Origin of the sequence: Mycolicibacterium stellerae (assembly GCF_003719305.1) — a bacterium.
GTDB lineage: Bacteria > Actinomycetota > Actinomycetes > Mycobacteriales > Mycobacteriaceae > Mycobacterium > Mycobacterium stellerae.
In genome coordinates, this window is record NZ_RARC01000016.1 from 1 (window position 1) to 56,587 (window position 56,587).

A 56,587-nucleotide genomic window follows, 5' to 3' on the forward strand; every position below is an offset into this window, starting at 1 on the left:
GCCTCGCCCACCCCCGCCGGCCCGCCACGCGCGGTGTAGCCGTAGTAGGTGCACAACAACATGATCATCAGTGCAACCGCGGCCACCTCGGCCAACGACCACAACACGTCGGTGGGACTCAGATACGTATAGAAGTAGTGGTCATAGACACCCGACCCCTGGCCATAAATGGCGGTGGTGCCGATACGAGCGGCCCCATATGCCGTCATCAGCCCGACGCAAAACAACGGAACCGCCACAATCACCCCGGCCAGCACCCTGGTGGACGCCAGGTAGCTCACAGTGCGGATACCGATGGCCTCGAGCGCATCGATCTCCTCATTGATCCGCATCGCCCCCAGCTGAGCGGTGCTACCGGCACCGACGGTTGCCGCCAGCGCCACCATCACCGTTCCCGGCTGGATTTCGCGGGTATTGAAAAACGCCGACGCGAACCCCGTTAAGGCCTCCACACCCACCGACGCCAGCTGGTTGTAGCCCTGCACCGCAACAATCGCGCCGGTGGTCATCGTCAAGAACGCCACGATCACCACCGTTCCGCCGATCACCGCAAGAGCCCCGCTGCCCAATCCCATCTGTGCGATCACCCGCAACAACTCGCTGCGGTAGTTGACGGCGGCATCGGGAATCCCAGCCAACGTGGTGGCATAAAACCGCGTCTGCGAACCAATCTGATTCCACCCGCCCACCAAGGCATTCCTCATCCGCTGCAGCCGCGGATGAAGTCGGCTCGGAACACTCAACGTCACAAGTTCACCTCAAGACACCATGAAGGGGACACCGACGGCGGTGACGATGATGTTGGTCAAAAACAACACGATGAAGGCGAACACGACGGTTTCGTTCACCGCCCTGCCGACACCGGCCGGACCGCCGCCCACCGAGATGCCCTGGTAGCAGGCGATCAATCCAGCAGTCAACCCGAACAGGGTCGCCTTGATCATCGAGATGATGACATCGGCGATGTGAGTCAGCGTGGTCAGACCCGCCACCCACGCACCCGCCGAAACGTCCATTAGAAACACCGAGCAAACAAACGCGCCGACAAGACCCGTCATGATCACCACCGAGCTCAGCGCCAGCGACACCGTGGTGGCCGCGAGCACTCGCGGAACCACCAGCGCTTGGATCGGGTTAATGCCCATCACCCGCAGCGCATCGAGTTCCTCGCGGATGGTTCGCGCACCTAGATCGGCACACATCGCCGTGGCACCCGCGCCCGCCACCACCAACACCGTCACGATCGGGCCGCTCTGAGACACCGTGAAGATCGCAGCACCAGTGCCGGAAAAATCCGCGGCGCCGATATCGGCCAGCAAGACATTGAAAAGGAACCCCGAAATCACAGCCCACGGAATCGTCATCAACACCGCGGGCAGCGTGGACACCCGCGCCACGAACCAGCACTGAGCTAAGTACTCCCGCCATGCGAACGGCGGCTTGAACATCAACACGAAGGTGTCCAGCGTGATGGCGAAGAAGCCACCGACCGCCCGAATGGGCTTGGTCGCCGTTTCCGCTGAGATCACCACGCTGCCGCCAACCCTTCCGTCAGTGTTTGCGGGACGTCCCTATCAAGCGAGGGCACGGGCGGACCGCTATCGACCTCTGCGGCTCGATTGCGGCTTTCAAAAAGAGGTATGAGTCTGTTCCGCACGAGGCATAAGCCGCTGTGGATGAGGGTTTCGGTGGTTTGCTGTGGCGCTCGCGAGGCCACTGCGGCGACGACTGGCAGCACCCGCGCGAACCGCACGGGTTCGACGCTGCGGCCACGAGTGGAGCTGCTCATGTCGGCCATCCGAATTGGTCGAAGTGGGGCGAGGACATTCGAGAGATTACGCGGTCGAGGTTACTTATGTCCATAGTCGATACGCTTCCAAAATGATCCATGGCGTGCAAAACACGATGAAAACTGGCTCTTGCGTTCGGTAATGTATCTTGATAGTACTGTTCTGTACGTCACAATGAAGGTGGTAGGCGCTGGGGCCGCCTTGCGCACTGATACCTGAGGAGGCACCCGTGACCGACACCAAGCAGGCCAGCGAGAGACTCGTCCGCGATTTTCTCGGCTCGTGGGAAGGCCGCGATCTCGAGACCATTTGCGGCGCCTTCGCCGACGACGCCGTCTACCACAACGTGCCGGTCAAGCCGATCGAGGGCATCGCCGGCATCCGCGCGATCTTTCAGGCGTTCCTTGACGCGTTCTCGGAAGCCAAGCTCGATATCGTCACGCTTGCGGCCGAGCCAGGTCTGGTACTCGCCGAGCGCATCGACTACTTCACCATGAACGACGGCCGGAGGGTCGTGCTGCCCGTGACCGGCGTGTTCGAGGTCAACAATGGCGAGATCACCCGCTTCACCGACTACTTCGATCTCGCCGACTTCGAGCAGCAGAGCGGGTTCAAGTTGTCAGCCTCGTAGTCGCCCCGGCGCCGGCGCGTCTGGCAGGATTTGGTGGTTCGAGTGATGCAGGAAGGGGCGTCGATTGATGGAGCCCGCCCCCGCGATCAAGCGCAGGCCCAAAGATCGCAAGAAGCAGATCCTCGAACAGGCCGTTGCCCTGTTCATCGAGCGCGGCTTTCATTCGGTCAAGTTGGAGGAGATCGCCGAGGCGGCCGGCGTCACGGCGCGCGCGTTGTACCGCCACTACGAGAGCAAGCAGGCTCTGCTCGCCGCAGCCATTCTCATCACGCAGGACGAATACCAAAACGCGCGCAGGCCAAAGGATCACGACGCTACGTCGGCGGTTCCGCCACTGCGCGCCGAGTTGCCGAACCTGATCGCCGCGGCCGTGGTGACCCGAGCGTTGACGGTGCTTTGGCAACGCGAAGCCCGCTACCTCAACGGTGCCGACCGTGAGCAGGTCCGGCGCAGGATCAACGCGATCGTCGCAGGCATGGACGAGGCCGTCCGGCTCGAGGTGCCCGGCCTCGACCCCCGCCATTCGGAGCTGCGGGCATGGGCGGTATCGAGCACGCTGACCAGCCTGGGTCGCCACAGCATGACGCTGCCGGGCGACGACCTGACCAAGCTGCTCTACCGGGCGTGCATGGCGGCCGCGCGAACACCGGCCGTTTCCTCGTTGGAGCCGCTCGACGCGACGCCGAATCGAGAAGGCGCGCTGTTCTCCCGACACGAGACCCTGCTCGGCACGGGGGCCCGGCTGTTCCGCGCTGCGGGTTATCCGGCCGTCAGCACAAGCGAAATCGGAAAGGGAGCGGGCATTGCAGGTCCAGGGCTGTACCGCTCGTTCTCGTCCAAACAGGCGATACTGGACGCGCTCGTGCGACGGCTCGACGAATGGCGCAGCCTCGAATGCATACGCGCGATGCGCGCTGATGTCACTGCCGAACAACGCCTGCGCATCCTCGTCGAGGGACACGTCCGCCTCAGCGTGGACGATCCCGATCTGCTCGCCGTCTCGATCACCGAGCTGCCGCACGCATCCGGCGAGGTTCGCGACGGCTTCGTCAGGAACCAGTCCGACCGTGAAGGCGAATGGATCGACCTCATTCGCAAACTCGTGCCCGCGACCACCGTCGCAGAAGCGCGGTTGCTCGTCGCCGCGGCGCTCAGCTTCATCGAAGACGTCGCGCGGACATGGCATCTCACCCGACATGTCGGGGTGACGGAGGAGATGACCGCTATTGCGTTGTCGATCATGATGAGTCGGTCACCACAGGGCACAAACGGTACCGCCGTCGGCGACCTGGGTGGTTCCGGTGACCATCGAGGCCTCGTCTGACAAGAGGAAGGCCGCGACCGCGGCCATCTCCTCCGGTGCCGCCATGCGGCCCTGAAGCCGTTCGATCATCGCGAGTCCACCCCCATCGCCCAACGCTTGATCGAACATCGTGATCGCCGTCTGTTGCATCGGCGTGTCGACGAAGGCAGGCAACAGCGCATTGGAACGTACATTGGCCGAACGGAATTCGGCCGCGGTGACGCGGCTGAGGTGGATGATGCCCGCCTTGGCCATCCCGTAGGCGACGGTGCCCGCCGCCGCGATGTGACCAGCAAGCGACGACATGTTGACAATGGCTCCACCGCCGCGCTCGACCATCCTCGGCACCGTGTGCTTGGTACACAGCCAAGCTCCGCGCAAATTGATTCCGATGACTCGGTCGAAGTCGTCGACGGTCGTCTCGACGAGGGGAGCGAAATGCACGACACCCGCATTCGCGACGAGTTTGTCGACCCCGCCGAACGCGTCGACGCAGGCCTCGACCATGCCGATCACCTGCACTTCGTCGCTGACGTCGACCGTGTGCCCGACGGCTCCGCCGCCGATCTTCGCCGCCGCGGCGTCCGCGGCACCACCGTCGATGTCGGCGCAGAGCACGCCGACTCCCTCGGCGGCGAGCCGCTGCGCGATCGCAAGCCCGATACCGGCTCCCGCCCCGGTCACGATGGCGGCCTTACCGGACAGGTCTTGATACGTCATATGCTCGCCCTCCGGATCATCTGCTGCCTCACACCGCGCTCGCGAACGATCCGATTGTCCGTCCGACGTCGCGACGCTGGACCGGTATCGCACCGAACATGACAAGGCCGACGTTCGGGGCGTCATCGGACAGCCGCAACGGAGACACTCCCAGGTCCCGCAGGATCCATGTGACCATGTCCGCCAACTGTTCCCGCGACGCTTCATGAGCGTCGTCGTACAGCCCGCAGGCCCGGGGACGCCCGGCCGGGCGGAGATAGACGATCAGGCCGCCCCCCGACGCCGCCGTCTGCGCCAGCGCGCCGTCGAGATCCCGCCCGCATCGGCAGGCGGATGCTCCGAACACATCACCGGTGATGCACTCGACGTGGACGTGCAGCGCCACCGGCACACCGGGACCTGCCGCGCCGACGATCACCGCCAGGTGCTCGGCGCCGTCGCGTACGCCGTGGAATCCGATCACCCGAGAGTTGACGCCCCTGATCGGCATGACCGTGTCGGCCACCCTAACGATCTGAGGTTCGGTGCGTCGCCGATACGCGGCAAGCTCGGCCACGGAAATGGCCTGCAGCCCGTATTCGTCGGCGAAATCGGACAATTCGGCGCCTCGCGCCATCGCAGAAGGTCGGCGGCGGGACACGATTTCACAGAGCACAGCCGCTTCACGCCGCCCCGCTAGGCGGGCAAGGTCGAACGCCGCCTCGGCTCCCGCGGACCGTCCGAGCACGCCCTGCGGGTCGGCCAGCACCGGGATGACGTGGCCGGGGCGCCGGAAGTCGTCGGCGCAGGAGGCAGCTGCGGCAAGCTCGGCGATGGTTCGGGCCCGGTCAGTCGCCGAGATTCCGGTGCCAACGCCTTTCCAGTCGACAGAGACCCGCTGGGCGCCGACGCCCGCCCGCTTTGCGGTTGAGCACATCGGCGGCAGGTCGAGCCGCTCACACTCTGACGGGGGCAGAGCCACCCGGACAAGCCCGCTGGTGTGTCGCACGGTGAACGCGAGCAGCTTCGGGGTTGCGGCGTCGGCGGCGAAGACGAGGTATCCGTCATCGTCTTGTGCGGGTTCGGCGGTGACGACGACGGGCCTGCCCGCCGCGACCGCCGCGATGGCGCGTCGCACCCGCACATCGGTCGTCTTCACCGGCACTCCTGTTGCACGCGAACCCCGGCAAGACGTCGGAACCGGCTGCCGTGGAACACCAGGGGCTGGGTCTCGGGATCGCCGTCCAGCCCGCAGATCTCCAGCAGGACGATGGTGTGGTCACCCGCGTCCACCTCGGCGTGGAGCCGGCAGTCCAACCACGCACTCGCCCCGTCGACCACCACCGCACCGCCGGACATCGCGGTCCATGGCACCCCGGCGAACCGGTCACAGTTCTTGCGCGACAGCTTTATACAAGCATCGTCGTGAGAGTCGGCAAGCACGCTCAAGCCCAGCCGAGGCATCGTCCTCAGTCGGGGCCATGTCGTCGACGTGTTCTGAACGCACAGACAGACCAGGGCCGGCGCCAGCGACACGGGGGTGAACGAGCTTGCCGCCATCCCCACGGGTTGGCCGTCGACGATGGCGCAGACGGCGACCACCCCGGACGGGAAGCAACCGAACACCCGTCGCAGCTGCGCCTCGTCGATAGCCGGTGCGACCGCAGGCATCATCGCTTCGCCCACTAACGCAACTCGCGCAGGAAGTCGAGAAGCAGCCGGTTGGTCTCCTCGGGTTCCTCCTGCTGAATCCAGTGTCCGACATCGGAGATCATGTGGGTGCCGTGGTAGTTCGGCATCACCTCGTGCGCGCGTTCGACGGCCTCTGCACCCCACGTGGTTCCGACGTCGTACTGGCCGCCGATGAACATCGCGGGTGGGGTCAGCGGCTTGCCCTCCATGTCGGCAAGGTCGTGCCAGTCGTTGTCGATGTTGTGGTAGAAGCTCAGCGGCCCGCCGAAGCCGGAACGCTCGAATTCACTTGCGTAGAAGTCGACGTCGGCATCGGTGAACCAGGCGGGCATCGTCTCGGGATAGATGAACGCATCCTTGAGCCGGGCACCCTCGACCATGCAGAGCGGGCCTGCGCGGATCACGTCGATGGGGTCCATCGCAGCCAGGTCCACGCCCGCGTCGACGGCTGCCTTGGTCGCCGCCATCATCCCATCACCGGAGACGGTGTAGGTCAGGCCGAGCAACCACGCCCGGACATCCTCTTCGATCTCTGCGATGATTCCGTCCTGCGCGGAGAAGTAGTCCTGGTACCAGACCCGCCCTTCGCCCGCGAGCTCCAGGTGGTAGTCGTTGGGCCTGCGCTCGCCGAAGGGACTGCCGGGAAGACCGATCACGCCGCGTCCGGCGAACGGGACGCTGATGCCCGCCACGCCAGCACACTTCTCCGGATGCAGCCAGGCGAATGTCCACGCGACCGGCGCACCCCAGTCGTGGCCGACGACGACGGCCCTTTCCTCCCCATAGGCCTCGATGACGCCGAGCACATCACCCACCAATTCCTTGATGCGGTAGGCCTTTTGCACCCGGTATTTCGACGAGCGGCCATAGCCACGCTGGTCGATGGCCACGGCGCGGTAGCCGGCCGCGGCGAGCACGGGAAGCTGATGGCGCCAGGAGTACCAGGACTCGGGAAACCCGTGGAGCAGAACGACCAGCGGTCCCTCGCCCTCCTCGACCGCGTGTATCCGGGTGCCCCGGCAGTTCAAGATCCGATGCGACATCTGGGTCCTTCCTTCTTTCGAAATCGCTAGGCTGTGCGGCTGGCAACGACCTGGCCGACGGCGATCCCCTCGGGGCTTTCCGGCACCTGCGGTGTCGGCACGGCTCGGTCCTGGTAATTGCGGGCGATGAGCGTCTTGCGCCCGGACAGCCTGGTGGCTGCCCACTTGCCGAGCACCCTGCCTGCGACACCCGGCTTCATCAGGGCAGAAGGCGGTTTGACGAGATGGACCACCGCAAGGAACTCGCGGTAGGTGTCCAGATCGTCGTGAACCAACTCGATGACGCGGTCCATGTACCAGGTGAGCGCGCGGAAGTAGAACGGCCGCTTCTTGTCCACATCCTTAATCCAGCCGAAGCGCAGGTTCTGTTCGCGGATCACAAACCACGCCGTGTCGGCCATCTTGCTGATCGACCGGAAGTAGCGGCGCGCCAGATCTGGATGTCCTGCACCGTATTTGGCCAGCGCCAGCTGCATCTCCCGAACTTCCTTGAGCGCCAGCGACATACCAAGACCGGAGACCGGGTCGGCGCTGGTGTACGCGTCGCCGACCACCAGCAATGCCTTTGGCAGATTCCGTTTGCGCTCGTAGCGCAGCCGAACCATGTTGGGGTAGCGGAAGTTGTAGATCGGGGATGCGAGCTCCAACCCGTCGATGTTCTCACCGATGACCGGTGACGGCATTCGGTCGGCGAAGGCACGGAACTCCCTTGCGGTGCGCGGCGGCGAGTAACAGTTGTAGGCGACCAGAGAGGTGGACAAGACGCTGCGCGAGCTGTCTGTGTAGTACTGCGCAGCGTAGGTGTCCTCGTAGGGCCGGTACGCGTAGCAGATCACCATCACCTTGTCCTGCCACTGCCGCTCCGGCGGAACATGGTGTTGCACTGTGGAGTAGAAGCAGTTGATGATGTCCTGCTCGACTTCGGGGGCGCCGACGCCGATGCGGTCAAGGATCTCGGGGACCGGGGTGTTCTTACCCGAGGCGTCGACCACGAACTCGGCGGGCACCACATCGATGCCGCCACCGTCACGCGCGACGGCGACGCCGATGACGGTCTGTCCGCCGCCCTCGAAGACGAGGTCGGCCACCTCGGATTCGTAGCGGAAGCTGATAGCAGACTCGCCGTCGAGTCGCCTGCGCACGCACCACTCGAGCAGCGGACGTCCCGCGCACACGATCTGGATGTCACTTGTACCCGGCTTCTTCCACTCACCCCCCAGCCGGATCCGGTACTGGGCGGCCATATCGACCTTGAAGGCGCCCTCACGCACCATGTCGTCGACGATGCCGGGAAAGATGCGCTCCAATTCGATCTGTCCCGCGGTGAGCAGATGGTGCAGGTGCCAGCCCTGCGCCGCACCTGGCCTGCCTTCGCGGCGGGGATGAGGGCCGTCCTTCTCCAGCACGATCACCCGGTCGAACGTGTCGCTGAGCACCTTCGCCGCAGCGATGCCCGCAATGCTGCCACCGATGACGACCGCGGTGCCCCGCCCCCGCCTGCGGATGTCGGCCAGGTCGAGCTCGGCGTAGTCCAACCGCTCGCGGGTGCTTCTGCCGGCGGCCCCACTCGGGACGAACTTCTCGTAGTAAAGCCCGACGCGGTGGAAGCCGTTGTCCGCCAACCAGGTTCGGCTGGCCTCAATCATTGCCGCCGGCCCGCACAGGTAGATGTCGGCGTCGCCGTCGGCGAGCATGTCACCGTCGATCAGGTCGGTGACCACCCCAACGGGGCCGTCCCAGGTCTCATCCGGTTGTGTCACGATCGTCTTCACGTCAAGACGGGGCACACGTTGCTTGAGCGCTTCCAGCTCGTCGAGTTTGCAGAGGTCCTCGGCGGCGCTCACCCCGTAGAGAAGATGCACGGGCTGCGGGTTGTCGGCAGCCAGGCTCTCTGCCATCGCCAGGATCGCCGACAGCCCGGTGCCGCCCGCAACCAGGATCACCGGACGTACGACGGGGCGTAGATAGAAGCCGCCCTTGCTGCACCGCAATGCGATCCGGTCGCCGGGCTTGGCACGGTCACGCAGGTACTCCGACATCACCCCGTCGGGGAGCAGCCTGATGATGAATTCCAGTTCGTTGCGCCCGTCGGCCGGATGGGAATAGGAGTAGTTGCGCCACGATTCGGTTCCCGGCACCTGCAATTGGGCGAACTGGCCGGCCCGGTAGGTGAGCGCGGGCAGTCCCGAGGCGTCGACGTTCAAAATGGCGGTGGTCGGCGACAACTGCGTGACCCCGGTGACCACCCCGTCCCCGGTGACGACAAGTGCGGCGTTGTCGTCGGCGGGGTACTGGACTTCGATAACACAGTCCGAGGTGGGAAAGGTTTGGCAGGTCAGGACTTTTCGCCCGTCTCGCTCCACGTCGGAAAGGCCCTCGGTGCGGCCCATCTCGTATTCGCCCGCCGCGCAGGTGGCCACGCACGTCCCGCAGATTCCGCTCTGACATTCGCTGACGATGGCGATGCCGTTTTCCTCTGCGGCCTCGAGGATCGACTGTTCCTGGCGTACGGACATCGTCCTCTGCGTCCCGTCCGAGTAACGGACGTCGACCTGACGGGTCTTCACGGCAGTGCCCCCTTTCAAGGACTTTCCGAACGACTAGACGATCGCGCTCTGATGTTTCTTCGCGATACGCGCGTTGAGCCGTGGCATGACCTCTTCGGCCAGCAGGCGCATCGACTCCTTCCACGGGCCGGGGTCCTCGCTGTAGTCGAATCCAAGGACCAGCAGGTGGCCGAAGCCACCGACCTGGTCGTAGGTGGCTTCCAACTTGTCCACCACGGTTTCGACCGACCCGACCACGAAGGTGTTCTCCGCCAGATATTCGGGCGTCACGTCGTCATCGGGGACGGATGGGTTGTGCTTGTAGAACTTGGTCATACCGAACATCCGGAAAGTCGGAAGCACATACTCCCGCATGTTTCGGCCCATCATCCCGTCGACGGCGTAGCGGAATGCCTGTTCGTCGGTCTCGGCGACGAGCACCTCGCGGACCAGTCGCCAGTCACGTCGATCGGGTGTGCGCCCGCTTCGCGCTGCGCCCTCCAACACCGCGTCCCAATGCGTGGCGACGTACTCGGCGTTGAGGTCGAGGCTCATGGGGAGGTAACCCCGCTCCCCTGCCATCTTGAGTGTTTCGGAGCCAGCGCTGAATCCGGTGACGCCGATCGGCGGATGGGGCTTTTGAAACGGCTTGATGTGGCGCGTCATCAGGCCTTCGAACATTGGCGCAATGCCGTTGGCGTTCCAGTACTTTCCGCGGTGCTCCCATGGTCCGTCGTCGGTCCAGACCCGCAGCATCACCTCGAGTGCCTCGCGGGTCATCTCGCGATGCTCACCGTTTTGTCCATCGACGTCGAACAACGCCCAGTCGCCTGGAATGCCGCTGGCGCCGACGCCAAGCATGAACCGTCCCTGCGCGAGATGGTCGAAGTAAGCCACTCGGTGGGCGAGCTCCACCGGATGGTGATAGGGCAGCAGATGTGCGCCGGGTGCGAGCTTGATCGACTTCGTCCGCATCAGCGCCTGCGCCAACAACAGGTCCGGTGCACAGATCGGCTCCCACGGCACGGTGAAGTGTTCACCGACCCACGCCTCCACGTAGCCCAGCCGATCGGCCAGCTCGATGATCTCGAGGTCCCACTGGGTCGCGTCGTACAAGCTCCGCTCCGGCGGATGCGCCGGCATCAAAAATATCCCGATCTCCATCGTCAACCCTCTCGGTCGGTAATGCCGGCTGCGACGTACAACACAGTACTAGCAAGATACATCACTGAGCGCAAGTGGCAGTCTTCTTGGTGATTTACCCAACGGAATATTTTTCTTGGGCGTATCGGCTATGGACATTTTGTATTTGCGCCGCGTAACCTCCTGAGGTCAGACGGCCCGCATGCAGGAAGGAGCGGCCATGACCGGCGATCTGTACGAGGACAACGGCCACCGACGATCCGCACCCCCGTCTCCATTCGTCGAAGGGAGCCGGGCGCGGGACTTCGAGTACGTCGACTACGAGGTCATCGACGAGGGCAGGATCGCGGTGATCACGCTTGACCGCCCGAAGCAGCGCAATGCGCAGAATCGGGGGATGCTCGTCGAATTGGGCTGGGCGTTCGAAGTCGCCGAAACCGACGACACGGTTCGGGTGGTGATCCTTCGCGGTGCGGGACCTTGCTTCTCCGCAGGCCACGATCTGGGCTCCGCCGACGACGTGCGCGAGCGCACCCCCGGCCCCGACCAGCACCCGACCTATCAATGCAACGGGGGGTCCTACGGCGGGGTGGAATCGCGCAACCGGCAGGAGTGGCACTACTTCTTCGAGAACACGAAGCGATGGCGCAACCTCCGCAAGGTCACCATTGCGCAGGTGCACGGGACGGTGCTCTCGGCAGGACTGATGCTGGCCTGGTGTTGCGACCTCATCGTCGCGGCCCGCAGCACGGTGTTCGCCGACGTCGTCGGCACCAGACTCGGGATGTGCGGCGTCGAGTATTTCGGCCATCCCTGGGAGTTCGGGCCACGCAAGGCCAAGGAGCTCTTGTTCACCGGCGATTCCCTTGACGCCGACGAAGCCCACTCGCTCGGGATGGTGAGCAAGGTGTTCGGCGATGACGAGCTGTCGGACCGCACTGTCGACTTCGCCCGCCGGATCGCCAAGCTGCCGACGGTCACCGCATTACTGATCAAGGAGTCGGTGAACCAGACCGTCGATGCGATGGGATTCGCGACCGCGCTCGACGCCTGCTTCAAGATCCATCAGCTCAACCATGCCCACTGGGCCGAGATCACCGGCGGCACGCTGTCCTACGGCACGGTCGAAAACGGTCTCGAGGACTGGCGGGTCTCCCCCGACATCCCGCCCGCGACCAAATCTCGGCCCTGACGCGAAGGCTGGCCCAGTAGTGGACGTCGACTACCCGCCGGAGGCCGAGGAGTTCCGGGTGCGGATTCGCGCATTCCTCGACGAGTCCCTGCCAGAAGAATGGTCGGGGGCCGGAGCACTCCCCGACGCCGAGCGGCACGAATTCACCCGGCGGTGGCGGCGAACTCTCGCCGCCCGCGGCCTGATCGCCGTGTCATGGCCGAAGGAGTACGGGGGCGCAGGCCTTTCGGAGATCGAACAGGTTGTGCTCGCCGAAGAATTCGCCCGCGCGGGCGCGCCCCACGGAACCGAGAACGACCAGTTCGGGATCGAGCTGCTGGGTAACACGCTGATCGCGGTGGGCTCCGAGGAGCAGAAGAAACATTTCCTTCCCCGCATCCTGAGCGGCGAAGACCGCTGGTGCCAAGGCTTTTCGGAACCCGAGGCCGGCTCGGACCTGGCGTCGGTTCGCACAAGGGCCGCACGTGACGGTGACGAATGGGTGATCAACGGCCAGAAGATCTGGACGTCGGCAGGACCCACCGCGAACTGGATCTTCGTTCTTGCTCGCACGGACCCCGGCGCGGCCAAGCACAAGGGGCTGTCGCTTCTGCTGGTGCCGATGGACCAGCCCGGCGTCGAAGTCCGGCCGATCGTCAACGCGGCAGGCCATGCCTCGTTCAGCGAAGTCTTCTTCACCGACGCCCGCAGCCGGATAGCCGACGTCGTCGGCGGGCTCGGCGAAGGGTGGTCGACGGCGATGACCCTGCTCGGCTTCGAACGCGCGTCGACGGCCACCACCGCGGCCATCGACTTCGGTAGGGACCTGGAGCGGCTGTGTCTGCTCGCGCGCGACCGCGGAATGCATACCGACCCGCGCATTCGTGACGCGCTGGCGTGGTGCTATTCGCGGGTTCAGATCATGCGCTTCCGCGGCTATCGCGCCCTGACGTCGATGCTGAACGGGTCGCGACCGGGCGCCGAGGCGGCGATCACCAAGGTCATCTGGAGCGAATACTTCCGGCGTTACACCGACCTAGCCGTCGAACTCCTTGGACTCGACGTGCTCGGCCCGCAGGGGCAGGGGAACGGCGCGGCGCTGATGGTGCCCGCGGTCGGCACCCCGAACTCGGCCGCATGCTGGATGGACGAACTGCTCTATGCGCGGGCCGCGACGATCTATGCGGGAAGTTCCCAGATCCAGCGCAACGTGATCGGTGAACGGTTGCTTGGGCTTCCCAAGGAACGGGCGATCTGACATGGATCTGCGATACAGCACCGAACACGACGACTTCCGGGATTCGTTGCGCCGCTTCCTGCGTGACCACTCGCGGCCGGGTGCGGACGGCTGCCGCGGTCACGATGCCCCACTTTGGCGACTGCTCTGCGGTGAACTGGAGCTACTGGGGCTGCACGTCGCGGCCCGGTACGGCGGGGCCGACGGCACCCTTGTCGACACCGCGATCGCCTTCGAGGAGGCCGGCCGCGCGCTGGCCGCCGTTCCGCTGCTCTCCACGACGCTTGCCGTCGAGGCTGTTCTGCGCATGGGCGACGACGCACAATGCGCTCAACACCTTCCCGGCCTGCTTTCCGGAGAGCGGATCGGGGCGTTGGCCGCCGCGCGTCCGGCCGATGTGTCCGCGCCGACCGTCCGCGCGGAGTACTGCGGGGGGCGGACGGTTCTGGTCGGTGAGTGCGCCCCCGTTCTGCACGGTCATGTCGCAGACCTGTTCGTGGTGCCCGCAAACACCGGCGCCGCAGTGGTTCCCCACATCGTGGCCGGCGACGCGCCGGGAGTCACCGTCGTGCCCCTGCCGTCGTTCGACGGCACAAGGCCCGTCGCCCGGCTGGAGTTGGCTCAGGCGCCCGCCGACGCACTGACTGGTGGAACACCCGACGACTTCGAGCGGGTACTGGACACGGCGCGAATCCTGCTTGCCGCTGAGATGCTCGGCGGCGCAGAGGCCTGTCTCGCGCTGGCCGTCGAGCACGCGCGCAGCCGACACCAATTCGGCCGGCCCATCGGGTCTTTCCAGGCCGTCAAGCATGCCTGCGCCGACATGATGATCGAGATCGATGCGACAAGAGCCCTTGTCATGTTCGCCGCAATGAGCGCCGACGTCGACGCCGAGCGCAGAATCAACGCTCCGCTGGCCAAGGCGCAGGCCGCGGACACCTACCTGCTGTGCGCGAATTCCGCCATCCAGGTGCACGGCGGAATCGGCTTCACCTGGGAGCACGATCTGCATCGGTATTTCCGCCGGGCCCACACGACAGCGGCGCTGTTCGGCGGAAGCGCACAACACAGGGCGCTGGTCGCCGACCGGGCCGCCATTTGAATCCGAAGGAGGCTTCTGTGATCACGGGTATCACGCTCAGCGACGTACTCGCGCGGCACGCCGAGGTGCGACCAGATGAAGTCGCCTTCTGCGACGCCATGCGTCGGTGCACATTCCGCGAACTCGACAACCGGGTCAATCGGCTGGCTAATGCCCTGTGCGAACGCGGGATCCGGCACGGCGACCGGGTCGCGGCGCTCGGCCTCAACAGCCTCGAACTGGTCGAGTCCTGGCTGGCGGTGTTGCGACTGGGCGCCATCGCGGTGCCCGTCAACTTCCGGCTGGTTGCCGATGAGGTCGCATACGTGCTCGCCGACAGCGGTTCGACGGCGGTGATAGCCGACGTCGCTCTGAAACCTGTTGTGGCGCAGGCACTGGCCGGGGCGCCTACGGTGCACACCGTGTTGACCATCGGCGGCGACCTCGACGCGATCATCGCCGAGGCGGACGATTCTGCGGTCCATGCGGTAGTCGCCGACGATGCGCCCGCGTTCATCATGTACACCTCCGGCACGACGGGATTCCCGAAGGGCGCAGTGATCACACACCGCAACCTGTACCTACACGCGTTCAGTTCGATCGCCACCCTCGGACACCACAGCGACGACGACTGCTGGATGGCGGTGGCACCCCTTTTCCACACCGCGGGCATCTCCGGAATGCTGCCGACGTTCCTCACCGGCGGCAGGGTCGTCATTCCGCCGTCGGGCGGGTTCGACCCGAACGCAACGCTCGCCACCATGGTCGACGAGCAGGTCACCTCGTGCTTCATGGTGCCGTCTGCATGGCAGATGATCTGTGCGACACCAGACCTCGGCTCACACGACCTGAGCCGGTTACGCCGCGTCTGGTGGGGTGCCGCACCGGCGTCGACGACGCTGCTGGCGACCATGATCGAATCGTTCCCCGGCGCGGAGATCATTGCCGCGTTCGGTCAGACCGAGTGCAGCCCCATCACCTGTCTGCTGCGCGGCGAGGACTCCATCCGCAAGATCGGCTCGGTGGGCACTCCGATGCTCAACGTCGAGGTGCGCGTCGTCGACGATGACATGAACGACGTGCCGCGTGGCGAGGTGGGCGAGATCGTCTACCTGGGCCCGCTGCTGATGAAGGAGTACTGGAACAAGCCGGTCGAGACCGCTGAGGCGTTCCGCGGCGGCTGGTTCCATTCCGGTGACATGGTCTCCCAGGACGCCGACGGCTATTTCTATGTGGTCGACCGCAAGAAGGACATGATCATCTCTGGCGGCGAGAACATCTACAGCGCCGAGGTGGAGAACGTGCTGGCCGCACATGCCAAGGTCGCCGAGGCGGCGGTCATCGGCGTGCCGGATCCCAAGTGGGGCGAGACGCCGATGGCGGTGATCGTGCCGCACCACCCGGCCGACCCGCCGACCGGCGAGGAGATCGATACGCACTGCCGTGGCCGACTGGCGCCCTACAAACGGCCGAGGCACGTTGTCGTCGTCGACGCGTTGCCCCGCAACGCAGGCGGAAAGGTGCTCAAGAACCGCCTTCGAAGCGAACACGGCACCGCGCGGTCCTATACAGCGGGCCCCGACGACACAACCCTGCTCGACGAGACCATCGGGGTGAACTTCGAGCGCACGGTGACCGCCCACCCCGAAGTCGAGGCGCTGGTGGATGTTCCCAGTGACCGGCGCTGGACCTACGCCGAACTCAACAGCGAAATCGACTTGGTTGCAAGGGCTTTGATCGCCAGCGGCGTCAAGAAGTCCGACCGCGTCGGGATCTGGTCGCCGAATTGCCCGGAGTGGACCATCCTGCAGTTCGCGACGGCGAAGATCGGCGCGATCCTTGTGACGGTCAATCCGGCCTACCGAAGCCACGAACTGGCCTACGTGCTGCGCCATTCCGGCGTCCGGATGCTGGTGTCGGCGACGCAATTCAAGACCTCCGATTACCGCAGCATCCTCGACGAGGTGCGCAGCCAGGTGCCCGACCTGACCGAGGTGGTGTTCCTGGACACCGACGACTGGGCGCGGCTGCGTCAGCGCTCCGAGCAGGTGTCAGCCGACGAGCTGCGTGCCCGGATGACAGAACTCGAGCCGTCGGATCCCATCAACATCCAGTACACCTCGGGCACAACGGGTTCCCCCAAGGGGGCCACCCTTTCGCATCGCAACATCTTGAACAACGGATTCTTCGTCACCGAGCTGATCAATCTGCGCCCCGGCGACCGGCTGTGCATTCCGGTGCCGTTCTACCACTGCTTCGGCATGGTGATGGGCAACCTTGGCTGCACCACCCACGGTGCCACCATGGTCATTCCGGCGGCGGGCTTCGATCCCGGCGCGACACTGGCGGCAATCGAAAAGGAGCACTGCACGGCCGTTTACGGCGTCCCGACGATGTTCATCGCAATGCTGGGCCAGCCCGACCTCGCCGAGCGCGATCTGTCGTCGCTGCGCACCGGGATAATGGCGGGTGCGACGTGCCCGACGGAGGTCATGAAGCGGTGCATGAACGAGATGAACATGTCAGAGGTGGCCATCGCCTATGGCATGACGGAGACGTCACCGGTGTCCTGCCAGACACTCATCGACGACGACATCGAATACCGGACCGCGACGGTCGGACGCGCCCACCCGCACGTCGAAATCAAGATCATAGATCCCGATACCGGTGAGATCACCAAACGTGGCCAGGCGGGCGAGTTCTGCACGCGCGGCTATTCGGTGATGCTGGGCTACTGGTGCGACGACGAAAAGACCCGCGAGGCAATCGACGAAGACGGCTGGATGCACACAGGGGACCTGGCCGTGATGCGCGACGACGGGTACTGCGTGATCGTCGGGCGCATCAAAGACATGGTGATCCGGGGCGGCGAGAACATCTACCCGCGGGAGATCGAGGAGTTCCTGTACACCCACCCCGACGTCGACGACGTACAGGTGATCGGCGTTCCCGACACCGTGTACGGCGAGGAGATCTGCGCGTGGATCAAGATGCGGCCGGGCACCCGTGCACTTGATGTCGACGCCGTGCGCGCGTTCTCGTCGGGCAAGCTCGCCCATTACAAGATTCCCCGCTACGTGCGCATCGTCGACGAGTTCCCGATGACCGTCACCGGGAAGGTTCGCAAGGTCGACATGAGGGCCGAGACGGTGCGCCTGCTGGAGCTTTGACGGGTTGGCAGTCACGGCGGGAATGTGTCGCGCGACCCCCAACTTGTTAGGGAGTGCCGGGCCGGTCACGACATCGGCGGCTCGACGGTCGCAATCAATTCTCGAGGGAGACCTTCATGGACGTCGGCATTCATGTGCCCGTATTCGATATCGACGGCGGAACCACCGCCATCGCCGATGAGCTCGCCCGAGTCGGTGCCGCAGTGGAGGCGTCTGGAGCGAACTGGCTGTCCTTCATGGACCACTTCTTCCAGATCGAGCCCACCGGCCTGCCCGCCGAGTCGAACATGCTGGAGGGCTACACGACGCTGGGCTACCTCGCCGCCCACACCTCGACAGTCAGCCTCGGCCTGCTGGTCACCGGCGTGACCTACCGCCATCCCGGCATCCTCGCCAAGACCATCACCACTCTGGACGTGCTGTCGGGCGGCCGCGCGGTGCTCGGCCTCGGCGCCGCGTGGTTCGAGCGCGAGCACCGCGGGCTCGGCGTGCCGTACCCGCCGCTGGCCGAACGGTTCGAACGGCTCGAAGAGGCACTGCAGATCTGCAACCAGATGTGGGACCCGGGCAACAACGGCCCGTATGCGGGCAAGCACTACCAGCTCGACGAGACGTTGTGTTCACCGCAGCCCATCAACCGTCCCAAGGTGATGATCGGCGGTAGCGGGGAGCGCAAGACGCTGCGGCTGGTCGCGCAGTACGGCGACGCGTGCAATCTCTTCGCCAGCTCGCCTGAGGAGGTCGCACACAAGCTCGAAGTCTTGCGCAGACACTGCGACGACGTCGGCCGCGACTTCGACGACATCCGCACGACGGTGTCGGCGAACAATCCTCGGCACAGCCCGGAGACTCGCGACGCGTTCGTCGCCCAGATGGCCGGCTACGCCGAACTCGGTGTGCAGACCGCGATCACCATGCCCACCACCGGCTCGCCCGCTGCCTGGATCGATGGCATGGCGCCTGCGTTTCGGCAGCTCGCCGAGCTCGGATAGGCGGTGCTCGCAGGGTGCTTGCGCGGCGTCCCGCGCCGTTACTAGGATGTCCTAGTATTCGGAATTTTCGGTCAAGGGGCCTGCTCATGAGCACACAGATCCAACACTTCATCGACGGTCGCCGTAGCAACCTGGCGTCGACGCGAACCGCCGACGTGATGAACCCAAGCACCGGCGAAGTACAGGCCCAGGTCTTGATGGCCTCCACCGCCGACGTCGACACCGCGGTGGCCTCGGCCGTCGAGGCGCAAAAGGTGTGGGCCGCCTTCAACCCGCAGCGCCGGGCCCGCGTGATGATGAAGTTCATCGACCTGGTCAACGCCAACGTCGAGGAACTGGCCGAACTGCTGTCGCTGGAACACGGCAAGACCGTTGCGGATTCCAAGGGCGACATCCAGCGCGGCATCGAAGTGATCGAGTTCGCCATCGGCATCCCGCACCTGATCAAGGGTGAGTACACCGAGGGCGCAGGCACGGGCATCGACGTGTACTCACTGCGGCAGCCGCTCGGCGTGGTCGCGGGTATCACCCCGTTCAACTTCCCGGCGATGATCCCGCTGTGGAAGGCGGGTCCCGCGCTGGCGTGCGGCAACGCGTTCATCCTCAAGCCGTCCGAGCGCGACCCGTCGGTGCCGGTACGCCTGGCCGAGCTATTCATCGAAGCCGGCCTGCCCCCTGGCGTCTTCCAGGTCGTCCATGGCGACAAGGAGGCCGTCGACGCAATTCTCGAGCATCCGGAGATCCAAGCCGTCGGTTTCGTCGGCAGCTCCGACATCGCGCAGTACATCTATTCGACCGCCGCGGCGCACGGCAAGCGCGCACAGTGTTTCGGCGGCGCCAAGAACCACATGATCGTGATGCCCGATGCGGACCTCGACAACGCCGTCGATGCGCTGATCGGCGCGGGCTACGGCAGCGCGGGCGAGCGCTGCATGGCCATCAGCGTCGCGGTGCCGGTCGGCGAGGAAACCGCAAACCGGTTGCGCGCCAGGCTCGTCGAGCGCATCAATCAGTTGCGCGTCGGCCACAGCCTTGACCCAAAGGCCGATTACGGCCCGCTGGTCACCGAGGCGGCTCTGAAGCGGGTCCGCGACTACATCGCCGCGGGCATCGAAGCAGGCGCGGAAGCTGTCGTCGACGGACGCGAACGCGCCACTGACGAACTGACTTTCGATGAGGCCGACCTGTCGAAGGGCTACTTCATCGGCCCGACCCTGTTCGACCACGTCACCAGTGATATGTCGATCTACACCGACGAGATCTTCGGCCCGGTGCTGTGCATCGTGCGCGCTAACGATTACGAAGAAGCATTGCGGCTGCCCACCGAACATGAGTACGGCAACGGCGTCGCCATTTTCACTCGCGATGGTGACACCGCACGCGACTTCGTGTCCCGGGTTCAGGTCGGCATGGTCGGCGTGAACGTGCCAATTCCGGTGCCGGTGGCATACCACACCTTCGGCGGCTGGAAGCGGTCCGGGTTCGGCGATCTCAACCAACATGGGCCGTCGTCGATCATCTTCTACACGAAGGTCAAGACCGTGACTCAACGGTGGCCCGCGGGCAGCCACGGCGCCGAGTTCGTCATCCCCACAATGAAGTAACCCCGAAAGCAGAGCCACGTGCAGTTCTTCGGTCTTGACGACGACGAACGCGTGATCGCCGAGACGGCGGCAGCGTTCGCCGAAAAGCGTCTTGCCCCAAATGCGTTGGAGTGGGACAAGTCGCATCACTTTCCGATCGACGAGCTGCGCGAGGCCGCCGAGTTGGGCATGGCGGCGATCTACTGCGGTGAAGACGCCGGCGGCAGCGGCCTCCGTCGCATCGACGCCGTCCGCATCTTCGAACAGCTGGCCACCGCCGATCCGACGGTCGCTGCGTTTTTGTCCATCCACAACATGTGCTCGTGGATGGTCGACACCTATGGCACGCACGAACAACGCAAGTCATGGGTGCCGAAGCTCGCCTCGATGGAGGCCATCGCCAGCTACTGCCTGACCGAGCCGGGCGCGGGATCGGACGCCGGCGCACTGCGCACCAAGGCCGTCCCCGACGGCGACCACTACGTGCTCGACGGCGTCAAGCAGTTCATCTCCGGCGCAGGCGAGTCCGACGTCTACATCGTGATGGCCAGAACCGGCGGCGACGGACCCCGTGGTATTTCGGCGTTCATCGTCGAAAAGGACACCCCCGGACTGAGTTTCGGCGCGAACGAGGAGAAGATGGGCTGGCATGCCCAGCCCACCGCACAGGTCATCTTCGAGGGCGTCCGGGTTCCCGTCGATGCGATGCTCGGCGGCGCCGATGGCGAGGGCACCGGCTTCTCCATCGCGATGAACGGCCTCAACGGCGGCCGGATCAACATCGCGGCGTGCTCACTGGGCGGCGCGCAGGCCGCCTACGACAAGGCGGCGGGCTATCTGGCCGACCGGCAGGCGTTCGGCGGCGCGCTTCTCGACGAGCCGACGATCCGGTTCTCTCTCGCCGACATGGCCACGGCGTTGGAGGCATCGCGAACGCTGTTGTGGAGAGCGGCAGCTGCGCTGGACGACAACCACCCCGACAAGGTCGAGCTGTGCGCGATGGCGAAGCGGTACGTCACAGACGCCTGCTTCGACGTCGCCGATCAGGCGCTACAACTGCACGGCGGTTACGGCTATCTCACCGAGTACGGGCTGGAGAAGATCGTCCGCGACCTGCGGGTGCATCGAATCCTCGAGGGCACCAACGAAATCATGCGCGTGGTCATCGGTCGGGCCGAAGCAGCCCGCGCCCGCGCCTCTGCATAGAAAGGTCCGTGCATGAGCACCCGAAGGCGACCACGAGTGAGGATCGCAGCGAGGAACGAGCGAGGACCGGTGGGCCCACGCCCGCAGGGCAGGGGACGAGTGGGAGACGAGGCATGAACATCGCGTTCTTGGGGCTGGGCAACATGGGCGGACCGATGGCGGCGAACCTCGTCGCCGCCGGGCACACCGTGCACGGCTTCGACCCGGTGCCCGCCCTCAAGGAAGCGGCGCAGGCCAACGGCGTCACCGTCTTCGACTCCGGCGCCGCGGCGGTGGCCGAAGCCGACGTCGTGATCAGCTCGCTGCCCAACGGCGCGGTCGTCAAGGCGTGTTACGACGAGGTATTACCCGCGGCGAAGGCCGGTGCGCTGTTCATCGACACGTCGACCATCTCGGTCGCCGATGCCCGCGACATCCACAAGCAGGCCGTCGAGCAGGGCTTCGCGCAACTCGACGCCCCGGTGTCGGGCGGCGTCAAGGGCGCAACGGCCGGGACGCTGGCGTTCATGGTCGGCGGCGAGGACGAAGCCGTCGAACGCGCGCGTCCGGTGTTGGAGCCGTTGGCGGGCAAGATCATTCACTGCGGCGGCTCCGGCAATGGCCAGAGCGCCAAGCTGTGCAACAACATGGTGCTGGCGGTGCAGCAGATCGCCGTCGGGGAGGCCTTCGTGCTGGCCGAGAAGCTCGGCCTTTCGGCGCAGTCGCTGTTCGACGTGATCACCGGAGCCACCGGCAACTGCTGGTCGGTACACACCAACTGTCCGGTGCCCGGCCCGGTCCCGACATCGCCTGCCAACAACGACTTCAAGCCCGGCTTCGCGACCGCGCTGATGAACAAGGACCTCGGCCTGGCGATGGATGCGGTGAACTCGACCGGCTCGACCGCGCCGCTGGGAACCCACGCCGCCGAGATCTATGCGAAGTACGCGGCCGACCACGCCAACAAGGACTTCAGCGCGGTGATCGAACTGCTGCGTGGCAGCTGAGGTCTCTAGGCTGCGTCGGCAGGCTTGCGCGCCGCATACCACCGGCCGTGAAGCCGCCGACAGTCCGCGATTCGCATCCGCTCGCCGCCTGCGTAGTCGGGCCGGACCGCCACCGCAGCGGGGATATCGGGGGCACCGTCACCGGTGATGACCGCGGTGGCCAGACCCGTGGAGGTCGCCGCGCGCAGCCCCGAAGCGGAACCCGTGACTGCGAGGGCGTTCTCCGCGGGTATCCCGAGCTCCCACAGTGCGGTTCGGAAAGCCTCGGGATCCGGCATGGGCTTCTTGACATCGTCGGCGGTCACCACTGTTTCGACGACACCGTCGCCGACCAGTTGTCGCACCAACGGCTCCACCCAGCTTCGCTGGCCACCTGCAACGACGCTCACCACCACCCCGGCGGTGAAAGCTTCCATGACGAGATCGACCAGGCCCGGTCGCGGCGTCAGGTCGGCGTCGAGGATCATCTCGTCGAGCATCATGGTCTTGGTCGTGTAGATGTCGTCGGCGAGCAGCTTGGTCAGCACGTCCGACTCGGTTGAAACGCCGCGCTTGCGAAGCTCGGCCGTGATCCGCTGGCGTTCATCGGTCAGCGCCAGCAGCTTGCGGTACCGCGTCACCGACCACTCGAAGTTCAGACCGTGCGCGGCGAACGCCGCGTTGTAGGCCACGCGATGCCCCTCGCATTCGACGTCGGCGAGGGCATCGAGATCGAAGACCAGTGCACGGAGCGGGTTCACGTCGGCGCCGACCGGTGAATTGCAATCCCACCAGAACCGACCGGCGCGCCAGGTCTTGGGCTGTGTCATGGGCACCCGTCAAGGGTGACCCAGAGCACAGGGTGCCGACCTCCCCCATTCGGGGGATTGGCCAGGCCAAGTTGCGTAACCCCGATGAACCCCGGCTCTAAGGTGTTGCCATGGCGTCCGACAGCCCGCTCGCCTCCCGACCAGTGCGAATCGTCCTTGTGGACGATCACGAGATGGTCATCGAGGGTCTCAAGGCGATGATCGCTGCCTTCTCCGACCGGGTGACCGTGGTCGGCCAGGCCGTGGGTGCTGAGCGGGCGCTCAGCGTGGTCGACGACCTCGATCCCGACGTCGTGCTCACCGATGTGCGCATGCAGGGTTCCAGCGGCCTCGACCTGTGCCAGTCGCTTCGCCAGCGGCGACCGGACCGCAAGGTCGTCATGCTGTCGGTCTACGACGATGAGCAGTACCTCTTTCAGGCCCTGCGTGTCGGAGCGTCCGGCTATCTGTTGAAGAGCATCAGCAGCGATGAGCTGGTGCGCCAGCTGGAGTTCGTGCACGGCGGCGCCACGGCGATCGATCCGAGCATGGCGGCCAGGGCGGCCGATACCGCGGCAAGGATGCAGCGCGACGAGTTCTGGCCGGGCGCCCGTCAGGGCCTCACCCAGCGAGAGAGCGAAATCCTGTCCTACGTCGTCAACGGCCTGTCCAACCGCGGCATCGCCAGCAAGCTGGTGATCGGCGACGAGACGGTCAAGACACACCTGCGGTCGATCTACCGCAAGCTCGGCGTCAGCGACCGGACCGGTGCGGTCGCGACCGCGTTGCGGGAAGGCATCTACCAGTGAGTCCAGTCGGAGGAGGCCCCCTGCGCCCCAACGCCGTTCGCGACCTCGTCGACGCCGATCGCGAGCTCGCGCTGCTGCGCGAGTTGATCCAGGCCGCGTCCAGCGGCCCCGGCGTCGAACCGCTCGCCGCCGCGGCCGCCAGGATGATCACCGCGGCCACCGCCACCGACGTCTGTTTCGTGCACGTCCTCGACGACAGCGACCGCTCGCTGACGCTGGCGGGCGCGACACCGCCGTTCGATTCCGAGGTCGGCAAGATCCGGCTGCCGCTTGGTTCCGGCGTCTCGGGTTGGGTGGCCAGTCACCGCGAGCCCGTCGTCATCACCCACGACAAGGAGTCCGACCCTCGATACCTGCCGTTCGAGTCCCTCCGCGGATCCGACTTCACGTCGATGGTGTCGGTGCCGATGGAGACCGACCCCGGCGGTCTCGTCGGGGTGCTCAACGTGCACACCGTCGCGCGGCGCGAGTTCACGCCGGGCGACGTGGAGCTGCTCCTGGTGATCGGTCAGCTCATCGCGGGCGCCCTGCACCAGGCGCGGCTGCACCGCCAGTTGGTGGTGCGCGAACGCGCACACGAGAACTTCGTCGAGCAGGTCATCGAGGCCCAGGAACTCGAGCGCCGCCGGCTGGCTGGCGACATCCACGACGGCATCTCCCAGCGGTTGATCACGTTGTCCTATCGGCTCGACGCGGCGACCCGCGCCGCCGAAACCGATCCGGCCACCATGGCCGAACAGCTGGCCATGGCAAGGGAACTGGTCGACCTGACGCTTCAGGAGGCACGCGCGGCGATCGGTGGGCTTCGGCCTCCGGTGCTCGACGACCTCGGGCTGGCCGGTGGGCTGGCCAGCCTGGCGCGCTCGATCCCGCAAATCGACGTTCAGGTCGAAGTCACCGAAACGCGGCTGCCGGACCATATCGAAATCGCGTTGTACCGCATCGCGCAGGAGTGCCTGCAGAACGTCGTCAAGCATGCGGGCGCGTCGCAGGCGCGGCTGACGTTCGCGGTCGACCAGGAAACGGCACGCCTCGAAATCGTCGACGACGGGGTGGGTTTCGACACGTTCGAGCATCCGTTGGGCAGCGACGAGATGGGTGGCTACGGCCTGCTTTCGATGGCCGAGCGGGCCGAGATCGTCGGCGGCCGACTGAACATCCGCTCGCGACCTGGCGCGGGCACCGCGGTCACGGCGACCATCCCGCTGCCCTCTCCCCCGCGAGCAGACGCAAAAGTCCCCTAATTCGCGGAATTTCGGGGACTTTTGCGTCTGCTCGCGCTAGAAGTCGCCCGCGTTGCGCCGCAACGTCTCGATTGCGGCGGCCAACGCGCGCGATTCCTCGTCGGAGACACCGACGTCGGCGAAGACATCCTCGTTGAGCGTCACGGTGGCGTCCTCGACCGTCGAGCGGCCGAGGTCGGTGATCTGCACCAGCGTGGTGCGGCCGTCGGTCGGATGGGGCAGCCGGGTCACCAGACCGTGCGCCTCCAGCCGGCGGATCGCGTGGGTCACGCTTGTGACGTGCACCTGCAACCGGTCGGACGCCTTGGTGATCGGCAGCGCGCCGTTTCGACTGAACGCCAGCAACCGCAGCAGTTCGTAGCGCGCGAAGCTCAGGTCGTAGGGACGTAGCGCGTTTTCGACGCGGGCAAGCAGAATCTGGTGCGCCCGCATCACCGACGTGACCGCAACCATCCCATTCGAGACGTCACCCCACCCCGCGCGCACCCAGTTGGCGCGCGCGAGCTCGATGGGATCTCGCTTATGCGGGTTCGCGGGCGGTTGGGAGGCCACGCCTCTTCATACCGCAGCCCGCACGCGCAACGACGGGCTTTCAGCGCGACGCGAATGGTTCCAGCGCGTTGAGCACCGCTTTGGTGGACTGACGGTTACCCACGGTGATCCGCACGCTGCCGTCGCCGTAGTAACGGATCTGCAGACCCGTGTTCTCGAAGAACTGTCTCCACGGCCGCCTGCCGGCGGGCAGATAGACGAAGTTGGCATGGCCATCGGTGCTGTACACACCCATCGAGTGCAGCCGCATCCGCAGATAGCGCCGTTCCGAAGCGATCATCGCGATCCGTTGCTGCAGCTGGCATTCCGCATCATAGGAGGCGGCGACCGCCACCAGCCCGGTGATGCCGATACCGAACGGCAGCTGCATCGTCCACAGCCTTGCGGCCAGATCGGGTGCGCAGAAGCCGTATCCGATCCGCAGTCCGGCCAGCCCGTAGGCCTTCGAAAAGGTACGCAGCACAACCACATTAGGGAACCGCTCGATCAACGAGAGGGCATCGATGCGGTGTTCGGGGGCAAGAAACTCGACATAGGCCTCGTCCAGCAGCACGACGGTGTCCGACGGCACTCGCTGCAGGAACAGTTCGATGTCGGCGGCGGGTTCCACGGTGCCGGTCGGGTTGTGTGGACGGCACACCACCACGACCCGTGCGTTGGTTGCCGCCTCGGCCATGGCGTCCAGATCATGGTGGCCGTGCTCGTCCAGTGGCACGGTGACCGAAAACAGCCGGGCCATCTGGGCGAAGATCGGATACCCGTCGAACGTCGGATACGTCATCACGATGCGGTCGCCCGGGCTGGTCACCGCGCTCAGCACCTGCATGATCACCCCGGTTGCACCGGCACCGATCACCACCTGTCCCTCGCCGACACCGACATGGCCTGCGATCAACGCACGCAGCCGCTCAGGCAGGAACTCCGGATACCGGTTCGCCACGTCGACGGACTCGATCAGCGCCGACCGCACTCCCGGCAACGGCGGAAACGGATTCTCGTTGAGCGACAACGCGAACGGGTTCACCGCGCTCGGCAGTGTGGAGACCGCCTCGGTGAGCTCCCTCCTCGGTGTGCTCATCAGTCCCGACCGCCCCACTTGATCGCGGCGGCGCCTGCGAAGTCGCCCGCGTGCGCGAAGGCAGCCATCAGCGCGACATCGCCCTTCTTGAGCTGACCGTCGGAGATGGCCCGCTCGAGATTGACCGGGATGCCTGCGGCGAACAGGTTGCCGCACTGCTCGAAGGTGTCGCGATGCCGCTCTCGGGGCAGCTCCAGCGCCTCGCGCCAGTTCCGCAGGAAGGCCCTGTTCGGCTGGTTGGTGACCAAAAGGTCGAGATCCTTTGGCTTGATGCCGATTCGGTCGCAGACCGCGTAGGACACCTCGGGCACCTGGCGGTTACCGCGTGCCAGCACCTTGGTGATCTTGCTCTCGGTGAACCCGATGGATCCTTCGCCGGGGCCCGGCTGCCACCACTTGCGCGCCGGCTGCATGGAAATCGCCATGTCACCGGCGAATTCGCCGTAGGTGCGGCATTCGATGTCGAGGATCGGCGATTTATCCGAGCGGGCAACCAGACCCACGGCGGCGCCGTCGCCTGGCACCGATGCCTGTGCCTTGGTCCGGATCGTCTTCTGGTCGAAGATGGTGCCCGCAGCGTTCTGGGCGACGGCGATCAGCGCCGTCTCTCCCTGCCCCGACTCGATCAGGTTCTGGGCCAACTTCATTCCAAGGACGAAGGCGGCACACCCGCCATTGTGCAAATCGAGCACCCAATTGGGCTTCATGCCAAGGCGATGCGCCATCCCGCCGCCGCCGCCGTAGAACGGAACGTCCGGCAACTGGACATGGGTGATCAGGATGTCGACGTTCTCGATGGTGTCCTGGCCGTGGCGTTCGACGATGCCCGCAGCGGCCCTTTCCACCATGTCGATCGCCGTTTCGTCCTCGCCCACGTGATGGCGAAACCTCGGCGCTTTGAACATCACGTTGTCGCGCAGGTCATCGGACTCCGCGAAACCGGCGTAATAGGCGGCCGGGACCGGTTCCCCGGGCAGATACGTCGAAATATCGAGCAGGCTGACAGTCATTTCGTCCTCACTTCATCCAGGCCGGGGTGACCGGCAAGCCGTTGCGGCGTCGGTATTCGACGATTGCCTTGAGGTTCTTCATCTCCAGCAGATGACCGGGTCCGAACATGTCCCAGAAATCCCCGACCCACACCGGACGCCCAGGGGGTGCGGTCTCCGGATAGGGATTTTCGTCGTAGAACGGGTGGTGGCAGTTGGTCCACAGCACGACAGAACCGGGCTTGTCGAATACCACCTGCGCGTCAACGATGCGCATCAGGTAGATCATCCACAGATGCTTGCCCTGGTCCCAGGCGCAGTGGTAGTCGACCGTGCGGGCCTCTTTGTTGGCCACCGTGCGGGTGAAGATCGGGCTGCCTTTGTCCCCGCCGAGCTTGTCGTAGGCAACCCAGAGACCCTGCTCCTCTGTCGGGGAGAATCCCCGCAGGCTGTACGTCCACTCCTCGAGGGAACGGGTGTCGGCCATGTAGTCGAACAACTCGTCGGGTGGACAATCGATGTAATCGTTTACGGTGCAATATGTTCCGAACACTTCGTCGTGCGGATAGACCGACCGCATCATCTCCATGATGATCGGTGTGGCCTTCTCCCTCGGCGACGTCTCGACGCGAACAACACCGTCGATCGGTTCGACAGTGCCTCGATGGGCGGTGATGTCATCAAGCGCGGGCAACGACATGGGAACTGATCTCCTCTGCGATAACGGGATTTTTCACGGCTGTCTTGCCGAGAAAGGCTGCGAATGGCGGGATTTCGTCTGCCGAGCACTGCACCGCGACGACCGACGGCCCGTCGATGTCGAGCGCGGCCTGCAACGCCGCGGGCAGATCGTCGATCGTGTCGACGTCGACCGACGACAGACCGGGGAACATGGCCGCCAGGCCCGCACCGAGCCGGCTCGGGCCGAAGCGGTTGTAGCTGTAGAGGTCGCTGTAGAACAGCTGCTCTCGCGTCACACACATCGCGTGCGCATGGTTGTCGAAAAGCAGGAAGGTCACGGGCAGGCCGTACTGCAGCGCGGTGTGAATCTCCATGCCGTGCATGAAGAACGAGCCGTCGCCGGCAATGACGACGGTCCGGCGTCGCCGCCCGAACGCCATGCCCAGCGCGGCGCCGAAGCTGTATCCCATGCCGCCCATGCCGAGCGCCACGATGAATCGGCCGTCCCGACGGGCAGGCAGGTAATGGATCGCAGACGCGCCGATGTTTCCTGCGTCGACGACGATATCGAGGCCGTCAGGCAGCGCGGCGTCCAGCACAGCCATCGCCTCGCGGTACCGCACGCCATCGCCATCGTGTGACGGCGGTTGCAGGTCGGCCCGTTCCACCACGTCCGGCACGCGCAGACCCGTCGGCCTGCCATTGCCGTTCAATGCCTGGGTGAGCAGTCTCAGCGACCCGCGGAGATTTCCGGTTTGGACGTGCGTGCACGGCACGAACGGCGCGGCCGACCCGATCGAGTACGTCGGCACCGACGCCAGCACGTCGTCCAGTCCCGCGCGCGCGGTCACGCTCAGCTGGGTGCCGACCAGCAGGCACAGCGCGCTGTCGGCGATCGCCTTGGCGACTCCGGGATGTCCCATCACGCCGGTCACTCCGAGCGCTGACGACGATCCGAGCCCCGGTGTGCCCGCAACATCCTTGGCATCGGGGACGGTGGCGACGCGGGCCCGCAGCATCGAACGCAGCTGGGCGAGTTCGGCGCGCGCGTCGTCGCGTGCCACCTGCTCCCCTGCGATGATCGTGATCGGGCCGTCGGCGTGCCGCAGCGCCTGCGCGATGGCTTGCGGGTCGCCGAGTGCAGCCCCGATCGCCAATCCGGCCGGATGGCCGGTCACCGCACCGTTGACGTCCAGGCTGGCTTGCTGGATGTCTTTCGGAAGCAGCAGCACCGCGGGACCACCCCGGTTGGCTGCCGCGATGGCTTCGGGCAACGCGGTGGTGATGTCCGCGGGCGTCAGAATCCGTCGGCAGAACACCGACACCGCGGAGAACAGCGCCTCGCCGTTCAGCGAACCGTTTCGCCCGCTGGTGTCCTGGAAGGCGCCACGGCCGTCAAGGGTCGTCGGGGGTTGGCCGATCAGTGCCAATACCGGGACCCGGCTGGCCAGCGCCTCACCAAGGCCGGCAACGGTATTGAGGCAACCGCCGCCCGAGGTGGCGGCCACCACGCCGAGACCGGCGCCACTGCGGCTGAGCCCGTCGGCCATCGTCGCGGCGGAGAACTCGTGCTTGGCCAGCACGGCGGTGATGTCATCGTTGAAGTGCGCGGCATCGTAGAGATCCTCGATGTTCGCGCCGTCGACGCCGAAGATGTATTCGACGCCGCTCGCCGCCAGATAGCCGACGATGTGGTCGACAACCCGATGCGTTCTTGCCATTCAGTCACCTGCTTTCCACCTGCAAGTGACACGACTCGTGAGTAACCACGGTTCAATCCGTGACCCGACTCACAAATCTGATTGCAATAGCACCGCTCTCGTATCGGTGTCGACGAGTTGCACGGACTTGATCTGGTCCTTCTGCATCGTCGTGTTGCCGCTCGGCAATGCGGTCGCGCCGTTCACGCCGACCCAGGTCGCGATCTGGCTCTGAGTTCCGTTGTGGTCCACCAAGACCATCGACAGGTTCTCCGTCGTCGCCTGGCCGCGGCTCGCATAGTCTCCGTACGTACAGACCATGTCGATCCTTGTGCCCCAACCGAAACCGGTCAGTGTGATGGCGGCGTTGATCGGCGTTTCGGCGACCTTGCTCATCGTCACCGAGGAAGCCATCGGCTGGTCGTCGCCCTGCCCGCGGATGCCGGGCAGGATTGCCACCACCAGGGCGACGGCAATCACCGCCGCCGCGGCGGACAGCATGATCAAGCTCCGCCTGCGCGTCCGGCGCCGTCGCCACTCGACCCTCTGCATCAGCGTGTCGAGCATCTCGGGTGGCATCGGCGGCGCTTCGGTCGCCGGGTCGTCGAGTGCTTCCACTTCTTCGGCGGTCAGTTGTGACAACAGCGCTGGGATGCCACTCAATTCGGCGACGGCCGCGCTGCATCGGGCGCAGGTGGCGAGGTGCGACTCGAACTCGCGTCGTTCATTTCCCGACAGGGAGCCAAGGACGTAGGCGGCGTCCCACGTTGCGTACGGGTCGTCACCGCGCAAATCGTCATCGCGGTTCGCGGGCTGCGTCATCGGGTCACCCCCATTTCCTGCAGTGTCAGCCGCAACGCCCGCACGGCGTAATGCAGCCTTGATTTCACAGTGCCTTCGGCAATATCAAGGTCGGCGGCGATCTGCGCCGTCGTCCAGCCCTGGTAGTACGACCGCCTGATCACCGCGCGGTGTTCAGGGGACAATTGTGCCAGGGCACCGGTCAACAGCATTCGGTCCAAGGCGGAATCCACCTCATCCGGGCCGGCGCGATCGTAGGTCTTTTCGATATCCGGGGTTCCGGTCTCGCTGCGAAACCTAGCGCTGCGCCGCTCGTCAATAATCATATTTCTGGCGACGGTGAACAGCCAGGCTCGCGCCGACCTTTCACCGTCGGTTACCTCTGGGTGCTGCCAAGCGCGCACCAATGTTTCTTGCACAACATCCTCTGCCCGTGCCGGGTCACCGGTGAGCCGCACGGCATAACGCCATAAGGCGGGGCCGTGCTCTTCGTAGAGCGCTCGCATCAAGGCGGCCTCCGGATCGTCCATTCGCACCTCCCTCGTTACTACGAGGACGGAGTCGGTCCGGTTCACTCCGATTCGCCAATTCTGCCCGGCCAACTGGGCAGTTGGGTGGATTTAGCAGGTCAGGACGCGAGGCCCGGCGTCGGTCACAGCAACGGTGTGCTCCCAGTGAGCGGCGCGGGATCCGTCGGCGGTGACCACGGTCCAATCGTCGGCCAGCACCACCGTGTTCGAGGTGCCGAGCGTCAGCATCGGTTCGATGGCGAGCACCGAGCCGGCAACCAGGTACGGCCCGCGACCCGGCTGGCCCTCGTTGGGCAGGAACGGATCCATGTGCATGCGCCTGCCGATGCCATGGCCCCCGTAACCCGCGACGATGCCGAATTTGCGGCCATGGCGCTTCTCGGCCGCCCTGGTGCCGGTCTCGATGGCGTGGGAGACGTCGGTGAGTCGGTTGCCCGGCACCATTGCCGCGATGCCCGCCTCCATCGACTCCTTGGTCGCCTCGGAAAGGGCCTCGTCGATCTGGATCAGGTCACCGACCCCGAATGTGATCGCCGAGTCGCCGTGCCAGCCGTCGACGATCGCGCCGCAGTCGATCGATACCAGGTCGCCGGCGGCAAGTGTTTCGGTGGCCGCCGGAATGCCGTGCACAACTCGATCGTTCACCGACGAGCAGATGCTGGCCGGGAAGCCGTGATAGCCGAGGAAGGACGGGGTGCCACCGGCATCGCGAATCACCGATTCGGCGATCTTGTCGAGCTCAAGGGTGGACACCCCTGGCACTGATGCTGTCCGAACGGCCTGCAATGCGGCGGCGACGAGCGCACCGGCGACGGCCATCGCGTCGAGCTCACCTGGAGTGCGCGGCTCGACCACCTTGCGGGTGCGCATCCCCGGCAGGGTGATCATCGGCTACCTGCCCCAGCTCAACGGTCGGTTCACCGACCGAGTGCGCGGAGCGCGCGGGCGAAGACCTCGTCGAGTCCGCCGACCGCATCAACGGTCTGCAGGTTGTTGTGGCTGTAGTACTCGAGCAACGGCCTCGTCTCGTCGGCGTACACCTTCATCCGGTTGTGGATGACCTCTTCGGTGTCGTCGGCGCGGCCGCGGGCCGCAAGGCGCGTGAACAGCTCGTCCTCGGAGACCGCGAACTCCAGCACCGCGTCCAGCTTGGTGTCGTGGCTTTTCAGCATCTCGTCGAGCGCCTCGGCTTGGGCCACCGAACGCGGGTAACCGTCCAGGATGAACCCGGCGGCGGCGTCCGGCTGTCCGATGCGGTCCTCGACCAACTTGTTCGTCAGCTCTGAGGGCACCAGGTCGCCTGCGTCCAGGTAGCGCTTGGCCTCAAGGCCCAGCGGCGTGCCGGAGCTGATGTTCTCGCGGAATAGGTCGCCCGTCGAGATCTGCGGAACGCCGAGCTTCTCGGACAGCTTCTGCGCCTGCGTTCCCTTGCCCGCCCCCGGCGGTCCGAGCAGTACGACCCTCACTTCAGGAACCCTTCGTAGTTGCGCTGCATCAGCTGGCTCTCGATCTGTTTGACCGTATCCAACCCGACGCCGACCATGATGAGTACAGCTGTACCGCCGAACGGTATGTTCTGCACGCCACCGGTGTTGCCGATCTCAAGGAACAGGTTCGGCAGGACAGCGATGACACCCAGATAGATCGAACCGGGCAGGGTGATCCGGTTGAGCACAAAGCGTAGATAATCTGCGGTCGGTTTGCCGGGTCGGATTCCGGGGATGAAGCCGCCGTACTTCTTCATCTCATCGGCACGCTCGTCGACGTTGAATTGGACCGACACGTAGAAGTACGTGAAGAAGACGATCAGGCCGAAGTAGACCGCGATGTAGGACGGGCTGGCCGGGTTGGTGAGGTAGTTCGCGACGAACTTGTCCCACCAGCCGTTACCTGGTGTGGCCTGGCCGCTCTGGATCAGCTGGGTGATCAGGTGGGGGATGTAGATCAGCGACGACGCGAAGATCACCGGGATGACGCCGGCCTGGTTGACCTTCAGCGGCAGGTACGTCGACGTGCCGCCATACATTCGCCTGCCGACCATCCGCTTGGCGTACTGCACCGGAATGCGGCGCTGGCCCTGCTCGACGAACACGACGCCGACGATGATCACCAGGGCCGCGATGCAGACGGCGGTGAAGACGACCGGGCCGCGGCTGTCGAGGATGTTTTTGCCCTCAGACGGGATGCGGGCGGCGATGCTGGCGAAGATCATCAACGACATGCCGTTGCCGATGCCGCGCTCCTGGATCAGCTCGCCCATCCACATCACCAGCGTGGCGCCCGCGGTCATCACGATGACGATGACGGCAAGGGAGAAGATCGACGTGCTCTGGATGATGTCGAGGGTGCAGCCCTGCAGCAGCCCGCCGTTGGCGGCGAGCGCCACGATGCTGGTGGCCTGCAGAAGTGCCAATGCAACCGAAAGGTAACGGGTGTACTGGGTGAGTTTGGCCTGACCCGCTTGCCCTTCTTTGCGGAGCTCTTCGAAGCGCGGAATGACCACCCCGAGAAGCTGCACGATGATGCTCGCGGTGATGTAGGGCATGATGCCGATCGCGAACACCGCCAGCTGCAGGAGAGCGCCGCCGGAGAACAGGTTGATCAGCGAATAGATCTGCGCCGAGTCGCCACCGCTGAGCTGCGTGATGCACTTCTGGACGTTGGGGTAGTTGACACCGGGTGACGGGATCGACGCGCCGACCCGGTACAGGATCAGGATCGCGAGGGTGAAGAGGATCTTGCGTCGCAGGTCAGCTGTCCGCAGCGATGAGATGAAAGCCGAGAGCACTCTTCCTCCTGCGCAGCCGGGCTCATATCGCGGCGTGCCAATGGGGCTGGTCTCTACCAGCGTCGGTTACGTCTTGTTGCGCAGTCCCCGGCAGCCTGGGTGCTTGTCAGCCCAGGCTCGCTTCTGAGCCTGGGTGCAAGTGCGCTCAGGCTATAAACCTGCGCCCAGCCTGCGGAGTCACGCAGTCTCCGAGAGTAACAGTTGCCGAAGGTCTACCCCGCATCCGCTGGGCAAGGCAGAAGAGGTCAGGCGACTTTTCAGATTCGGGGCGTACAGTCTTTTTCAGCTCGTTACATCAGCTAAGTAAGTTTGACGGACAGTGATCGACAGGGGTTCTTCATGGCTCGCACGGACGACGACAGCTGGGATCTGGCCTCGAGCGTTGGAGCGACGGCGACGATGGTGGCGGCCGCCCGCGCGATGGTGACCAGGATCGATGGCGCGTTGATCAGCGACCCGTACGCCGAGCCGCTGGTGCGGGCGGTCGGTGTGGACGTATTCACCAAGCTGGCCAGCGGCGAGTTGGACCCGTCCGTGTTCGCCGTCGACGACGATCAGAACGCCGGGATGGACCGGATGGTCGACAACATGGCGGTCAGGACGAAGTACTTCGATGACTTCTTCATCGAAGCGACGACCGCGGGGATCCGGCAGGTGGTGATCCTGGCATCGGGCCTGGATTCCCGCGCTTACCGGCTGCAGTGGCCCGCGGGCACCGTCGTGTACGAGGTGGACCAGCCGCAGGTGATCGAGTTCAAGACGCGGGCGCTCGCCGACATCGGCGCAGAGCCCACCTCCGATCGCCGCGCCGTGGCGGTCGATCTGCGTTTCGACTGGCCTGCCGCATTGAAGGAAGCGGGCTTCGACGCCGACCAGCCGACGGCGTGGAGCGCGGAAGGACTGCTTGGCTACCTGCCGCCCGACGCCCAGGACCGGCTGCTGGACACCGTCACCGAGCTGAGCGCCGCAGGCAGCCGGCTGGCCACCGAGGGCCCACCGCCCATCGATCAGAAGGACGTCGACGAGGCGATGGAGAAGATGCAGTCGGCCGCCGAGCGGTGGCGCGAACACGGCTACGACCTCGACTGGGCCAACCTCGTCTATATCGGCGACCGCAACGAGCCCGGCGACTACCTGGCCGAGCGTGGCTGGGACGTCAACGGCACCGGTCTCGATGAGCTGCTGATCGCCAACGGGTACCCGCCGCTGGAGGGCGAAACGCCCTTCGCCAACCTGCGCTACATCAGCGGCACCCACAGCGGTCAACCATGACCAGGGCCGACGCAGACAGCTGGGACATCGCGACCAGCGTCGGTGCCACGGCCACCATGGTCGCCGCGGCAAGGGCGATCGCCAGCCGAGAGCGCGACGCGCTGATCGACGACCCGTTCGCCGAGCCGCTGGTGCGCGCCGTCGGACTGGACTTCTTCACCCGTCTGATCGACGGCGAGATCGAGATGTCCGACGACGACGGCGGGGCCGCCACCTGGTTGATCACCAACGTGATGGCGGTGCGCACCCGTTTCTTCGACGACTTCTTCATCGCGGCGACTGGAGACGGCATCACGCAGGCGGTGATCCTGGCCTCCGGCCTAGATGCTCGCGCATACCGGTTGGGATGGCCCGCGGGCACGGTCGTCTACGAAATCGACCAGCCCAAGGTGATCGAGTTCAAGAACGCGACGATGGCGTCGATCGGAGCCGAGCCGACGGCGCAGCGCCGCGCCGTCAGCATCGACCTACGCGACGATTGGCCTGCCGCATTGCGCCGCAACGGGTTTGACGACACCAAGCCGACGGCGTGGTCGGCAGAAGGGCTGTTGGTCTACCTTCCGCCCGAGGCCCAGGACCGGCTCTTCGACGACATCGCCAAGCTGTCGGCGCCGGGCAGCAGGCTGGCCACCGAGTACCACCCCGACGCGGGTGCGAGCATGGGCCGGCGCGCAGAGGCGTTTCGTCAACGATGGCAGAAGCACGGGTTCGACATGAACCTCGCTGACCTGTTCTATCCGGGTGAGCGCAACCCCGTCGTGGACTACCTCAGCGAACACGGGTGGCGGGTGACGGCCCGCGACAGGACAGAGATGTTCGCCGAGTACGGACGACACTTCCCCGACAGCGAAGAGCTTGCACCGATGCGGGACTCACTCGCCGTCACCGCAATTCGACAATAGGAATCCTCGTGGCACGGACAGACAACGACAGTTGGGATCTGGCATCCAGCGTGGGAGCCACCGCCACCGCGGTCGCGGCGTCCCGCGCCGTCGCCTCCCAGGGCCCCGACGCACTCCTCGACGACCCCTACGCCGAGCCGCTGGTACGCGCGGTCGGCCTCGACGAATTCGTGAGGGTCGTCAACGGTGAGTCTTTCAAGGCGGACGATCCGGTGATGACCCGCAGAGCGATGAGCGAGCAGATTGCGGTCCGCACAAGGTTTTTCGACGACTTCTTCTCCGTCGCCTCCGAGGCAGGGATACGGCAGGCCGTCATTCTGGCGGCGGGCCTGGATACCCGGGCCTACCGGTTGAGTTGGCCCGCGAATACCGATGTGTACGAAGTCGATCAGCCCGAGGTCATCGCGTTCAAGACCGCGACGCTCGACGAGCTCGGCGCCGCGCCGAAGGCGCAGCGCAAGACCGTCGCCATCGACCTGCGCGACGACTGGCCGTCGGCTCTGCGTGCGGCAGGGTTCGATTCGGCTCAGCCGACCGCGTGGATCGCCGAGGGTTTGTTGCCGTATCTGCCGCCCGACGCGCAGGACCGGTTGTTCGACCACGTCACAGCGCTGTCGGCCGCAGGCAGTCGCCTGGCGACCGAGCACATGGACACCACCAACCTGCCCGCCGATTGGGCCGATCGAATCAGCGACCGATGGCGCCGCGCGGGCTCGGACATCAATCTGAGTGACCTCTTCTACGCGGGAGAGCGAAACGAGGCCCGCAACTACCTGTCGTCGCACGGGTGGCAGGTCGCCGTCTATTCAACCAAGGCGCTCTACGACGGACACGGCTTCGCCCTTCCCGACGACGAATTGGTCAGGATAATGGGCGATTCCGGTTATCTGACGGCGACACTGCAGGGAGCATGATGGCCCGAACTGACAACGATTCCTGGGACCTGGCCTCCAGTGTTGGCGCGACGGCGACCATGGTCGCCGCACAACGCGTGCTCGCCCATCGCGAGGGGTTGATCGACGATCCGTACGCCGAGCCGCTGGTGCGCGCCGTCGGCCTCGACTTCTTCGTTCGCGCGCTCGACGGAGAGATCAACCTCGAGGACGTCGATCCCCGGTTCAGCATCGAGCGGGCGGCAAGGGGCATGGCGGTGCGCACACGTCACTTCGACCGGCTTTTCACCGACGCCGCCGCCGACGGCGTCCGTCAGGCCGTGATCCTGGCGGCGGGATTGGACGCCAGGGCCTACCGATTGCCGTGGCCGGACGGCACCACCGTGTTCGAGGTCGACCAGCCCGAGGTGATCGAGTTCAAGTCGCGCACGCTGGCCGAGTTGGGTGCACAAGCCAAGGCGGTCCGTCGCACGGTCGCCATCGATCTCCGCGAGGTCTGGCCGAAAGCATTGTCGGACAACGGGTTCGACCCCAGTCAACCGACAGCGTGGACCGCCGAGGGTCTGCTCATCTATCTGCCACCAGAGGCGCAGGATCTTTTGTTCGACAGGATCGACGAGCTCAGCGCGCCCGGCAGTCGGGTCGCCACTGAGCACATCCCGGATGTCAGCATGTTCTCCGATGAGCGGTCGCAGCTGATCTCGGATCGGCTCAAGCAATACGGCCACGACTTCGAGATGGGCGACCTGATCTATCACGAGAAGCGCAGTGACGTCATCTCCTACCTCGAGGATCGGGGCTGGGATGTCTCGGCGAGAAAGATGCCGGATGCCTACACCGACAACGGCTTCGAGTTTCCCGAGGACGGCGCAATCGGCTTCTTCGCCGATATGAGCTACGTCAGCGCCGTCAAGCGCTAGCCCTGCACCGCGAGCGTGCGTGTCTGCACACGACACGCCGCGAAATTGCGTGCAAGCGTGCACGCTCGCGGTGATTGGTCCCGGCCTAGGCGCCCGGGCGCGTGGCGCAATAGAACGTCAGCCTTCCGATGAAGCGATGCCGCTGCGTTGCCACCTCGCGACAGTCGAACCCCGCGTCGACCAGGAGCCGCGGTATCGCGTCGCCGAGGTTGCCGGCGGCGTGCGCGTTGCCGAGCATGCGTCGCGCGGCGAAGCCATCTGCGGCCGTCATGTGGCCACCGACATCGAGGATGTGCAGCCTGCCGCCGGGGCGTAGCACGCGAAAAACCTCGGCGGCCGCGGCGGCCTTCGTCTCGTCGTCCAAGTGGTGCAGCATCATCGAGGACAGCACGCGGTCGAATTCGCCGTCGGCGAATGGCAGGCTCTGGGCGTAGCCGCGGTCGAAGTGGATTCCGGTCAGTCCAAGCGCCTTGCGCTGCGCGCGGGCAAGCGCCTTCGGGTCGGGGTCGATACCGACCAACTCCGCTCCTGGTTGTCGCCGCTTGGCGAGGATGGTGACGTTGCCTGTGCCGCAGCCAATTTCCAGCACCCGCAGCCCGTCAACCAACTCGGCCTGAGCGACCAGGTTGTCGTAGTTCTTGCGCATGCCGAGCAGGCGGGTCAGCAGGTCATAGCCGGGCAGCAGTGCATGCAGGCCGGCGGCGGGCAGGTAGTCGCGCCTGTCCGCAGAGTCCCCGACTGGACTATATGGATGATGTTCGGTCATGTCCCCCATGGTGAACGCTTCTTTATCAACATAATTAGTCGATAGTTGACAGAACCTGGACTATCTTTGGCTGATGAGCCAGTTGGCCCGTTTCGTCCGGCATCGGGGCGGCGTCCCCGTGTATGCATATCCGACCGGGCTGGACGTACCTCCGGTTTCGCTGGTCCGCGGGGGCCGCCATGACGTGCTGGAACGCGGCCGACACATTCACGACTTTCCTGCGCTGTGGTATGCCGCGACGGATGGCCTCGTCTACGTGGCCGCAGCAGGCGAGGTGCTCGACCCGGCGCGGATGGCCGACCGCGAGGACGGCGTCGGGATTTTCTTCGACCCGTCCGTGCTCGGCGGTGGCGGCACGCCGCGATGGCCCGCGTGGAATGGGCATCCATTGCTGTCCCCGTTCCTGCACGGGCAGCCCGGCGGCCTCCTGGAATTGCGGGTGCCACCGGAGAGGCGTTCCGTATGGGACACCGCCATCGGTTCGATCGACACGGAATTGACCGAACGGCGTGAGGGTTACCGGCAGGCAGCCGTTTCGCACCTGACCCTGCTGCTCATCGATGTCGCCCGGCTGGCGGGAGATGTCGTCGACGATCTGACGCGGGCCGGCGAACCGCTGCTGGCAGACGTGTTCGCGGTGATCGAACGGCGCCACGCCGAGCCGCTGTCACTGCGGGAGGTGGCACACGAGATCGGCTTGACCCCGGGACATCTGACCACCGTGGTGCGCCGACGCACCGGACGCACCGTGGTGGATTGGATCAGCGAACGCAGAATGGCAGAGGCGCGCCGCCTCCTCGCCGAGACAGACTTGTCCGTCGGCGAGATTGCGCGTCGAGTCGGCATGGCGGACCCCGGCTATTTCAGCCGGCTCTTTCGCCGGGTGCACGGTACGTCGCCCCGCTCGTGGCGCGGCGCGGCGGCCGCCGGTCGATGACCCCCTCAGCCGCGCTCGCGCAGCGATCGAGGCAGCCCGAACCAACGGAGCGCATCGCTTTCGAATCGCGTCAACGCGCAGATCCGATCGCCTGCGAGGGTGAGCACCAGAAGGCCTGCCCCGTGGCAGATCCCGCCGGTGGAAGCCTGAAGGTACGTCGCGAACGCCGGCTGGCCGTTTGACCGTGTCGGCACCAGCCGGTAACGCCTGCCGCTGCCGAACATGACGGTGTAGAAGCGGGCGACCACGTCGCGGCCTTGATATTCCAGAGGTACCGGCGGCATGGAAAGGTTCACGTCGGCAGTCAGAATCTCGACCAGGCCGTCGACGTCACCGGCTTCGAACGCACGGACAAACTTGGCCACCAGTGCCCGCTCAGCCGGCGAATCAGGTGGCGGAGGTTGTTCCCCATCGCGAACGGGAAGCCGCTGCTGCAGAGTGGCCCTGGCACGTTTGAGTGCGCTGGTGACCGATTCGACGGACGAATCGAGCATCTCGGCGACCTCGATCGCGTGATATCCCAGCACCTCCCGCAAGATGAGCACCGCGCGTTGCCGAGGCGGTAGCAGCTGCAGTGCGGTGACAAAGGCCAGCGAGATGGCTTCGGCCTGCTCGTACCGCGCTTCCGGGCCCGCGATGTCCACCGTGGCTTCCCGCAGGATGTCGGGATACGGCTCGAGCCAAACGATTTCACCCAGCCGTGTCGGCTCGGGCACATTCATGTCGGCCATCTCCCACTCCTTGGCCGGGCGTCGATGGTTAGAGCGCAGAGCATTGAGGCATCGGTTCGTCGCGATGCGGTAGAGCCACGTCCGGATCGACGCACGGCCTTCGAAGGTGCGCAGGCCTTGCCATGCCGACAGCATCGTGTCCTGCAGGACATCCTCGGCGTCCTGGTAAGAGCCCAGCATCCGATAGCAGTGCACCCCCAACTCCCGCCGGTGGGGTTCGGTCAACTCGCGGAACGCTTCGCCGTCCCCGGCCTGCGCCCTGATCAACAGGTCGGCTGTCATCACTTCACCCTCGCGTCTACGGCTCGCCCTCATCGGCAGCCTCAAAGTATTGACAACCGCCGGGCCGGAAACTGGGCGGAAGAACGGCGCCCGATTCGTCGGTCTTGGGTGTCTACACATTCGACGGCTCTACGAAGGAGCCGCGCGAAAGGAATGGACACCATGAGTGATCTGTCGGACATGACGACCCTCGTCGTCGGTGCCAGTCGGGGCCTCGGCCGCGGTATCGCCCTCGCATTCGACGAAGCGGGTGCCCCCGTGGTCGCGGTCGCCCGCTCCCGGCCTGCACTCGACGAGGTGGCCGCGGTCAGTAAGAACATCCAGGTCGAAGCGGCGGATGCAACCGACGCGACGATGGCCTGGAATCTGATGGACCGGCACAAGCCTGCGGTTCTGATCATCGTTGCGGGCGCGAATCCGGTCATGCGATCGATCCAGCACCAGACATGGGAAACGTTCTCCGCCAATTGGCACACCGATGTGAAGATCGCATTCACATGGCTCCGTGAGGCGCTGCTGCAACCAATGCCCCCTGGCAGCCGGGTGGTCGTGGTCAGCAGCGGCGCCGCGATCAACGGTTCGCCGGCCAGCGGCGGATATGCCGGCGCGAAGGCCACCCAGCGATTCATCGCCGCGTATGCCCAGGAGGAGTCGCGCCGCAGCGGCCTCGACATCAGCGTCACCGCGGTCATGCCGAGGATGACTCCGTTCGGGGATGTCGGAAAAAGAGGGATCCGGGCGTATTCGGCCCGCAGCGGGCAGTCCGAGCAGGACTTCCTTTATCAACTCGGCCAGGTCGTGACCCCGGAGCTGGCAGGATCGGCCCTCGTCGACCTCGTCTGCGAGGATTCGACGACGATCGCGCCGGGCTACCTCCTCACCGGTGCCGGATTGCAGAAGGCGGCGTGACGCCGGCGGACCTAGAAGCGGTAGTCGCCCAACCACAACGCGGAGACCCCGGTCAACGACCGCTCCGCCTGGCCGAACATCTCCACCACGGACCGGCCGAGAATCGCCGCGACCGCCTCGGACAACGAGGCCGCGGCCGGTTGTGATGACGGCTTGGGGCGCAGGAACTCCAGGAACGAGGAGCCCGGATAGCTGACGATGCGGACGTCGTCGTCCTCGTCGTGCCCGGCAAGCACCTTGGCCCGGTTGATCGCGGTGCGCAGCCCGCCGAGTTCGTCGACAAGGCCCTTCTCGAGTGCGTCGGCGCCGGTCCACACCCTGCCGCGGGCCACCGCGTCGACGGCGTCCACGGCGAGCTTGCGTCCCTGCGCGACGCGTTCGATGAAGTCGGTGTAGAACAGATCGGCCTCGGCCTCGACCTGAGCGTGCTGCTCGTCGGTGAACGGCTTGTTGATCGACCAGGCGTCGGCGTTGGAGTTGGTGCGCACCGAATCCGAGCCGACGCCGAGCCGGTCCTTGAGTTCGCGGGCCACCAGCTTGCCGGTCACCACGCCGATGGATCCGGTGATCGTGCACGCGTTGGCGACGATCGCGTCGGCACCCATCGACACGTAGTAGCCACCAGATGCCGCCACCGCACCCATGGATGCGACGACGGGTGTGCCGCCGTCGCGGACCCGGCTCACTTCCCGCCAGATCGTCTCCGACCCGGTGACCGAGCCGCCTGGGCTGTCGACGCGCAGCACGATCGCCGACACCGAGTCGTCGGCGGCGGCCTCGCGCAGCGCCGCGGCGATCGTGTCCCCGCCTGCGCTGGAGTTGCCGAACGGCAGCACCTGCGGGCCACCGCGACCGCTGACGATCGGCCCATGCAGGGTGACGACGGCGATCGTCGGCTTGGACTTGCGGCCGGGGATCGACGGCATGTGCGGGCCCGGCCGGTTCGCCGTCGCCTTGGCGTAACGCGAAAGGTAAAGCCGCGGCGGTGCATCGGGGCTGTCGGCATCGCCGGTTTCCGGCGAAATGCCCGGCCCCCCAACAAGTTCACCGATGCGCGCGTAGGCCTCGTCGCGGAAGCCGATCCGGTCGACCAGCCGTCCGGTGACGGCGTCGTCGCGCAGCAGCGGCGCCTTGTTCGCCAGCTCGTCGACCGCGGCCGGTTCGATGTGCCGGGATTCGGCGATGGCACGCCACACCTGGTTGTGCAGGCTGTCCAGCAGCCGGCTGTCCGCCTCGCGATGAGCGTCGGTGTAGCGGTCCTGCGTGAAAAGGTTTGCGGCGGACTTGTATTCGCCGCGGGCGACGAACTGCGCCTCGATGCCCGCCTTGTCGAGTGCGTCGCGCAGGAACAGCGCGCTGGTCGCGAAGCCGACGAGGCCGACGGTTCCCGACGGCTGCATCCAGACCTCACGGAACGCCGACGCCAGGTAGTAGGACAGCGTGCCCGGATAGGTCTCGGCCCATGCCAGCGAGGGCTTGACGTCGCTGAACGCGGCAATCGCGTCGCGAAGCTCCTGGACCGGTCCTGCCGCGGCGGCCGGGATCTGCACCCGGGCGATCAGGCCCGATATGCGCGGGTCTTCTGCCGCCCGGTGAATCGCCGCGATGGCCTCCCTGAGCACAAGCGGCCTGCCGCTGCCACCGATGATCGCCATCGGGTCGAACCCGCTCGCCTCGGGCGGCGCGGACATCAGATCTAGCTCGAGCACGCAACCGTCAGGCACCCCGTGGTGGCGGGCGGTATCTACTTTGCGGACCAAAGAGCGCAGGTCGTCGGCGCCGGGAATGCCGGGCAGGAAGCTGAACATGGCCCGAGCCTACCGACGCGAGTGCGCGTTCAGCTTCGACGCCTACCGTGGAATCGTGAGGTTCTCGATCTCAATCCCCCAGCTGGACTACGACCGCTTCGACGATGCAGGCGTCAAGGCCTACCTCGCCCGTGCCGAGGAGCTCGGCTTCGAAGGCGGCTGGACGATGGAGCAGGTCGTCGGCGGCTCGCCGCAGATCGCGCCGCTGGAGATGCTCGCATACGCCGCCTCCTGTACGACCCGGCTGCGGCTGGGCGTTGCGGTGCTGATCACCACGCTGCACGACCCGCTGCAGCTGGCGTGGGCCGTCACCGCCGTCGACCGTCTCAGCCACGGCAGGGTCGACGTCGGCATCGGCCACGGCGGAAAGCGCAGACCGTTTCCGGCGTTCGGTGTGGATCCCTCGACGTTCGTCAGTTACTTCACCGAAGGCATCGAGCTGATGAAGGCTTCGTGGTCCGACGAACCGAAGGTGACGTTCCACGGCCGGTTCCGCGACGTCGACGGCCTGCCGATTGCGCCGAAGCCGGTGCAGCGCCCACACCCGCCGCTATGGATCGGCGGCACCGCCCCCAAGGCGCTGGCCCGAGCCGTGCGTCTCGGAGACGCCTTCATCGGTGCGGGCTCGTCGACCACGGAGACGTTCGCCAAGGCGGTGCGGACGGTCCGCCACGAACTCGACGAACAAGGTAAGGACGCAACGCGATTCACCATCGGTAAGCGGGTATACGTGACCGTCGACGACGACGCGGGGCATGCCCGCGAGCGGGTGGTCGCCGGACTGCACCGCATCTATGGAGACATGCCGGGCATCGAGGATGTCCCGGTGTCAGGCACACCAGACGACGTCGTGCGCGGTGTCGGTGAGGTGATCGACGCGGGCGCCGGGATGGTGCTGCTGAACCCGGTCGGCAGGAACGTTGCCGAAGACCGCGAGCAGATGGAACGGCTTGCCGCCGAGGTGATCCCGCAATTGCGGTGAGCGAGCCAAGCGGTTGCGTATCGTGACGCTATGGATGCGTTCCCGCTCCATCGGTCAGGCAGCGGCTCGGAGATCAGCCGTCGCAGACTGTTGCACCGGGCCGGGATGGCTGGCCTCGCCGTCGCCGCCGTCAACGCCTGCTCGACGGAGCCGGTAGCAGCGGCGGCATCGCCTCCCAGTTCATCAGTCGTGCTGTGCCGGAAGGCTTGGGGCGCCGCTTCGGCGCGGCCCGGCGGCACACCCCACACCCTGAACAGGATGGCGGTTCACCACACAGAGGTGCTGCTCGGCAACAATGCGAACGCGCCCGCGCGCCTTCGCCAGCACCAGCGATATCACCAGGAATCGCAAGGGTGGATCGATATCGCCTACCACCTCAGCGTCGACCGCAACGGGAACATCTACCAACTCAGGGATCCGAACCTAGTCGGCGACACCGCAACGAATTACGACCCCACCGGCCACTTCCTCGTCGTCTGCGAGGGTGACTTCGACCAAGAAGGGGTGACAGCGGCGCAGCTCGATGGCGCCGCGCTCGCATTTGCTTGGGCGGCACAGCAGTTCGGAATCCCGACAGACACCCTCGCAGGACACCGAGACGAGAGCCCGGAGACGACCTGCCCGGGCGCAAGCCTGTATGCCCACGTCACCTCGGGTGACCTGAGAAGCCGTGTCGACGCCATCTCGGCCGAAGGCCCGGTGGATCTGCCGACAATCTGCGGACCAGAGGCCGACGCGATAGTCGCAGACATCGAGGCGGGCATCCGCTGAGCAGTCCCCGCAAACGGGAGGTGCGCCCAGCGAAAGCCCCCGACACGCCGGGCGTGCGGGGGCTTTGGCGTCGTGCGCGGCGGGTTAGGCCTCGGTCGCGGAACCGCCTGCGGCCGAGATCTTTTCCTTTGCGCTGCCGCTGAACTTGTGCGCGGTGACGTTGACCTTCACGGTCAGCTTGCCGTCGCCGAGCACCTTCACCAGCGAGTTCTTTCGGACCGCACCCGCCGCCACCAGTTCCTCGACACCGACGTCGCCGCCCTTGGGGAACAGCTTGTCCAGGTCGCCGACGTTGACGACCTCGTAGGAGGTGCGGAACCGGTTGCGGAAGCCCTTGAGCTTCGGCAGCCGCATGTGAATCGGCATCTGGCCACCCTCGAACGTCGCGGGGACGTTCTTGCGGGCCTTCGTACCCTTCGTACCGCGACCAGCGGTCTTGCCCTTGGACCCCTCGCCACGGCCCACCCGGGTCTTGGCGGTCTTCGAGCCGGGAGCCGGCTTCAGGTCATGGAGTTTGATCGTCATGCTTTGGCCCTTTGCTCTTCGCGCGAGCGCTCATCGCCGGGCTCCACCGCTTCTACTTCGATGAGGTGATGCACGGTCTTGATGAGCCCGCGGGTCTGGTCGTTGTCCTCACGGACGACCGACTGCCGGATCTTGCGCAGTCCCAGCGAGCGCAGGCTCTCCTTCTGGCGCCAGCGCGCACCGATGGTGCTGCGCACCTGGGTGATCTTCAGCTCTGCCATGGCTATGCCGATCCTTCACGTGCGGCGGTCGCGGCCAACGCATCGGCCTCACGGCGCGCCCGCAGCATGCTGGGGGGCGCCACGTCCTCGATGGGCAGACCACGGCGGGCCGCCACCTCTTCGGGACGCTGAAGCAGCTTCAGCGCGGCAACGGTGGCGTGCACCACGTTGATCGCGTTGTCACTGCCCAGCGACTTGGCCAGGATGTCATGCACGCCAGCGCATTCCAGCACCGCACGGGCAGCACCACCGGCGATCACACCGGTACCGGCGCTGGCCGGGCGCAGCATGACCACACCCGCAGCGGCCTCACCCTGAACCGGGTGGGTGATGGTGCCACCGATCAGCGGAACGCGGAAGAAACCCTTGCGAGCCTCCTCGACGCCCTTGGCGATCGCGGCGGGGACTTCCTTGGCCTTGCCGTAGCCGACACCGACCATGCCGTTGCCGTCTCCGACGATCACCAGGGCGGTGAAGCTGAACCGCCGGCCACCCTTGACCACCTTGGAGACGCGGTTGATCGTGACGACGCGCTCGATGTAGTTGCTCTTTTCGCCGCCGTCGCGATCGCGACGACCGCCACGATCGTCGCGGCGTCCCCGGCCCTCGCGGTCACCGCGGGGCGGCCTGCCGTCCGAACTCGAAGGCCCGGCGGCTCCTGCTGCCTGCTCGGCCATTACGTAGTCCTTCCAATTGTTTTCAGGTCATTCGCCATCATCAGAACTTCAGCCCACCTTCGCGTGCCGCGTCGGCCAGCGCCGCGAGCCGTCCGCCGTAGGTGTAGCCACCCCGGTCGAACACGACGGTCTCGATCCCGGCAGCCTTGGCGCGCTCGGCGATCAGCTGACCGACCCGCTTGCTGTGAGCCTTCTTGTCGCCATCCACACCGCGCACGTCGGCCTCGATGGACGACGCTGCCGCCACCGTGGTGCCGGTCAGATCGTTGACCAACTGCACGTGGATGTGGCGCGCGGAGCGGTGCACGACCAGGCGCGGCGTCTCCGCCGATCCTTCGATCTTCTTGCGCAGCCGCGCGTGCCTGCGCAGCCGCGAGGTGCGGCGGGCCGCTGCGACACTCTGCCCCGCTCCGGGCTTCTGCTTTGCGCCTTTTGTCTTCTGGGCTTGAGCCATTGCTACTTACCTGTCTTTCCGACCTTGCGGCGGATCTGCTCACCCTCGTAGCGGATGCCCTTGCCCTTGTACGGGTCATTCTTCCGCAGACGACGGATGTTGGCGGCGATCTGGCCGACCTTCTGCTTGTCGATACCGGTGATCGAGAACTTCGTCGGCGTCTCCACCGCGAAGGTGACGCCCTCGGGTGCGGTGATCAGCACCGGGTGGCTGTAGCCAAGAGCGAACTCGAGGTTGCTGCCCTTGGCCACCACGCGGTAGCCGACGCCGAAGATCTCCATCTTGACGGTGTAACCCTCGGTGACACCGGTGACGAGGTTGGCCACCAGGGTGCGCGACAGCCCGTGCAGCGAGCGGTTGCGCCGCTCGTCGTCGGGCCGGCTCACCACGATGGCGCCGTCGTCGTCTCGGGCTATCGTGATCGGTTCGGCCACCGCGAGGTCAAGGGTGCCCTTGGGCCCCTTGACCGAGACTTTCTGGCCGTCGATCGTCACGTCGACTCCGGCGGGTATCGCAACCGGCTGCTTTCCAATGCGCGACATAGCTAGTTCCCCCTCACCAGACGTAGGCGAGGACTTCGCCGCCCACGCCTTGTCGTGACGCCTGACGGTCGGTCAGCAGCCCCGAGGACGTGGAGATGATCGCCACGCCGAGGCCGCCGAGCACCCGCGGCAAATTGGTCGATTTCGCGTACACCCGCAGACCGGGCTTGGACACCCGGCGCAGGCCCGCGATGCTGCGTTCACGGCTCGGGCCGTACTTCAGCTCGACTATCAGCGACTTGCCCACCCGAGCATCCTCGGTGTGGTAGTCGGTGATGTAGCCCTCCGCCTTGAGGATCTCGGCGATGTTCGCCTTGATCTTCGAATGCGGCAGGGTCACCTCATCGTGGTACGCCGAATTGGCGTTGCGCAGACGTGTCAAGAAATCTGCGATCGGATCCGTCATGGTCATGACAGCCGGTTCACCTTCCTCGCGGCGGTTCCCCTTTTTAAGGGCCTACCGCAACTTTCTTTCGAATGGGACGTGGTCTTGGGGTTACCAGCTGGACTTCTGCACACCTGGCAGCTCGCCGGCATGCGCCATCTCGCGCAGGCAGATGCGGCACAGCCCGAACTTGCGGTAGACCGCGTGCGGACGGCCGCACCTGTTGCAGCGGGTATAGCCGCGCACCTTGAACTTGGGCTTCTTATTGGCCTTGTTGACCAGAGCCTTCTTTGCCATCTGTTCAGTTCTCCTTGAACGGAAAGCCGAGGGCCCGCAACAGCGCTCGTCCTTCGTCGTCGTTCGTCGCCGAGGTGACGACGGTGATGTCCATGCCACGGGGGCGGTCGATGGAGTCCACGTCGATCTCGTGGAACACCGACTGCTCGGACAACCCGAAGGTGTAGTTGCCGCGGCCGTCGAATTGCTTGGGGCTCAACCCACGGAAGTCGCGGATACGCGGCAGCGCGATCGAGATCAGCCGGTCCAGGAACTCCCACATCCGGTCGCCGCGCAGCGTCACGCGGGCGCCAATCGGCATGCCTTCGCGCAGCTTGAACTGGGCGATCGACTTCGTCGCCTTGCGCACCTCGGGCTTCTGGCCGGTGATCAGCGCCAGGTCGTTGACCGCGCCGTTGATCAGCTTGGCGTCGCGGGCGGCGTCGCCGACGCCCATGTTCACCACGACCTTGACCACACCGGGGATCTGCATGACGTTGCCGTAGCTGAAGTCCTTTTGCAGCGAGTCGCGAATCTCCTCGCGGTAGCGCTGTTTCAGGCGGGGCAGCGACTTCTCTGTCTTCTCAGCCGTGGTCATTCTCAGATGTCCTTGCCGTTGGTCTTGGCGATGCGGACGTTCTTGCCGCTCTCATCGTCTTTCCGGTAACCGATGCGGGTCGGCTTGCCGTCGGAGTCGACCACCATCACGTTTGACACGTGGATCGGCGCCTCCTGGGTGACGATGCCGCCCGAGGACGCACCACGCTCGGTGCGGGATATCGGGGTGTGCTTCTTGATGCGGTTGACGCCTTCGACAAGAATCTTGTTGCGAGTCGGAAACGCCTGCAGCACCTTGCCTTTGGCGCCCTTGTCCTTGCCCGAGACGACCAGGACGGTGTCGCCCTTGTGGACCTTCATCTACAACACCTCCGGAGCGAGCGAGACGATTTTCATGAAGCGCTTCTCGCGCAGTTCACGGCCGACGGGGCCGAAGATGCGCGTCCCGCGCGGATCGTTGTCCGGCTTGATGATGACCGCGGCGTTCTCGTCGAACTTGATGTAGCTGCCGTCGGCGCGGCGGCGCTCCTTGACGGTGCGCACGATGACGGCCTTGACGACCTCGCCGCGCTTGACGTTGCCACCGGGGATGGCCTCCTTGACGGTGGCCACGATGATGTCGCCGATGCCGGCATATCGCCGCGACGAGCCACCGAGCACGCGGATGCACAAGATCTCCTTGGCGCCCGTGTTATCGGCGACCTTCACCCGCGATTCCTGCTGAATCACTCGATCTCCTCGACCTGGTTACGTGTGCACGCAGGATTACCGACCCTGACGTGCGCGGTCTTGCGTCACCGAAGAGCACGCAGGGCCTGCCGGCGATGAGCGCTTGCGCGAAGAGCTACAAGCATCAGCGGCTGGCCGAGGTCTGCCCAAGGCAACCAGTGAATTCTAGGCGACGACCAGCAATGCTCCAAATCCGTCCGGTTTGCCCCGCGAGGGTGCGTGTCTGCACACGACACGCCGGTACACGGCGGCATTCTGCGCACGCTCGCGGAGGGGAGGCCCCGATTCAGGCCTAAATAAGGGTAGCCTAACTTCAACTGACGAAAGGAGCCGAAAATGCCCACGACCTGGATGGATACCCTGATGCGGCAGTCCAGGAGGGTGGGGAGCTTTCCCTACCCGCATCAGGCCGCCTTCCTGCTCGACAATCCGGTCCGCCGCCTTCTCGCCAATCCTGGGCGGTTGGCCGACGCACTGGAGCTGACCGGCACCGAGACGGTGCTCGAGTTGGGGCCAGGTCCCGGCTTCTTCAGCATCGAAGTCGCTGGGCGACTCCCCAGTGGCCGGCTGGAACTCTTCGACATCCAGCCCGAGATGCTGGACAAGGCTCGCCGCAAGCTCGACCGGTTCGGCCACCGCAATGTCGGATTCCACAGCGGCGACGCGGGCGCCGGTCTGCCATTTCCCGACGACACCTTCGACGTCGCGTTCTCGGTGAGCGTGATCGGCGAGGTCCCCGACAAGGCGGGCTGCCTGCGATCGCTGGCGCGTGTCGTCAAGCCCGGCGGATCGCTCGTCTTTCTCGAGAGCTTTCCCGATCCGGACCGACTCAGCGCGCCCGAACTGCGCGAACTCGCCGAGCCTGCGGGCTTCAGCTTCCGCGACAGCGCCGGAACGATCTGGCAGGACATCGTCCGGTTCGACCGCTTCGGCGGGTAGTCAGCTTAGCGAGCGAAGCCGGTGGCGCTGCGGATCAACGGAAGCGTCGCGTTGGTCGCGAAACCGCAAGGCGCGTCGCACACCGCGGGCACGGCGTTGAGCACCTGCATTCCGGTGGCGATGTTTGCGGCTTGAGCGTGCTCGGCGATGCTCGCGTTGCGGGTGAAGCTGGCCAGCGTCAGGAAGTGGACGCGCATCGACGGGTCGCCCTCGATGGTGAGCGTCCAACCGTGCTCGGGCGCCGGCCAATGCTCGGGGTACTCGTTGCCGACCGTCCACAGCGTCTCGATTTCCACGCGCGGTTCACCGTTGCGCCTGCCGATCATGTTCCAGCGCTGGCCCGCCGTGGTGCCTGCGCGCAGGAGCCGGTCGAAGATCTGGTGGTCCTCCTGCGCGGGTATGGCCTCGATGTCGACGGTGACTTCGTCGAGGTCAGCGTTGAGTGCGTCCCCGAGCAGCCAGATCTGTTCGACGAACATCGATTTCATATCGCGCAGGTACTCGTCGACGTCGGGGTTGACAACGTCGCACGGCGCACCGAACTTCATGTTGCCGAAGCTGATGTCGGTGCTGTCGTAGAGCGTCATGTCGGCACGCTCCTGCAGGGTGATCTTGTCGATCGTGCGACTCATCCCGGACAGCGCGAGTGGCAGGACACCGGACAGGTTGCCGGGGTTGATACCGCTTGCGTGAAACGTGGTGTTGCCTTCGCGGCAGGCGGCCTCCAGCCGTTGATGGTCGGCATCGGGCAGCCTGGGCGGATAGAACCCGAAGACTGTCGTGGCGACGTTCTTGCCGCTGGCAAGCAGGCGACAGACCTCGTCGATGTCGCCGTTGCGCGGTGTGTAGATGACGCAGTCGGCGTCGAGTGCGACGAGCGCGCCGTCGTCGTTGGTTGCCGCGACGCCGATCGGGTCCCGACCCACCAGTTCGCCTGCGTCGACCCCGTTCTTGGAATCGGAATACACCTTCACGCCGACGATTTCGAGGTCGTCGCGGTGGTCGATTATCGCCGTCAGCAGCTCACTGCCGATCGACCCTGGCCCCCAGAGAATCACCCGGCGTCTCGCGGTCACGGCGCTGACACTAGCCGCGAGCGACACCCTGACTAGGCCGTATCGGCCGCGCAGCGGAATCCGATGTGTGTGGTCGCACTGTCCTGCGACTGCGGCGACCGCGCCGCGGGCCGGTACCGATGGCAGTACTCCGGAGCGCACAGATGTGAGCCACCCTTGAGTGCCTGATTGATCGACGGGTCCGCATCATCGGGCGGCGGACAACACCCCTGCGCCGGTTCCTCGAGCCTGTGGTGACCGAAGAACTCCGTCGTCGTCCACTCCCACACGTTGCCGATCATGTCGACCAAGCCGTAGCCGTTCGGCGGGAACGTGCCGACCGGCGATGTGCCCGTCCAGCCAAGAGCGCCGTTGTTCTGAAACGGGAAGCGGCCCTGCCACGTGTTGGCCATCAACTCGCCGCCCGGCACGGCGTCCTCACCCCACGCATAGGTCGACGTGCTCCCCGCGCGCGCCGCGTACTCCCATTCGGCCTCGCTCGGCAGTCGGCGGCCCGCCCACTGCGCGTAGGCGGCCGCATCGGGATACGCCACCTGCACGACGGGATGGTCGCGCCGATCGTCGATCCCGCTTTCCGGCCCGAACGGATGCCGCCAGCACGCGCCCGGTTCCCACTCCCACCACTGCCGCCAGTCGCGCAGATCGACGGGCCGAGACGTCGGCCGGAACACCAACGCGCCCGGCACCAGGTCGGCTGGGTTCGCCCCGAGATAGCGCGCTGGGTCCAAGTCCCGCTCGGCCACGGTGACATAGCCGGTGTCGTCGACGAACTCGGCGAACTGCGCATTGGTGACCGGATGGCGTTCGATGGCGAACGCCGCCACCTGCACCGTGTGTATCGGTGCCTCTTCCGGGTAGAAGCTCGTCGAACCCATCCGAAACGATCCGCCAGGCAACTCGACGAGCTCAGTGAGCATCACGTCAGGGTATTCCGACGGCGAAGTCCTCGATGAGCACCGTTGAGGCAGCATCGAATCCGTCCGTTCCGGCCGGTGCCTGCACATGAACGGCGACCAGATAGTCATCGGTGTTGGTCCAGATGTGGACGATGCGGTCGAGGAATTCCACGGACTGCTGCGGGGTGTCTGACCACGCGCCCATCAGCTTCTGCCCGCTGTAGCCGCAGAGTTCGGCGGGCAGCACGCTCACGCTGCTGACCGCCGACACCGCCATCACCTTGTCGGCGTACTCGGTGAACGCCTCGGCGGGATCGAGCTTTGTCTGCGCGATGGTCACCGTCGCGAGCATGCCGTCAGGACCCTGCATCCGCAGGCCGACGTCGCCGGAACCGGGCCCGTTCGACCAGCCGTCGGGGACGGCCACGGTGATCTTCGGTGCGGCCGGATCGGATACCTGTGCGACGGCCGACACGGCAGGCTTGACCGGCTCCGAACAGGTGACGGTATCCGCAGGAACCGGGCTGCGCGACGTGGTGACAATGCCCGGCGCCGCAGGACCCGCGTCCTCCGTCGATTTCGTCGGCTCCTGTGGACGCTCTGCGGTGGGTGTCGCGGCGCTCTCGCTGCGAATCGCCACGCCTTCGTCGGTCCGGACACATGCCGAGACCAGGGGGGTCACCAAAGTCAGCAGCACCAACGTCGTAAAACCGAACCGCATCACCACAACATCATCAGTCTTTGGCGAACGCTTGCGCCAATTCCCGCTCGATGTCGATGTAGGGCGCGCCCGAGATGTCGACGACGACCTTGGCGATCGTCCCTCCGGTGAACGGGTAGGGAGCCTTGTAGCTGCTGGAGACCGCCTGCCCGGAGTTGCGCCCGACGGCCACGCCGCCGCCCGACAGACCGAAGCTGGCCGGATGTGTACGAACCCGCGACATCGTCGCCACGACGGATCCGTCGACATAGAGCGAGACGTCACCCAGCGGGGTGTGGCTGCCTTCCACTGTTCCCGTGCGGTCATAACGCACACCGAAGACGTGGTCGCCCAACGGCAGTGGGTCAGGCGCCGACAGCTTCTGTTCGTCCTCCCCCATGAAGTTGTAGATGTAGTGCAGTCGACCGTCCTGCACGAACAACACGTGGCCGCCGTGCCCCGCACCCTGCTTGTAGAGCACTCCCTCCGCGCCGGTCGTGTCGACCGCGACGTCGGCCAGGACCGAGAACGATTGGCCGCGCAGCTCCGGCGCTGCCCCGAGACCGATCTCGGAGTTGTCCGGGTAGTAGGTGAAGTTCTTCCGGTCGGCGACCAGGTACGGCCGGAAGCGGGTCATCGTCTCCAGGATATTGAGGTCGGAAAGCGGCAGCCCGTTGTACTTCGCGGCCTCGTCGAACCACAGTTTCTTGAGCTCGTCGAGTTTGTCGGGCTGCTCGGCGGCCAGATCGTGGCACTGGCTGCGGTCGGACTCGATGTGGAAGAGCTCCCACCGGTCGGATTCGAAGTGCGACCATCCCGCAGGGGTCGCGGCGTGGACGGAGTTGGCGAACCAGCCCTTGTGCCAGATGCCGCGGGTGCCGAGCATCGTGTAAAACTGCGTTTCCTTGCCCGTGTTAGCAGACGAATCGTCCAGAGCGGCTTTGAAACTCACGCCGTCGAGCGGCTTCTGTGCGATGCCACCGACCTCGTCGGGCGGCGCGATGTCCAGCAGGTCGTAGATCGTCGGGGTGACGTCGCAGACGTTGACGTAGCAGTCCCGCACCTCACCATGCGCCTTGATTCCGTTGGGCCAGCTGATGATTGCGGTGTCGGCGATGCCGCCCTCGTGAGAGGCGTAGCGCTTGAACAGCTTGTAGGGCGTATTGAATGCCATCGCCCAGCCGATCGGGTAGTGGTTGTAGGTCTCCGGCCCGCCGAGATGGTCGAAGTACTTCATGCTCTCCTCGACGGTGTCGATGTAGCCGTTGAAGAACTTCACCTCGTTGACCGACCCGTTGGGTCCGCCCTCGCCGCTCGCACCGTTGTCGGAGATGGTGACGATGATCGTGTTGTCCAACTGCCCGGACTCCTCGAGATAATCGAGGACGCGACCGATCTGAGCATCGGTGTAGGACAGGAACCCGGCGAACACTTCGGCCATCCGGCTGAAGAGGCGCTTCTCTTCGTCGTTGAGCGAATCCCACGGCCGCACCGTGTCCTGGTACGGCCAGGCCTCGCCGTTGGGACCCTTCACGTCGAGATACGGGTTCACCGGGGACAATTCAGTGTCGGGCGGCACGATGCCGAGCTTCTTCTGGTTCTCAAGCACGATCTCGCGGTAGGCCTCGTAGCCCATATCGAACTTGCCTGCGTATTTGTCGGCCCACTCCTTGAAGACGTGATGCGGGGCGTGGCCCGCGCCTGGGCAAAGATAGGAGAACCACGGCTTGGTCGGCGCGACCGCCTTTGCGTCGCGGATGAACTCAATCGTCTTGTCGGCGAGGTCCTTCGACAGGTGATAGCCCTCCTCCGGCGTTGCCGGCGGAGCGACCTGATGGTTGTCGTAAACCAGGTCGGGATACCACTGGTCGGTCTCGCCGCCCATGAAGCCGTAGAACCTCTCGAACCCGCGGGACAGCGGCCAATGGCGCCTTGTGGCCGCCACATTGGACTCCTCCAGCGGTGTCAGGTGCCACTTTCCGACGCAGTAGGTGTTGTAACCCCGCTCGTTCAACACCTCGGGGAGCAGCGCGGTATCGGCGGGGATGCGGCCGTTGCAGTTCGGGAAGCCGTCGGTGAACTCCTCGATGGTCGCCATGCCGACGGTGGTGGCGTTGCGTCCGGTCAACAGCGAAGCGCGCGTCGGTGAGCACAGCGCCGTGGTGTGGAACTGAGAGAGCCGAACACCGCGTTCGGCGATGCGGCTCATCGTCGGCATCTCGACAAGACCGCCGAAGCAGTCCCATGTGGCGATGCCGGTGTCGTCCCAGACGAGATAGAGGATGTTGGGCGCGCCCTCGGGTGCGGTGGGTGCAGCGTAAGGGCCCCAATCCGGCTCGGAATTGCGGATATCCAACTCGATCTTGCCGTTGAATTCGGTCGCCATGGCCAGCCTCGTCTGAGTAGGTGCGTCGCCGCGTGGTCCCCAACCGCCCGGAGATTACACCGGTTGCATATCCGGTTGCTGAGAAATTGACGATGGTGGCAATACCAGCGACGCGAGGGTTGGTCGGCGGGGATCGGGGGTAACGACACGTTGTCCGACTTGTGACTGCGCGGTGGCGGAGGGCGGCATAGCGTGCGCGAAGATTCCAGCGGTGGAAGTATGCCGAACGTGGCGACTAGCAAAGCGCAGACCATCTCCTATCCGGCACCGGGCGCTCGCCCACGCCGCAACGACGATTCTGCGGTCGATCCGCACGTCGTCGTCCTATTCGGCGCGACGGGCGACCTGGCCCGGCGAAAGTTGATCCCGGGCCTGGCGTATCTGGACCAGTCGGAGCTGGCGCCCAACATCGAGATCGTCGCCACCTCGTTGGAGGACATCTCGCGAGACGACTTCCTCAAGCTCGCCAAAGAGGCGATCGACGACTTCGGAACGCACAAGATCACCAAAGACGAGTGGGACCGCTTCGCCGAGACGGTCACCTATGTCCCGCAGGGCGCGGGTCCCGAGGCGCTTGCGGCCGCCGTCGAGGAGGCCGAGAAGAAGCTGGGTCCCGACGTCCGTCGACTGCACTATCTGTCGGTACCGCCGAAGGCCGCCCGCGCCGTCATCACCATGCTGCGGGACGCGAAGTTGGTGGAACGGTCACGCGTCGTCATGGAGAAGCCGTTCGGTACCGACCTGGCGAGTGCCGTTGAGCTCAACGACTTCGTGCACGAAACCTTTGACGAGCGCCAGATCTTCCGCATCGACCACT

Annotated in this window: 58 protein-coding genes (1 of these 58 cut by a window edge); 22 read left to right on the forward strand and 36 right to left on the reverse strand. The window is 65.6% G+C overall.

Annotation, left to right across the window (positions count from 1 at the left end; translation table 11 throughout):
- Both D6M19_RS19395 and D6M19_RS19400 read right to left on the reverse strand, forming a co-directional pair.
- Positions 1-704: ABC transporter permease (locus D6M19_RS19395; protein WP_123026988.1), on the reverse strand; the 704-nt coding region annotated here is incomplete at its 3' end.
- A 54-nt stretch (positions 705-758) separates the two neighbouring features.
- Entirely contained in the window at positions 759-1,532 is a 774-nt protein-coding gene (locus D6M19_RS19400) for an MlaE family ABC transporter permease (protein ID WP_123026890.1), read from the reverse strand.
- A 487-nt stretch (positions 1,533-2,019) separates the two neighbouring features.
- Here D6M19_RS19400 and D6M19_RS19405 point away from each other — a divergent pair, with 487 nt between their 5' ends.
- On the forward strand, positions 2,020-2,421 hold the full coding sequence (locus D6M19_RS19405; protein ID WP_123026891.1) for a limonene-1,2-epoxide hydrolase family protein: 402 nt from the start codon (positions 2,020-2,022) through the stop codon (positions 2,419-2,421).
- A 67-nt stretch (positions 2,422-2,488) separates the two neighbouring features.
- A complete protein-coding gene (locus D6M19_RS19410; protein ID WP_123026892.1) occupies positions 2,489-3,745 on the forward strand; it encodes a TetR/AcrR family transcriptional regulator in 1,257 nt (418 codons plus the stop codon).
- Here the strand turns inward: D6M19_RS19410 and D6M19_RS19415 are convergent.
- The 6 genes from D6M19_RS19415 to D6M19_RS19440 are packed head-to-tail and all read right to left on the reverse strand — an operon-like array spanning position 3,674 to position 10,868.
- The gene (locus D6M19_RS19415; RefSeq protein ID WP_123026893.1) at positions 3,674-4,444 is read right to left on the reverse strand and encodes an SDR family oxidoreductase; all 771 of its coding nucleotides are present in this window, start codon (positions 4,442-4,444) and stop codon (positions 3,674-3,676) included. The two genes, D6M19_RS19410 and D6M19_RS19415, sit on opposite strands and share 72 nt — an antisense overlap.
- Before the next feature lie 28 nt (positions 4,445-4,472).
- Positions 4,473-5,582 (reverse strand): 3,4-dihydroxy-2-butanone-4-phosphate synthase, encoded by a 1,110-nt coding sequence (locus D6M19_RS19420; RefSeq protein ID WP_123026989.1) that lies wholly within the window; start codon positions 5,580-5,582, stop codon positions 4,473-4,475.
- Positions 5,579-6,097: a flavin reductase family protein gene (locus tag D6M19_RS19425; protein ID WP_206428576.1), complete on the reverse strand. Its 519-nt coding sequence runs from the start codon at positions 6,095-6,097 to the stop codon at positions 5,579-5,581. Before D6M19_RS19425 ends, D6M19_RS19420 begins: the two co-directional genes overlap by 4 nt.
- Before the next feature lie 11 nt (positions 6,098-6,108).
- Positions 6,109-7,158 (reverse strand): alpha/beta fold hydrolase, encoded by a 1,050-nt coding sequence (locus D6M19_RS19430; RefSeq protein WP_123026894.1) that lies wholly within the window; start codon positions 7,156-7,158, stop codon positions 6,109-6,111.
- A gap of 26 nt (positions 7,159-7,184) precedes the next feature.
- A complete protein-coding gene (locus D6M19_RS19435) occupies positions 7,185-9,725 on the reverse strand; it encodes a 2Fe-2S iron-sulfur cluster-binding protein (protein ID WP_123026895.1) in 2,541 nt (846 codons plus the stop codon).
- 33 nt (positions 9,726-9,758) lie between these two features.
- Entirely contained in the window at positions 9,759-10,868 is a 1,110-nt protein-coding gene (locus D6M19_RS19440; RefSeq protein ID WP_123026896.1) for an LLM class flavin-dependent oxidoreductase, read from the reverse strand.
- Positions 10,869-11,067: 199 nt separating this feature from the next.
- Between D6M19_RS19440 and D6M19_RS19445 the strand changes: the two genes are divergently transcribed.
- From D6M19_RS19445 to mmsB, 8 genes are all read left to right on the forward strand, one after another.
- Positions 11,068-12,039, forward strand: coding sequence for an enoyl-CoA hydratase (locus D6M19_RS19445; RefSeq protein WP_123026991.1), 972 nt, complete (start codon positions 11,068-11,070; stop codon positions 12,037-12,039).
- 19 nt (positions 12,040-12,058) lie between these two features.
- The gene (locus tag D6M19_RS19450; RefSeq protein WP_123026897.1) at positions 12,059-13,276 is read left to right on the forward strand and encodes an acyl-CoA dehydrogenase; all 1,218 of its coding nucleotides are present in this window, start codon (positions 12,059-12,061) and stop codon (positions 13,274-13,276) included.
- A gap of 1 nt (position 13,277) precedes the next feature.
- Entirely contained in the window at positions 13,278-14,357 is a 1,080-nt protein-coding gene (locus D6M19_RS19455; RefSeq protein WP_123026898.1) for an acyl-CoA dehydrogenase family protein, read from the forward strand.
- Positions 14,358-14,374: 17 nt separating this feature from the next.
- Positions 14,375-17,506: a long-chain-fatty-acid--CoA ligase gene (locus D6M19_RS35290; RefSeq protein ID WP_123026899.1), complete on the forward strand. Its 3,132-nt coding sequence runs from the start codon at positions 14,375-14,377 to the stop codon at positions 17,504-17,506.
- A gap of 116 nt (positions 17,507-17,622) precedes the next feature.
- A complete protein-coding gene (locus D6M19_RS19465) occupies positions 17,623-18,498 on the forward strand; it encodes an LLM class F420-dependent oxidoreductase (RefSeq protein WP_123026900.1) in 876 nt (291 codons plus the stop codon).
- A gap of 86 nt (positions 18,499-18,584) precedes the next feature.
- Positions 18,585-20,102, forward strand: coding sequence for a CoA-acylating methylmalonate-semialdehyde dehydrogenase (locus D6M19_RS19470; protein ID WP_123026901.1), 1,518 nt, complete (start codon positions 18,585-18,587; stop codon positions 20,100-20,102).
- An 18-nt stretch (positions 20,103-20,120) separates the two neighbouring features.
- Positions 20,121-21,287 (forward strand): acyl-CoA dehydrogenase family protein, encoded by a 1,167-nt coding sequence (locus tag D6M19_RS19475; protein WP_123026902.1) that lies wholly within the window; start codon positions 20,121-20,123, stop codon positions 21,285-21,287.
- Between the two features lie 8 nt (positions 21,288-21,295).
- Complete coding sequence (gene mmsB, locus D6M19_RS19480) at positions 21,296-22,273, forward strand: 3-hydroxyisobutyrate dehydrogenase (RefSeq protein WP_268812323.1); 978 nt, start codon at positions 21,296-21,298, stop codon at positions 22,271-22,273.
- 5 nt (positions 22,274-22,278) lie between these two features.
- Here mmsB and D6M19_RS19485 read toward each other — a convergent pair whose 3' ends face one another.
- On the reverse strand, positions 22,279-23,082 hold the full coding sequence (locus D6M19_RS19485; protein ID WP_407665376.1) for an HAD family hydrolase: 804 nt from the start codon (positions 23,080-23,082) through the stop codon (positions 22,279-22,281).
- A gap of 110 nt (positions 23,083-23,192) precedes the next feature.
- Between D6M19_RS19485 and D6M19_RS19490 the strand changes: the two genes are divergently transcribed.
- The gene (locus tag D6M19_RS19490) at positions 23,193-23,870 is read left to right on the forward strand and encodes a response regulator (protein WP_123026905.1); all 678 of its coding nucleotides are present in this window, start codon (positions 23,193-23,195) and stop codon (positions 23,868-23,870) included.
- Positions 23,867-25,114 carry a GAF domain-containing sensor histidine kinase gene (locus D6M19_RS19495; protein WP_234834944.1) on the forward strand — a complete coding sequence of 416 codons (1,248 nt, stop codon included), beginning with the start codon at positions 23,867-23,869 and terminating at the stop codon, positions 25,112-25,114. The genes D6M19_RS19490 and D6M19_RS19495 overlap by 4 nt, the downstream gene beginning before the upstream one ends.
- 36 nt (positions 25,115-25,150) lie before the next feature.
- Here the strand turns inward: D6M19_RS19495 and D6M19_RS19500 are convergent, their stop codons facing one another.
- The 10 genes from D6M19_RS19500 to secY form a co-directional block, all read right to left on the reverse strand.
- A complete protein-coding gene (locus D6M19_RS19500; protein WP_123026906.1) occupies positions 25,151-25,666 on the reverse strand; it encodes a MarR family winged helix-turn-helix transcriptional regulator in 516 nt (171 codons plus the stop codon).
- Between the two features lie 40 nt (positions 25,667-25,706).
- Complete coding sequence (locus D6M19_RS19505; protein WP_123026993.1) at positions 25,707-26,744, reverse strand: pyridoxal phosphate-dependent aminotransferase; 1,038 nt, start codon at positions 26,742-26,744, stop codon at positions 25,707-25,709.
- On the reverse strand, positions 26,744-27,754 hold the full coding sequence (locus D6M19_RS19510) for a 3-oxoacyl-ACP synthase III family protein (protein WP_123026907.1): 1,011 nt from the start codon (positions 27,752-27,754) through the stop codon (positions 26,744-26,746). The genes D6M19_RS19505 and D6M19_RS19510 overlap by 1 nt, the downstream gene beginning before the upstream one ends.
- A 7-nt stretch (positions 27,755-27,761) precedes the next feature.
- A complete protein-coding gene (locus D6M19_RS19515) occupies positions 27,762-28,433 on the reverse strand; it encodes an SRPBCC family protein (RefSeq protein ID WP_123026908.1) in 672 nt (223 codons plus the stop codon).
- A complete protein-coding gene (locus D6M19_RS19520; protein ID WP_123026909.1) occupies positions 28,414-30,135 on the reverse strand; it encodes a thiamine pyrophosphate-binding protein in 1,722 nt (573 codons plus the stop codon). The genes D6M19_RS19515 and D6M19_RS19520 overlap by 20 nt, the downstream gene beginning before the upstream one ends.
- Positions 30,136-30,204: 69 nt before the next feature.
- Positions 30,205-30,936 (reverse strand): anti-sigma factor family protein, encoded by a 732-nt coding sequence (locus D6M19_RS19525; RefSeq protein WP_123026910.1) that lies wholly within the window; start codon positions 30,934-30,936, stop codon positions 30,205-30,207.
- A complete protein-coding gene (locus D6M19_RS19530; protein ID WP_123026994.1) occupies positions 30,933-31,445 on the reverse strand; it encodes a sigma-70 family RNA polymerase sigma factor in 513 nt (170 codons plus the stop codon). The genes D6M19_RS19525 and D6M19_RS19530 overlap by 4 nt, the downstream gene beginning before the upstream one ends.
- A gap of 90 nt (positions 31,446-31,535) precedes the next feature.
- The gene (gene map, locus D6M19_RS19535; protein ID WP_123026911.1) at positions 31,536-32,333 is read right to left on the reverse strand and encodes a type I methionyl aminopeptidase; all 798 of its coding nucleotides are present in this window, start codon (positions 32,331-32,333) and stop codon (positions 31,536-31,538) included.
- Positions 32,334-32,362: 29 nt separating this feature from the next.
- The gene (locus D6M19_RS19540; protein WP_123026912.1) at positions 32,363-32,911 is read right to left on the reverse strand and encodes an adenylate kinase; all 549 of its coding nucleotides are present in this window, start codon (positions 32,909-32,911) and stop codon (positions 32,363-32,365) included.
- Entirely contained in the window at positions 32,908-34,233 is a 1,326-nt protein-coding gene (gene secY, locus D6M19_RS19545) for a preprotein translocase subunit SecY (RefSeq protein ID WP_123026913.1), read from the reverse strand. Before secY ends, D6M19_RS19540 begins: the two co-directional genes overlap by 4 nt.
- Positions 34,234-34,572: 339 nt before the next feature.
- On the opposite strand from secY, the gene D6M19_RS19550 reads away from it, so the two are divergent.
- The 4 genes from D6M19_RS19550 to D6M19_RS19565 are packed head-to-tail and all read left to right on the forward strand — an operon-like array spanning position 34,573 to position 38,220.
- Complete coding sequence (locus D6M19_RS19550; protein ID WP_123026914.1) at positions 34,573-35,505, forward strand: class I SAM-dependent methyltransferase; 933 nt, start codon at positions 34,573-34,575, stop codon at positions 35,503-35,505.
- Positions 35,502-36,407, forward strand: coding sequence for a class I SAM-dependent methyltransferase (locus D6M19_RS19555; RefSeq protein ID WP_123026915.1), 906 nt, complete (start codon positions 35,502-35,504; stop codon positions 36,405-36,407). Before D6M19_RS19550 ends, D6M19_RS19555 begins: the two co-directional genes overlap by 4 nt.
- Before the next feature lie 8 nt (positions 36,408-36,415).
- Positions 36,416-37,321, forward strand: coding sequence for an SAM-dependent methyltransferase (locus D6M19_RS19560; RefSeq protein WP_123026916.1), 906 nt, complete (start codon positions 36,416-36,418; stop codon positions 37,319-37,321).
- Entirely contained in the window at positions 37,321-38,220 is a 900-nt protein-coding gene (locus D6M19_RS19565) for a class I SAM-dependent methyltransferase (protein ID WP_123026917.1), read from the forward strand. Before D6M19_RS19560 ends, D6M19_RS19565 begins: the two co-directional genes overlap by 1 nt.
- Positions 38,221-38,305: 85 nt before the next feature.
- Here the strand turns inward: D6M19_RS19565 and D6M19_RS19570 are convergent, their stop codons facing one another.
- A complete protein-coding gene (locus D6M19_RS19570; protein WP_123026995.1) occupies positions 38,306-38,986 on the reverse strand; it encodes a class I SAM-dependent methyltransferase in 681 nt (226 codons plus the stop codon).
- A gap of 73 nt (positions 38,987-39,059) precedes the next feature.
- Between D6M19_RS19570 and D6M19_RS19575 the strand changes: the two genes are divergently transcribed.
- Positions 39,060-39,923, forward strand: a complete 864-nt coding sequence (locus D6M19_RS19575) for a helix-turn-helix transcriptional regulator (RefSeq protein WP_123026918.1) — start codon at positions 39,060-39,062, stop codon at positions 39,921-39,923.
- Positions 39,924-39,928: 5 nt separating this feature from the next.
- Here D6M19_RS19575 and D6M19_RS19580 read toward each other — a convergent pair whose 3' ends face one another.
- Positions 39,929-40,936: a sigma-70 family RNA polymerase sigma factor gene (locus D6M19_RS19580; protein ID WP_123026919.1), complete on the reverse strand. Its 1,008-nt coding sequence runs from the start codon at positions 40,934-40,936 to the stop codon at positions 39,929-39,931.
- 162 nt (positions 40,937-41,098) lie between these two features.
- Between D6M19_RS19580 and D6M19_RS19585 the strand changes: the two genes are divergently transcribed.
- Entirely contained in the window at positions 41,099-41,845 is a 747-nt protein-coding gene (locus D6M19_RS19585) for an SDR family oxidoreductase (protein ID WP_123026996.1), read from the forward strand.
- A gap of 11 nt (positions 41,846-41,856) precedes the next feature.
- On the opposite strand, the gene sppA is transcribed toward D6M19_RS19585, so the two are convergent.
- Positions 41,857-43,653 (reverse strand): signal peptide peptidase SppA, encoded by a 1,797-nt coding sequence (gene sppA / locus D6M19_RS19590; RefSeq protein ID WP_123026920.1) that lies wholly within the window; start codon positions 43,651-43,653, stop codon positions 41,857-41,859.
- 55 nt (positions 43,654-43,708) lie between these two features.
- Here sppA and D6M19_RS19595 point away from each other — a divergent pair, with 55 nt between their 5' ends.
- Positions 43,709-44,635 carry an LLM class flavin-dependent oxidoreductase gene (locus D6M19_RS19595; protein WP_164478584.1) on the forward strand — a complete coding sequence of 309 codons (927 nt, stop codon included), beginning with the start codon at positions 43,709-43,711 and terminating at the stop codon, positions 44,633-44,635.
- Positions 44,636-44,665: 30 nt separating this feature from the next.
- Positions 44,666-45,406: a peptidoglycan recognition protein family protein gene (locus D6M19_RS19600; RefSeq protein WP_234834945.1), complete on the forward strand. Its 741-nt coding sequence runs from the start codon at positions 44,666-44,668 to the stop codon at positions 45,404-45,406.
- 84 nt (positions 45,407-45,490) lie between these two features.
- On the opposite strand, the gene rplO is transcribed toward D6M19_RS19600, so the two are convergent.
- The 10 genes from rplO to rplN all read right to left on the reverse strand — a co-directional run bounded on the left by rplO (position 45,491) and on the right by rplN (position 49,773).
- Positions 45,491-45,931, reverse strand: a complete 441-nt coding sequence (gene rplO / locus D6M19_RS19605) for a 50S ribosomal protein L15 (protein WP_123026921.1) — start codon at positions 45,929-45,931, stop codon at positions 45,491-45,493.
- Positions 45,928-46,152 carry a 50S ribosomal protein L30 gene (gene rpmD / locus D6M19_RS19610; RefSeq protein ID WP_123026922.1) on the reverse strand — a complete coding sequence of 75 codons (225 nt, stop codon included), beginning with the start codon at positions 46,150-46,152 and terminating at the stop codon, positions 45,928-45,930. The genes rplO and rpmD overlap by 4 nt, the downstream gene beginning before the upstream one ends.
- Positions 46,153-46,154: 2 nt before the next feature.
- Positions 46,155-46,829 (reverse strand): 30S ribosomal protein S5, encoded by a 675-nt coding sequence (gene rpsE / locus D6M19_RS19615; protein WP_123026923.1) that lies wholly within the window; start codon positions 46,827-46,829, stop codon positions 46,155-46,157.
- A 40-nt stretch (positions 46,830-46,869) separates the two neighbouring features.
- Positions 46,870-47,283 carry a 50S ribosomal protein L18 gene (gene rplR, locus D6M19_RS19620; protein WP_123026924.1) on the reverse strand — a complete coding sequence of 138 codons (414 nt, stop codon included), beginning with the start codon at positions 47,281-47,283 and terminating at the stop codon, positions 46,870-46,872.
- 2 nt (positions 47,284-47,285) lie between these two features.
- Complete coding sequence (rplF, locus tag D6M19_RS19625; protein WP_123026925.1) at positions 47,286-47,825, reverse strand: 50S ribosomal protein L6; 540 nt, start codon at positions 47,823-47,825, stop codon at positions 47,286-47,288.
- Between the two features lie 13 nt (positions 47,826-47,838).
- A complete protein-coding gene (rpsH, locus tag D6M19_RS19630; RefSeq protein ID WP_123026926.1) occupies positions 47,839-48,237 on the reverse strand; it encodes a 30S ribosomal protein S8 in 399 nt (132 codons plus the stop codon).
- Positions 48,238-48,321: 84 nt separating this feature from the next.
- Positions 48,322-48,507, reverse strand: a complete 186-nt coding sequence (locus D6M19_RS19635) for a type Z 30S ribosomal protein S14 (protein ID WP_006245130.1) — start codon at positions 48,505-48,507, stop codon at positions 48,322-48,324.
- A gap of 4 nt (positions 48,508-48,511) precedes the next feature.
- A complete protein-coding gene (gene rplE, locus D6M19_RS19640) occupies positions 48,512-49,084 on the reverse strand; it encodes a 50S ribosomal protein L5 (RefSeq protein ID WP_123026927.1) in 573 nt (190 codons plus the stop codon).
- 2 nt (positions 49,085-49,086) lie between these two features.
- The gene (gene rplX / locus D6M19_RS19645; protein ID WP_123026928.1) at positions 49,087-49,404 is read right to left on the reverse strand and encodes a 50S ribosomal protein L24; all 318 of its coding nucleotides are present in this window, start codon (positions 49,402-49,404) and stop codon (positions 49,087-49,089) included.
- Positions 49,405-49,773 carry a 50S ribosomal protein L14 gene (gene rplN, locus D6M19_RS19650; protein WP_123026929.1) on the reverse strand — a complete coding sequence of 123 codons (369 nt, stop codon included), beginning with the start codon at positions 49,771-49,773 and terminating at the stop codon, positions 49,405-49,407.
- Between the two features lie 351 nt (positions 49,774-50,124).
- Here rplN and D6M19_RS19655 point away from each other — a divergent pair, with 351 nt between their 5' ends.
- Positions 50,125-50,712, forward strand: a complete 588-nt coding sequence (locus D6M19_RS19655; RefSeq protein ID WP_164478592.1) for a class I SAM-dependent methyltransferase — start codon at positions 50,125-50,127, stop codon at positions 50,710-50,712.
- A gap of 5 nt (positions 50,713-50,717) precedes the next feature.
- On the opposite strand, the gene D6M19_RS19660 is transcribed toward D6M19_RS19655, so the two are convergent.
- The 4 genes from D6M19_RS19660 to D6M19_RS19675 are packed head-to-tail and all read right to left on the reverse strand — an operon-like array spanning position 50,718 to position 55,770.
- Entirely contained in the window at positions 50,718-51,788 is a 1,071-nt protein-coding gene (locus D6M19_RS19660; protein ID WP_123026999.1) for an NAD(P)H-dependent amine dehydrogenase family protein, read from the reverse strand.
- Between the two features lie 32 nt (positions 51,789-51,820).
- Positions 51,821-52,705, reverse strand: coding sequence for a formylglycine-generating enzyme family protein (locus D6M19_RS19665; RefSeq protein WP_123027000.1), 885 nt, complete (start codon positions 52,703-52,705; stop codon positions 51,821-51,823).
- A gap of 4 nt (positions 52,706-52,709) precedes the next feature.
- Positions 52,710-53,405, reverse strand: coding sequence for a hypothetical protein (locus tag D6M19_RS19670; RefSeq protein WP_123027001.1), 696 nt, complete (start codon positions 53,403-53,405; stop codon positions 52,710-52,712).
- Positions 53,406-53,418: 13 nt separating this feature from the next.
- Positions 53,419-55,770, reverse strand: coding sequence for an arylsulfatase (locus D6M19_RS19675; protein WP_123026931.1), 2,352 nt, complete (start codon positions 55,768-55,770; stop codon positions 53,419-53,421).
- A gap of 228 nt (positions 55,771-55,998) precedes the next feature.
- Here D6M19_RS19675 and zwf point away from each other — a divergent pair, with 228 nt between their 5' ends.
- On the forward strand, positions 55,999-56,587 hold the 5' portion of the coding sequence (zwf, locus tag D6M19_RS19680; RefSeq protein WP_123027002.1) for a glucose-6-phosphate dehydrogenase. 908 nt of this gene lie beyond the right edge of the window; only the first 589 of its 1,497 coding nucleotides appear in the window; its start codon is at positions 55,999-56,001; the stop codon falls past the right edge of the window.

What these genes read in the sequence shown, in the direction of transcription:
- D6M19_RS19580 (WP_123026919.1), bottom strand. Translation starts at nt 40,936, where the DNA reads ATGACAGCCGACCTGTTGATCAGGGCGCAGGCCGGGGACGGCGAAGCG.
- D6M19_RS19485 (WP_407665376.1), bottom strand. Translation starts at nt 23,082, where the DNA reads ATGACACAGCCCAAGACCTGGCGCGCCGGTCGGTTCTGGTGGGATTGC.
- rplO (WP_123026921.1), bottom strand. Translation starts at nt 45,931, where the DNA reads ATGACGATCAAACTCCATGACCTGAAGCCGGCTCCCGGCTCGAAGACC.
- D6M19_RS19440 (WP_123026896.1), bottom strand. Translation starts at nt 10,868, where the DNA reads ATGGAGATCGGGATATTTTTGATGCCGGCGCATCCGCCGGAGCGGAGC.
- D6M19_RS19520 (WP_123026909.1), bottom strand. Translation starts at nt 30,135, where the DNA reads ATGGCAAGAACGCATCGGGTTGTCGACCACATCGTCGGCTATCTGGCG.
- D6M19_RS19505 (WP_123026993.1), bottom strand. Translation starts at nt 26,744, where the DNA reads ATGAGCACACCGAGGAGGGAGCTCACCGAGGCGGTCTCCACACTGCCG.
- D6M19_RS19410 (WP_123026892.1), top strand. Translation starts at nt 2,489, where the DNA reads ATGGAGCCCGCCCCCGCGATCAAGCGCAGGCCCAAAGATCGCAAGAAG.
- rplX (WP_123026928.1), bottom strand. Translation starts at nt 49,404, where the DNA reads ATGAAGGTCCACAAGGGCGACACCGTCCTGGTCGTCTCGGGCAAGGAC.
- D6M19_RS19575 (WP_123026918.1), top strand. Translation starts at nt 39,060, where the DNA reads ATGAGCCAGTTGGCCCGTTTCGTCCGGCATCGGGGCGGCGTCCCCGTG.
- D6M19_RS19415 (WP_123026893.1), bottom strand. Translation starts at nt 4,444, where the DNA reads ATGACGTATCAAGACCTGTCCGGTAAGGCCGCCATCGTGACCGGGGCG.
- rplR (WP_123026924.1), bottom strand. Translation starts at nt 47,283, where the DNA reads ATGGCTCAAGCCCAGAAGACAAAAGGCGCAAAGCAGAAGCCCGGAGCG.
- D6M19_RS19530 (WP_123026994.1), bottom strand. Translation starts at nt 31,445, where the DNA reads ATGGACGATCCGGAGGCCGCCTTGATGCGAGCGCTCTACGAAGAGCAC.
- rplF (WP_123026925.1), bottom strand. Translation starts at nt 47,825, where the DNA reads ATGTCGCGCATTGGAAAGCAGCCGGTTGCGATACCCGCCGGAGTCGAC.
- rpsH (WP_123026926.1), bottom strand. Translation starts at nt 48,237, where the DNA reads ATGACCATGACGGATCCGATCGCAGATTTCTTGACACGTCTGCGCAAC.
- D6M19_RS19675 (WP_123026931.1), bottom strand. Translation starts at nt 55,770, where the DNA reads ATGGCGACCGAATTCAACGGCAAGATCGAGTTGGATATCCGCAATTCC.
- D6M19_RS19635 (WP_006245130.1), bottom strand. Translation starts at nt 48,507, where the DNA reads ATGGCAAAGAAGGCTCTGGTCAACAAGGCCAATAAGAAGCCCAAGTTC.
- D6M19_RS19455 (WP_123026898.1), top strand. Translation starts at nt 13,278, where the DNA reads ATGGATCTGCGATACAGCACCGAACACGACGACTTCCGGGATTCGTTG.
- rpmD (WP_123026922.1), bottom strand. Translation starts at nt 46,152, where the DNA reads ATGGCAGAGCTGAAGATCACCCAGGTGCGCAGCACCATCGGTGCGCGC.
- D6M19_RS19470 (WP_123026901.1), top strand. Translation starts at nt 18,585, where the DNA reads ATGAGCACACAGATCCAACACTTCATCGACGGTCGCCGTAGCAACCTG.
- D6M19_RS19550 (WP_123026914.1), top strand. Translation starts at nt 34,573, where the DNA reads ATGGCTCGCACGGACGACGACAGCTGGGATCTGGCCTCGAGCGTTGGA.
- D6M19_RS19510 (WP_123026907.1), bottom strand. Translation starts at nt 27,754, where the DNA reads ATGACTGTCAGCCTGCTCGATATTTCGACGTATCTGCCCGGGGAACCG.
- D6M19_RS19465 (WP_123026900.1), top strand. Translation starts at nt 17,623, where the DNA reads ATGGACGTCGGCATTCATGTGCCCGTATTCGATATCGACGGCGGAACC.
- rpsE (WP_123026923.1), bottom strand. Translation starts at nt 46,829, where the DNA reads ATGGCCGAGCAGGCAGCAGGAGCCGCCGGGCCTTCGAGTTCGGACGGC.
- sppA (WP_123026920.1), bottom strand. Translation starts at nt 43,653, where the DNA reads ATGTTCAGCTTCCTGCCCGGCATTCCCGGCGCCGACGACCTGCGCTCT.
- D6M19_RS19555 (WP_123026915.1), top strand. Translation starts at nt 35,502, where the DNA reads ATGACCAGGGCCGACGCAGACAGCTGGGACATCGCGACCAGCGTCGGT.
- D6M19_RS19600 (WP_234834945.1), top strand. Translation starts at nt 44,666, where the DNA reads ATGGATGCGTTCCCGCTCCATCGGTCAGGCAGCGGCTCGGAGATCAGC.
- D6M19_RS19490 (WP_123026905.1), top strand. Translation starts at nt 23,193, where the DNA reads ATGGCGTCCGACAGCCCGCTCGCCTCCCGACCAGTGCGAATCGTCCTT.
- D6M19_RS19525 (WP_123026910.1), bottom strand. Translation starts at nt 30,936, where the DNA reads ATGACGCAGCCCGCGAACCGCGATGACGATTTGCGCGGTGACGACCCG.
- D6M19_RS19655 (WP_164478592.1), top strand. Translation starts at nt 50,125, where the DNA reads ATGGATACCCTGATGCGGCAGTCCAGGAGGGTGGGGAGCTTTCCCTAC.
- D6M19_RS19430 (WP_123026894.1), bottom strand. Translation starts at nt 7,158, where the DNA reads ATGTCGCATCGGATCTTGAACTGCCGGGGCACCCGGATACACGCGGTC.
- D6M19_RS19425 (WP_206428576.1), bottom strand. Translation starts at nt 6,097, where the DNA reads ATGATGCCTGCGGTCGCACCGGCTATCGACGAGGCGCAGCTGCGACGG.
- D6M19_RS19565 (WP_123026917.1), top strand. Translation starts at nt 37,321, where the DNA reads ATGGCCCGAACTGACAACGATTCCTGGGACCTGGCCTCCAGTGTTGGC.
- D6M19_RS19670 (WP_123027001.1), bottom strand. Translation starts at nt 53,405, where the DNA reads ATGCGGTTCGGTTTTACGACGTTGGTGCTGCTGACTTTGGTGACCCCC.
- map (WP_123026911.1), bottom strand. Translation starts at nt 32,333, where the DNA reads ATGATCACCCTGCCGGGGATGCGCACCCGCAAGGTGGTCGAGCCGCGC.
- D6M19_RS19445 (WP_123026991.1), top strand. Translation starts at nt 11,068, where the DNA reads ATGACCGGCGATCTGTACGAGGACAACGGCCACCGACGATCCGCACCC.
- D6M19_RS19585 (WP_123026996.1), top strand. Translation starts at nt 41,099, where the DNA reads ATGAGTGATCTGTCGGACATGACGACCCTCGTCGTCGGTGCCAGTCGG.
- rplE (WP_123026927.1), bottom strand. Translation starts at nt 49,084, where the DNA reads ATGACCACGGCTGAGAAGACAGAGAAGTCGCTGCCCCGCCTGAAACAG.
- D6M19_RS19570 (WP_123026995.1), bottom strand. Translation starts at nt 38,986, where the DNA reads ATGACCGAACATCATCCATATAGTCCAGTCGGGGACTCTGCGGACAGG.
- D6M19_RS19515 (WP_123026908.1), bottom strand. Translation starts at nt 28,433, where the DNA reads ATGTCGTTGCCCGCGCTTGATGACATCACCGCCCATCGAGGCACTGTC.
- D6M19_RS19665 (WP_123027000.1), bottom strand. Translation starts at nt 52,705, where the DNA reads ATGCTCACTGAGCTCGTCGAGTTGCCTGGCGGATCGTTTCGGATGGGT.